Below are 57671 nucleotides of genomic sequence, written 5' to 3'. Positions count from 1 at the left end.
CTTTCATCTATGCCAAGATGTTTGTATCCCATATAAAAACTCCTTAAATTTACTTTTTCTAAAATAAACTTAGCATCATGAAATTTTTATATGAAATCTTTTGCAATTTTATTTACTTGCACTTACAAGTATAATTCAGCATTTTTATTACTACAACACCATTAATAAGTTGTAGCAGTTATTCTGTATCAGAAGAATACTTACAAATAGATAATAAAGATATTTTTGTTAAAGTTGGTGACTTTAGTAAGTTACAGGATATTGTTGATGAATATTTATATTTTCTTGTCCCAAGACCTGGATGTAATCCTGCGTATTCTCATAGATGAAATTGAAATATAGAAAATAGATTTGAATTAAAAGGCACAACAACTTGTGGAAATTTAGAAGTTGGTAGTTGAGATTGAACTATTTTTATTAGAAAGAATAAAGAACAAAAGCTATTTGTTTATAAATTTGATGAATATTTTATTGAAGATCATAAAGGTTTTTAATTTAAGAATCTTTTTATAATAATCTAGTCACTTTCATAAATATTATTAATATAAATATATTAATTATCGTATTGTATAGCATTGGGCTGAATTTTCACATTTCAAAAATACCAGTAAATAGTTCTTTAGTTACATAAAGAATTTTTCCAATACCACTAGCTAATTCAGTTGTTTGTTTAACGCCTGGAATATTATTGATAATCCATACAACGCCATTTTTTATATGACAAGCTACATTATATCAGCTACAACTTTCTGGTTTATATTCTCATCATTGTTTGTCTGGGTTTATTCCGTCTTTTGTTATTTCTTGTCAATTATAAATGCCAAAATTAAAATCATAATATTTATACTTGCTATCAATTTTTTGAGCTTGTAATTCAAAAATATTGTAACCAACTTTTTTATTTTCAATCCGATTTGACTGTTTCAAAGCATATATATCTTTTTTATTTGGTAATACATATTCTTCGTTACCATTAATTTTAAAGCTATTTTTTACTGAAAAATCATAGTTGAAATTCTTACCATATTTTGTTTTGTAGAATCGATTTTGGTAAGCAGAATATAAGTGAAAATCTAAGTATTGATATTGATCTGAAAAATAAAAATAGCGGGGATAAATTGGACTGATAAAGTTGTTATCGCCATATCTTTAAAATTATTATCTGATGATTTGTTTAATCAACTTACTTTTTACTTATATGTTTTGTCTTCTTATAAATTAAATTATTAATAACAATCAAAATAACATTTATCCCTACTAAAAATGATATTCCCAATCCTACTAACAAAATATTATTTCAAACTACTGGTAAAGGAAATATCGGATGATAAAAATCAACAAACTCATAAGGAAATAAAAAAATCCTAATACCATCATCATATAATAACTTAGCCCTTAAATTAATAAATATGAGATAACCAATCGGATATCCTAGCATTCAAAATATTTGGCGAGTAAAATATTTTTTATATAAAATCTGAGTTTTCCCTAACGATAATAATAAGTAAATTAATGTTAATAATGGTGTTATGGCATGCATTGTAATGCCAATAACCCGATCAGCATTGGAAGCAAATTCATACGATAACCCTGTTCCCACACCATAAAATACTAACAACCAAAATAAAACCATTGTTACTGTAATATATATTGTAATACTAGTTTGGGTTGTCAAATTAGTAAACTTATTAGTTGCCGTTTTATTATGATAAAGTAAAGCATAAAAGAAATATAAACAAGCTAATATATTAGTTTGCACCGACCAAAAACTAACTAAAACATTAAAATTATATAACCGTGGCATATCAAGTTGTGAAGTTTTAGGATTAATATATCAATATTCAACAAATACCCCATAAACGACACCAGCTAAAAAGAAACTAAATAAAATTAAAAATGTCATTAACTTATAAACAAATTTTCAATCTTTTAGCAAAACTAAGGCATTAGCAACACTAGTAAAAAAGAATATTTTACTTTTACTAAAAAATCGTTTAAAAAAATTCTTCATTATATCCCTACTCTACATTTTCTTGATGAGAATTAAGTTCTTTTTGCAAAAAATATTTATCATAATAAATTTTTAAAATTGTTTTAAAAATTATAAAATATATTGCAATTCGTAATGGCATTAATAATAATTCTTTAACTAATCGTGGTAATAAAGAAACTAAATAATCAATATCATAAAATACTAAAAAATGTAATGGCGATAAAATTCACGAATTAATTAATGTTAAAAATAATTGTAAAATAATAATAATGAAAATCAATGCATTATTAAATTTCTCAGTAACACTATTTTGTTTTTGATTATTTCAAGTTATTCACAAAATTAAAATTAAAACTAATTCCACAGCCATAAATAAAGTAGAAATAAAAATCCCAGAAATTACCATATAAAGTAAATCTCATTTAACACTAAAAACTTTATTATTTTTCAATGAAAAAGAGTAAACAAAATCAGAGAAAAATATTAAATAAAAACTTAAAATTAATAAAGCAACCAAAATAAATTGCATTACAGTAAAAAATAACAAATATTTCTTAAAATTAAATTGACAATTACGAAGTTTACTATAAACAATTCCCGCAATTCCTGCAAGAACCCCAACAATGGGTTCTTGAATTGCCATAATTGGACTATAAAATGTAGGTTTTAAGATAAACAATGTTGTATCGGAAATAAAACCAAAAATAAAACCAAAAAATGGTCCATGTAAAAAACTAAAAAGCACATTAGGGATAAAACCAAAACCAATTACCATTGTTCCTTTACCACCAACACCCAATTTTAAACTAAAACCTAAAAATTTAACAATAACTATTGTTAATGCTAACATTACAGCTGCTAAGGCAATACTACGAGTATTGAAATTTTTATTAAAATCCAATTTTAAATATTTTAAAATTGAATAAAAATTTTTACGAAAATAATACTTTGTAATTTGTAACCAAACATTTAGCCTTTTCATCTAAATAACACTCCTTATAAATGCTAACGATCTTCATTAATTAATGGTCTAATAGTTTTTCAAGTAACATAAATAATTACCGTATTAAAAAATATTTTAATCGGGGCCATCGCCAATCGTGGAATCATTGCTAAACCATAATCCTCAGTACGATTAGTTAACAGACTGACATCCCCCCAAGATGCAATTAACACCGTAACAATATATTCATTAATAACTGCTAACAAAATAATCGGAACTAAATCATTAAAACCTTTTGTATCCTTTTTTATAAAACGAAAATACATTCAAGTTGCCCAAACAACAACTAAAATTAAAACTGTCCCAATACTAATAATTAGCATCATAATTCATTTCTTAATCGGAACATTTTTTGTAAAAGGAACTTCATCAACAGCAAAATCAGCAAATTGCGGAGCATAATAAGTCATTACTAAAGCAGCGGTTCCAAAACCAATAATAAAAATATTAGTTATTAAAATTAAAATTCATGACTTTTGATGAAACATTCGCCGCAAATCACCAGCAATACCAGAAATAAAACCAAAACCAATAACCGTCACAATATACGCAGGATGAATATATGACGGAACAAACATCATTACTAAAATATCAGTAATCAAAGCACACAAAATACCAATTACGGGACCAAAAATATAACCCGTAATCTTAATCATCAAACCTTCAATAGCTATTCTAATCGGCGGTAAAACCGCTGCTGGCATATACAATGCAATAACAACAGTTGTTACTACCGATACCGTTGATAACATCGCAATATAAGCAATATTTTTCGTTGTTAAACGAAGTCCACGATATCGTTCTTTTTTTATAAACATTGAAAGCCCTGTCATTAAAATATAAGACAATGCTGCTAAAACTAATGCTCCCGCAACAATATACGCTGTTCTAATATCAAATAACGACAAACCATTTTTATTACTATTAAAGAAAATCATTAATCTAGTTTCCTTTCTAAAGAAAAACTATAACTGCCAATCAATCGGCTTCTTATTATGCTTTATCAAGTATTCATTAATCTTACTAAAATACTTTTGATTAAAAAACCCATAATGTGCTCCCAACGGTGAGGGATGTGCTCCCATAAGAATAAGATGCTTTTGGTCATTAATTAAATTAATCTTTGCTTGTGCTTTTTTACCTCATAAAACAAAAATAACATTATTATGATAATTGTCAATATATTTTATGAGATTATCAGTAAATTGTTGCCAATTAAAATTAGCATGTGAAAATGGTTGATCTTTTTGTACTGTTAAAACAGTATTTAAAAGAAAAACACCACTTCGGACTCATTTAGTTAAATCATCATTTTGTACAATAATTCCTAAATCATTTTCCAATTCTACAAAAATATTTTTTAAACTTGGTGGCAACTTAACACCTTGATTAACACCAAAAGCCAAACCATTAGCTTGGTTTGGTTGATGATACGGATCTTGTCCTAAAATAACTACTTTAATATCATTAAAACTAACAATTTTTAATAACCTTAAAATATCTTGTGGCTGTGGATAACATTGATTATTTTTATATGCTAATGATACTTTGCTAACTAATTCAATAAAATAAGGTTGAGTAGTTTGACTAATAAGAAAATCTTTCCAACTAGGATGAATATTTTGGAACATATTTTTAATTAATCACTAAATAATTCTTTAATTTTATCACTAATACCACCAACATTTATTCCGACTAAAACCCCTAAAATACCAAAACCAACAATGACCACTGCCAAAATAATAAGCACAACCCACACTCAAGTTTTAATCTTTTTATTATTATCTATAAAACCTTCTTCATTACCTTGTTGTAAAGCATCCATATTACTAATAGTAAAACCACTTTTCAATTTTTGTTCAACATCAGCTTTTTCTAAATCAATAGTTCCTGATGAATTAATCTTTGACTGCTTAGCGTTATTAAATACAAAACTACTTGGTTTACTATTTACCCCCAACTTATTTTCGGTTCCATTACTCTGTGATTGCTTTTTTTTAACGACATCATCCAAATGTTGACGAAACTTATCAAGTTTAAGTTTTCGCTCATCAACTTTTTGTTCTGATTGTTGTAAACTATGACCATTCAATTGTGATCGATATTCTTGTTCATTAAATAACTGCTCATTTAACATACTATTAGTCATATTAATTGTTGGTTCAAATTTTTCTCTAACAACTAGATTAGGATTAGGTCCTTGCTGTGGTTGTAGGTGGGGGTCATTAACAACAAAATTGCTATTATTTGGATACATATTACCATTTACCATTGATGTTCCATATGGATATGGATGTTGTCTACCGATTGGTGGTTGATGATACGGATTTTGTAATATTGGTGCATTTTGATTTGGACAATAATTATTTATTATTGGTAAAGCAGGATAATGTTGTTTATGTGATATTGTTATTTGTTGTGGCATATGATATTGTCTTTTAATAAATGCAATAGCTTCTGGCATTAGCATAAAAATTGCTACTTCTTGATCATATAGGTTATAAACTACATAACCTCGTTGTTCCACTAAAATATACATTACAACGCTGTCCTTTCCGTAAAAAATTAATATAAATATATTTTGAATTATATCACAAATTTAAAAAAAGCAAAAGCACACCATTCTTATATTTAAGAATGGTGTAAAATTTAATTATAACAAATATTTAAATATATAATTAAGAAAATTTAATATTAATTTTAAAAATAACTAATAAAAAAAATATTAACAAAACTTCATCAAGTTTTATTAATATAATTTTTTATTATTTTATTCAATATTTTTAAAATACACTTCAACTGTTCCCTTTTCAATACCAATATTAAATCTAATCCACGCAGCACTTTCACCATCTTCTAATGACCCATCATCAATTTCTGCCGATGAATCATCAATTGTGAAATTAATTCCACGAATTTCATTACCAAATTCGTTATCTAATGTTTCTTTTACTTTAACAAGCACTTTACTTCAAGAATCAGTTGATTTAATACCTTTTAAATCAAATCGATTTTTTTCATTAAATTTCTTTAAAAATTCTTTAACTTCGTTAATTAAATCCATATTAGTTTTCTTAATATCTTTAAAATAAATTCGGATATTTTGTAAACCTTTGCTTCCAATTTTAAAACTAACATTATTATTATTTTTACCATCTTTTAAACCATTACTTACAACATCATAAAGCTTATCAATTGTTAATTCAATTCTCTTAGCATCAACACCAAATTTTTCAGTTAAATTATTCTTTAATCTTTTCAACACATCAGTTCATTTACTAGTTGATTCCACACCTTGTAAAGCAAAAGGATTTTCCATATTAAATTGTTCTAAATATTTTTTAACCTCATTAAACAAATCATCATCAGATTTTTCAATATTTTTAAAATACACGCGTATTCAATCAGACTCTTTATTACCAATTTTAAAACTAATATTTAATCCGAACTGACCATCTTGAAATTTATCAAAACCTTTATCTTTTAAAAATTTATTTTCGTCTCAAACACGAAGATTTTCAATATGTTTAAAAATCTTGGGAAACTTCACTTTTAAAGCTTCTTCTACTTTATTAAGAGCATCAGTTCTTTTATGTAAAGTATTTAATCCCCTTAAATCAAAACGATTATTGTCATTAAATTGTTCTAAATATGTAGAAACAATTTTTACTTTTAAAGCATCATTTTTACCAATTAATCCCTCTTTATTTAATAATCTTGCCATTTCTGTTCTAATATGATGCAGTTTATCTTCCAAAGTTACATTATCTTTAAGCAACTTAGCAATATCTGCTAATTCACCACTACCAAAACTATTTACTAACTTAGTTAATTCGTTGACATATTCAATTAATTGCGCGATTTCGCTTTCTTGTTGGACAATTTTTTCTCGCAATTTTTGTTCTAATTGCTCAATTCTTTCTTTAGTCACATTATTTTTTTTAACTAACTCCTGAAAATCATTTACTAAAATCGCAATTTTTCTTTTTAAAGCACTGACTTCCTGATTTAATAACTGATTATTCGTAATTTCTTCCTTAATGAAATCTTTTGTCATTGTTTGTGAAGAACAAGCAACTAAATTAGTACCAATTCCTAACGAAAAAAAAGTCACAACTACCATATTCAATCATTGCTTAAACATTAGCATCACCTTTTATAGTCATTAAATCGTTAAGTTTCTCTTTTAATGATCAAGGACACCTTTTTGGACATCAATATCTTTTTTAAGATTAACAATTTCATTTTCCTCATCAGAAATTATCGCTTTATCTTTATGATTAATGTCATCAACAAGTTCTTGTAAAGTTTTTAAATCCTTTAAAACTTCTTTATATCCTAAATTAATTGCTTTTTCTTTTAAATCATTAATTGCTACTTCTAACTGTTCTGTTTTAATTTTAATTTCTGCTTCAAGATTAGCAATTAGTTGCTTAATTTTTTGATCTTGAACTTCAATTTTTATTTCTTGTTCCGTAATTCAAGAGCCCGAACAAGCAACTAATGTTCCAATACCAATTCCTGCTCCAGCACCTAAAATAAATGTTATTACTAATTTAATTATTTTATTCATCGCTTTAATACCTCATTTTTACTCAATATAAACTAAAATTACCTAAAAATAATAGTAACTCATTTATTGCTAGTTTATACCTTTTCCTAGTTAATTATAACATATTTATCACAAAGAAGCAAACCTAGCATCAACTAAGAAAATTTCCATAACTCTTCTCTTAAAAAGAATTATGGAAATAATAATTAAATATTAAATTAAGTTACTTTTACAAAATTATTAATCTTAATGTCTGCTAAATCACTCTGATAGTCTCAAAAAAATATCAACTTATCAGTTGTTTCTTCCTTCGGATTAAGTTTCATAATATTATATTTTCAATTAACAGTACCACTAAACTTATACTTCTGAGCAATACCTTGAAAGAAAACATCAAAAGCAATTTCTTTAGGTGCTGTCTTATCATCGGTTACTTCTGCCTTAATACCATCAATTACTTTAATCTCAGCCCCATTAAAATTTAATTTATCATTAACAAACGAATTATTAATATCAAACTGATATGAATAGGTATCTCCTGACCTTGTATAAAAATCAGCATAAAATTGTGTTGCTAATTCACTATTTAATTGTTTTACTTTCTCTTTATTAGTTTCTACTCACGCTGTTTTACCAGTTTTTTTATAAGTATAAAATAAACTATTTATTGTCTTCGTAACTGCCTCAGCACGAAAAATCTTATCAAATATTGTTGATTCACTGGCAGCATTAGTAATATTAATCGTAATCGGATGGGTCTTCATACTACAAGCAACAATAGTAAATACCGTTACAAAACTAGTCATTAAATGACTAATTACTGAAAACATTCTTTTCATATTGTGTTCCTTCTTTCTTTTCATTTTTATTCACAGTCTTATTATAATCAATAAAATTACCATACTTTTGTAAAAAAAGTAATTCTACTATGCCAGTGGGACCATTACGATGCTTAGAAATAATTAATTGTGCTTTATGTGATTCTTCATTCAAACTATCTTCTTTCTTTTCATAATAATCTTCACGATAAAGAAACATAATTAAGTCAGCATCCTGTTCAATTGCACCTGATTCACGCAAATCAGACATTAATGGTCGTTTATCTTCTCTTGATTCCACTTTTCGCGATAATTGTGACAAACAAACAATTGGAACTTCTAACTCTCTTGCTAATGCCTTTAAACTTCGAGAAATATTAGAAATTTCTTGTTGTCGATTCTCACCATCACCAGCTAATAATTGTAAATAATCAATAACAACCAATTTTAAGTCATAATTACGACTTAATTTTCTTAATTTAGAAATTAACTCAATCACTCGTAATCCCGGCGAATCATCAATAAAAATATTACTTTGCTTTAATTTACTACCAACACTAGTTAAATCTTGTCAATTACGACTTGTTAAATTTTTTCCCGTTTTAATTTGCATTGAACCAATTTTTGTTTCTGAACCTAAAATTCTTAAAATTAGTTGTTCAGTTGCCATTTCTAAAGAAAAAATGACCACAGCACTATCTTTATAAACTCGTGCACAATTAACAGCAAAATTTAATGCTAAAGCTGTTTTCCCCATTGATGGTCGCGCTGCCAAAATAATAAAATCACCATTTTGAAAGCCATTAGTAATCTTATTTAATTGCATAAAACCACTATCTGAACCTGTTAATTGATTATCACTATTTTGCAACTTTTCAATCTTAGATAATGTCGCATCAACAACATCCTTAGTACTTTTAAACTCATTTTTTTTACGATTATTAGCAATTTCCAAAATCTGTCGTTCAGCAATTCCTAAAAGTTCTCACACACTAATCTCAGTATTAATTTTCTTAGTAATATCTTGGGTTACTACTTGCAAATTTCTTAACATTGTCCGTTCAACAATAATTTTTAAATAATCATCTAAATTAGCATCACTAATATAACTTTGCGTAATCAAAGTCAAATATTCCACCCCGCCAGCCTGATTAAGACTTTGTTGTTTAACTAACATATCAGTTAAAATTGGTAAATCAATTGGTAATTGATGATTATATAACGAAATAATGGCTTTAAAAATTAATTTATGACGGGAATTAATAAAATCATTCTCATTAAGCAGAGCAACAACCTCATCACTAGCATTTTTAGAATTAATAACTGCCGCTAAAACACTAACCTCAGCATCTTCTAATAAAAAATTATTAGTAATAGTCATTACTTTTTACCCACAACTTGAATTTTCAAAATTGCAAAAATATCATTAAATAATTTAATATTAATATCATTAATACCAATAGTATTAATATTTTGATAATTAACTAACTGTTTTTTATCTACTTGAATATTATACTCTTGACTTAATTTTTCAATAATTTGTTTACTAGTAATTGTTCCAAATACCTTATTTTTATTAATTTTCAAATCAAAATTTAAAATTATCTTTTCAATTTCTAATTTTAATGCTTCATTTTCAAGCTTTTTTTCATTAACTTCATTATCAAATTTTTGTTGTTGTTTTCCTAACTGCACTAAAGCTTGACTTGAAGCCACAATTGCTATTTTTTGTGGTAATAAATAGTTTTTTGCATATCCATCAGCAACGGTAATAATATCGTTTTTCTTACCATAATTTTTTAAATCTTTCAATAAAATTACTTTCACTTGTTAACACTCCACATCACAAATTTTTTGCATTATATATAATACATTACTTACTAATTGTAATATAAAAAGCATACTTAATACAAATATTAAGTATGCTAATCAACCCTTAATTATTTTACAAGATATGGTAATAAAGCCACGGTTCTTGCTCTTTTAATTGCCATTGCCACCATTCTTTGATGGAAAGAGCAATTACCACTAACTCTTCTTGTTAAAATCTGTCCATTAGCAGAAATATATTTTTTTAATTCTTCAACATCTCTATAGTTAATGTAATTAACTTTATTTTTTGTAAAAAAACATGGTTTTTTTCGCTTTTTAAACCGATTTACATTTATACGCTTATTTTCCATAATTTACTCTCCTCACGCAATAGCATCATCATTATTATCAAATGTTAAATTTGCACCTTCGTTATTTTCCCCTTGTTTCTTATTATCAACAACATCATTATTAACAAAATCAAAATTCATATTATTAAGATTAAATGTCTGTTCATCAATTTGGTTCTCAACGGGAGAACTATAATCATTAACAAATGACGGCGTCGCAGCATTGCGAGAATTCCCAATCCCAGCACCACTACCTCTTGAATCTAAAAACTTAACACTAATCGCTCTAACATCAGTAATCGTTGTTAGCACACCATTTTGTTCTTGTTTTCTTGATTGAATGCGACCTTCAACCGCTACTAATGAACCTTTACGAAGATTATTATACATTGAGTCTGCTACCTTTTCTCAAGCAACACAATTAATAAAATCTGCTTGATTATTAAAATTATTAATGGCTATTGTAAAATATAAAAATGATTTATTATTTTTTGCTGACCGTAAATTTAAATCATTAGTAATTCTACCAATTAAAATTACTTTATTTAACATAATATATTCATTCCTTTATGGTATTTACTTATTTTCAGGTTTTTTATAAGTTTCACGCGGTACATAAGGTCTTTGTCTTCTTTCACCGCTATAACGACTTGGTCGCTCATCATTTTCATTAGTATTTAACTTTAAGTCAGCAATCATTTTATCACTATAATTTTGTTCAGTATCAAGATTAATAATTAAATGACGATAGATATCTTGCTCAATTTTAGCAACACGCATAAACTCACTAATTGCTTCTTTATTAACCGTAACTTTTAATATTGTATAATAAGCTTTATTTTTATGATTAATTGGATAAGCTAAATCTCTTAACCCTCAATCAGTAACACTTTCAACTTTTCCCGTTTGTTTTAAAATATTATGCATCTTTTCTTGCAATGCTTTAATATCTTTACATTCTGGATTAATAATATACATAATTTCGTACTTATTCATCACTTCAACCTCCTCTGGACAATAAATATTATTGGTTCTTTTAACAGAACAAGAAATTAATATGGGAATTTATTAATTCAACAGTAATTATATAACAATCCTCAACATAATAATACTATTATTTATTTTTATTTTTATTATGTTAATGCCTAATCATCACTTTAATTTCCCAATCTACATTTGTTTTAACAGAAGCAGTGGTTTTTGTTTGAGAAAAAATTTAAAATATATCTCGCACTATAAAAATAATTCGCTATACTAAATAATACAGTCATAAAATAAAGAAAGGAATTTAATTATTTATGTATAGTCAAAAACTAATTAATTCATTAAATGGTGATATTGAAAAATATTTCCCTCATATTAAAACTATTGACAATTCATTTAACATTGTTCATAGTGGGGTGTCACGAATGGTAATGCTTGACCGTTATTCCCAAAAAGACAAAACATTAGCAAGTCTCAAAGTTGGTGATTTAGTAGTTACAATTGTTCGTGATGATGCCACATTTCCCACGCGAGCAATTGGATATGTCCACAAACAATTAGCAAATAATTACTATGCAATATTAATTGAAAACGAATATATTAACGGTATTGACCCGAATATTTTACAAAACTCAGCAATAAACAATATTGTTATTAAACAAAAACATGAACTTGATAAACCATTAGAATTATTTTATGAACAAATTGCTTTTCGCGTTGCTACTAACTTAGCAACTGTTGAAACTAACAACAAAGAGCAATGACAAAATAAGTTTTATGAACAATTAAAAAATCTTAACTTTGTTCCCGCGGGAAGAATTCTTTACGGTGCAGGAAGCAACTCTGATGTGGGCGCATAAAGTTTTGTTAGGTGGGTAAAGATTTGAATAATTTTGAAAGAAAAGCAACTAAAAATTTATTACCTTTTTACTTGAAAAATAATTAATAAAACAAAATATTTAATATTAACAAACATATTCTTAATAAAAAGGTTATAAAAACTAAGTAAAATGCTTATAAAAACAACATTAAAATAATTTTTTACAACAAAAATCATACATAAGAAATATATACTTAATTTGCATATTGAAATAATTTATAGTAAATGACTATTTTTTCTTTTTTAAAAAATACCTAAGAAAACTAAACGCGACCATTTCATTGTTTCTATTTCTTCCTCAAGTAATATAATTATCATTATTAATTAAATTATTTCTAATTGCCAAATTGTAAAGTTAAGTGCAACTAAATTATTTTTCTAACCAAATATTCGATTGGCGAAAGATAATTTAGTATTTTTCTTGGTCTTTGGTTTAAAGACAATATAAATTTATGAACTGCATTTTTAGTAGTGTTTGAAAAATTAAATTTTTTAGGAAATTTTTCTCTAATTAAACCATTAGTATTTTCATTAGTACCTCTTTGTCAAGGTGAATATGCATCAGCAAAATAAATTTTCACATTTAAATTTTTTTCAAGTTGTTGTCAATTAGCAAATTCTTTACCCCTATCAAATGTTATAGTCTTAACAAGATTATTTGGAAGAATTGATAAATAATGACTAATATTTTTGTTAATAACTTTAGTAGTTCTATTTTCAACTAATATTGCTAAAGTAAATCTTGATGTTCTTTCAACTAAAGTTATTAAACATGATTTACTTTTACCTCGTGATGATACTACAGTATCACCTTCTCAATGGCCAAGAGTTATGCGATTATTAACATTTCGTTCTTTAATGGATTTACCATTAAATTTACCCCGATTTTCTTGAGATTTTCGTTTCTTACCTTTTCTTCTTAAATTTTTACTAGTAACCTTTTCAAGTAATCCAGAATAAATTCAATTGTAAATTGTTTTAAAACTAATAATTCATTCTTGATGAAAATTTTTAATTCTGCCATAAATTTGTTCAGGCGATCAACCTAATAATAATTTTTGTTGTACATATTTTACTAATTCTCTATTTTTAAATTTATGAAAATAAACATGTAATTGTTTTCTATTTTCTGCTTTATTTTGTGCAATTAATGAAAAATAATGATTATTATCTTTATTTCTATTAACTTCTCGATTAATAGTACTAATACTTCGATTAAGATTTTTAGCTATTTCACTAATTTTTACTTTAAATTTCAATTGATTCTCAATATAAATTCTTTCATCTATGCCAAGATGTTTGTATCCCATATAAAAACTCCTTAAATTTACTTTTTCTAAAATAAACTTAGCATCATGAAATTTTTATATGAAATCTTTTGCAATTTTATTTACTTGCACTTACAAGTATAATTCAGCAATTAAATTAAATATGTATCTAAATCTCATTGCTTCTGCTGTAACTAAAATAACATTTGCTAAAGATGCAGATAAAATATTATTTAATGCTTGATTATTTGTGCCAATTTCAGTTAATGTATTAAAAGAATTAAAGATTTGTTGTCAATGAATATTTTGATCTTCTTCTGGTAAAATACTTCTATAAGCAGAATTAAGTTGTAAATCATTAGAATTAATATTATTTATTTCTGTGATATGTGAATCTGAAAAATGATAATAATTATTTTGTAGAATAAATCCTTCAAGATAAAAATCACTAATTCTAAAAAATAATTCTAAATCTCTATTATTTCCATTACTTTGTACAACAATTACTGGAATTCTTAAATAATCATATTGTCTAGATTCTTCTGGAGTTATTACAAATAAAATATTATCTAATGATTCATAATTCATTGTATTAGCGGGACTAAAATTAATTGCAGGTCTTAATATACGATTATCTCTTAAACTTACAAGAATTCTAGCACAGCTATCTATATAAGATATAGGATTGTTTTCATCAATAATTAATTCTTCATCAATTCTTAAAATTCTTTTATTAGACTTGGTACATAACTATAACTAGCTTAATTCAAAATTATATATTCCTGAAATTAAGTTAAATCGTAATCCAAATCTTCTAATCTTATTGCGATAACGATAAACTAGTATTTTAAATCTTTTTAATCTAGCAAAAACATGTTCAATGGCAATTCTAACTTTACTTAAAAAGCTATTATATTCCTTTTTATCTGGATTTAAGGGATTATTTTTACTCTTTTTAATTGGCAATAATGTATTTTTATGAACATTTTGCAAACCTTGATAGCCTGAATCGGCAATTAATTCTAATTTTGGATTTATAAGTGTATTTGATTTTAAAAATAACTTATAATCATGAATACTGCCATAACAAAAATCTACTGAAATAATTTTATTGTTAAATAAATCAATAATTATTTGCGATTTTAATGAATGTTGCCTTTTCTTACCAGAAAATAATAATTTTAGTTTTTTTTAATTCTTTCAATTGGAATTTCTGTAGCATCAATTGCTAATAAATTATTATTAGTAACTTTATGTTCCAATAATATCTTTTTGCCAGGTATATGAAAGTGACTATTTTTTATTAGAGTATTTTCAACTCAAAAGATATTACGAATACAACTAACATGACTAATATTATATTTTTTTGCAATAATACGATATGTACTATATTCTTTTCAGTATTCTAAAGTCATAAGTAATCTTTGCTCTATTGATAATTTATTTGGTCTACCACCAATTTGTTTTTGTTTAGCTTTAGCTTCTTTTAAAATTTCTACCATTTTCATGAAAGTTTTATATTTTATGCCTATTAGACTATAAAATTCATTTTCGTCTTTGTATTTATCTAACATTTGTACTTCACCTAGTAAATAATATTATCAAAATAGTAGATAAAATTAAAGGTTATGTACCAAGTCTATTGTGTAAAAATTCAATAATATGATAAAATAGTAATAGACTTGGTACATAACTATAACATTTTATGCCGACTAAACTATAAAATTCATTTTTATCTTTGTATTTATCTAACATTTGTATTTCATCTAAAAAATAATTATCAAAATAGTAGATAAAATTAAAGGTTATGTACCAAGTCTAATGAATAAAAATGACAATAACAAGAAAGGTATGGTTAGTTTAGTAATTAAATAATATAATTAGCTGATTGTTTTACTTCTTCAAAGCAATACCTAAGAAAACTAAACGCGACCTGGATTATTTTTTTATTTGATGTTTTTAATACAATAAGTTATATTAGGAAGGTAATAAAGTAATATATGAGTCATAACATAAAAGCAACTGAACGCAATGATGAATTAAAACTAATTGAAAAAGAACAAATAAAGGTAAAACATTATATAAAACATTTAGAAGATTATAAAGTGAAAATTAATAATAAGTTAATTGATTATCAACAGTTATTAGAGATGACCCAAAAGCATAACGCGCACGATATGGGGCATTATGAATTGAAAATTGATGTAATTGATGAACTAGTTAAATTATCAGAAAAAAAAATTAAAAGAGAAAATCAAAGAAAATTAATTGAAAATAAAATAAAAAAATTACAAAAGTATCAATTAGAACTACTTGCTCACAAACAAAAAATTGAAGAGAATTGCCATAAACAACAAAGACAAAAACTTGAAAGTGAAACATTTAGGATATTATTAATTATTCAAAATGAAGAAAATAAATTATATCAGTCATTTCCAAAATTAGAAAACTTCATATTAGAAAAGGTCGCGTTTAGTTTTCTTAGGTATTGCTTTGAAGAAGTAAAACAATCAGCTAATTATATTATTTAATTATTAAACTAACCCTGCCTTTCTTGTTATTGTCATTTTTATTCATTTTCATTTTATCATATTATTGAATTTTTACACAATAAAAAATTATTAATTTTATTAAATTTTAACTAATATTTTTACTTACTTAAATGTAATATATTTATTTGTATATACAATGTTACCTTTACTAATTCAACTATCATCATTTTTATTATTATATTTATTTCATAATGAATTTTTATATATTTCTTTTCTGATTTCTATTTCTGAATTAATATTTTCATTAATATAATGCAATACATTTAATTTGTTTAAATTTGCCATTCTTAAATGTAATAAGTTATTTAAATTCTTATGATTATATATTTTTGCTCCATAGCCTAATTGTTGTTTCACCAAATGTGATACATCACTTTCAATGCTACAACCGATATTTCATTCTAAATTTTGATTATGAATACCTTGCTTATTATTACTGAAATAATTACTCGCCTTTCTTAAATTTGTTTTAATATCTTTATTTAATTCATTTTTAGCGACATTACGAATGTTTTTTATCAATTCTTGATGATTTCCATTTTTATATAATTCAATTCAACTATTTAGTGTTACTTTGCGATTTTCAAAAATAATATTAAATGCCGTTTGTTTGAATTTTTTAATAGGGTGATACCCATCTAAAATATATCTAACATTACCAAAACTATTCGCAATTTCTCTAATTCAAGTAGCACCATCACCACAAACAATTATTCTGTCGTAATTAATATTTACATAATGTTTTTGTAATTCTCTAATTAATAAATCACGATAATCCATTGTATTTATTCGTTTACCAACTTTTAACATTAGAAAATGACCTCGTTTGTTTTCTAATTCTCTACGAGCATTTTTGTATTTTTTTTCTTTATGTCCGGTATGAAAAGTAACTAAACGAATTCTTTGGTCTTGTTTAACTTTATGATCTAATGTCGCTAAAAATGTCTCATCTATTTGAATATATAAATCCTTATTTTTGACATCAATGCTAGTTTTAGTTTCTTTTTCTGCTAGTTGAAAATATTCGGCAATATCGTATTTATTTAAAATATTTGAAATACTACCTTTTGAAATATAACAATGATTTAGAGCATCTAAAACATCACGATAGCGTTTGCCATCACCTAGAAGACTTAAAACTTTAAATTTGACATCAAAATAAATGCGTTGTTTGGGTAATATACCAATTTCTTTATCTAACAAACATACATATTCAAATTTACCTGATTTTTGATTTCAATATTTATATCGGCGTCGTTTAAAAGTAACATCACCAAAAATTGTAATAATTGTTCTTGATGCAAAATGAACTACTTTATAACCTTGTTTTAAGCGATAATGATATTTATATAAGTATTCATCTAATTTTTCGTATTCATTAGCTAATTGTTCACATTTGTTGGTGTACATGTTTTTATGGGTTGTAAATAAACTAAATCAATGTTTATTTTCTAAGGTTTTTACATTATTATTAATTTTTAACATAATAAATTACCTTTCTTGATAGTAATTTTAATAAAGTTTAGTTAGTTTATTTTTCTGCTTTAATGATAATTTTTTCTAGAAGTAGTATTAAATAATATGAATATGAAAAAATGATAGAAATTATTATTTGATGATATATAATTAAATTCCAAAGCAAAGAGACTGTAGATTAATTTTTGGAGAAAAGGAAAGGTGTTATTAATTTTATTAGCTGAATTATACTTGTAAGTGCAAGTAAATAAAATTGCAAAAGATTTCATATAAAAATTTCATGATGCTAAGTTTATTTTAGAAAAAGTAAATTTAAGGAGTTTTTATATGGGATACAAACATCTTGGCATAGATGAAAGAATTTATATTGAGAATCAATTGAAATTTAAAGTAAAAATTAGTGAAATAGCTAAAAATCTTAATCGAAGTATTAGTACTATTAATCGAGAAGTTAATAGAAATAAAGATAATAATCATTATTTTTCATTAATTGCACAAAATAAAGCAGAAAATAGAAAACAATTACATGTTTATTTTCATAAATTTAAAAATAGAGAATTAGTAAAATATGTACAACAAAAATTATTATTAGGTTGATCGCCTGAACAAATTTATGGCAGAATTAAAAATTTTCATCAAGAATGAATTATTAGTTTTAAAACAATTTACAATTGAATTTATTCTGGATTACTTGAAAAGGTTACTAGTAAAAATTTAAGAAGAAAAGGTAAGAAACGAAAATCTCAAGAAAATCGGGGTAAATTTAATGGTAAATCCATTAAAGAACGAAATGTTAATAATCGCATAACTCTTGGCCATTGAGAAGGTGATACTGTAGTATCATCACGAGGTAAAAGTAAATCATGTTTAATAACTTTAGTTGAAAGAACATCAAGATTTACTTTAGCAATATTAGTTGAAAATAGAACTACTAAAGTTATTAACAAAAATATTAGTCATTATTTATCAATTCTTCCAAATAATCTTGTTAAGACTATAACATTTGATAGGGGTAAAGAATTTGCTAATTGACAACAACTTGAAAAAAATTTAAATGTGAAAATTTATTTTGCTGATGCATATTCACCTTGACAAAGAGGTACTAATGAAAATACTAATGGTTTAATTAGAGAAAAATTTCCTAAAAAATTTAATTTTTCAAACACTACTAAAAATGCAGTTCATAAATTTATATTGTCTTTAAACCAAAGACCAAGAAAAATACTAAATTATCTTTCGCCAATCGAATATTTGGTTAGAAAAATAATTTAGTTGCACTTAACTTTACAATTTAGCATTAATTATTAAAAATTTACGAAAAGGATTTAATTAATATGAAAAAATTACTAGCTATGCTAACAACAATTACGAGTTTATCGAGCATAACGCCAATAATCTTAGCTAATGCCTCAGCAGAAATACCAGAAAATAAAATAATAAATAAAGAAATTAATTATCAACAAACAAATAATTCAGAAAATTTAAATAGAGTTAAAAAAGAAAATAATTCTAATATTAATGTTAATACTGAAATATATTGAATTAATTCTGAAACAAGTTTAAAAAAAGAAACAGATGTTCCTTATCCGATAACAACGATGTATACTTTTACAACTGATGGTGGCAATCGTGAAATTGGTGATATTTACTTCGGAACCACAAATGGGATTTATTTACGTAAAGCTGGAGAAACAACCGTAACTAAAATTGAAGAGATCAATGATCCTGTTGTTTTAATACAACCTTATAATCATAATAATAATGGTTCTGTACATGTTATAACTTTTAAAGGTGATGTTTATTATATTGACGGAAATAGTGTTGCAAATAAACAAACTATTGCTTCTAATCCAGTAATAACGATGTATACTTTTACAACTGATGGTGGCAATCGTAAAATTGGTGATATTTACTTCGGAACCACAAATGGGATTTATTTACGTAAAGCTGGAGAAACAACCGTAACTAAAATTGAAGAGATCAATGATCCTGTTGTTTTAATACAACCTTATAATCATAATAATAATGGTTCTGTACATGTTATAACTTTTAAAGGTGATGTTTATTATATTGACGGAAATAGTGTTGCAAATAAACAAACTATTGCTTCTAATCCAGTAATAACGATGTATACTTTTACAACTGATGGTGGCAATCGTAAAATTGGTGATGTTTACTTCGGAACCACAAATGGGATTTATTTACGTAAAGTTGGAGAAACAACCGTAACTAAAATTGAAGAGATCAATGATCCTGTTGTTTTAATACAACATTATAATCATAATAATAATGGTTCTGTACATGTTATAACTTTTAAAGGTGATGTTTATTATATTGACGGAAATAGTGTTGCAAATAAACAAACTATTGCTTCTAATCCAGTAATAACGATGTATACTTTTACAACTGATGGTGGCAATCGTAAAATTGGTGATATTTACTTCGGAACCACAAATGGGATTTATTTACGTAAAGCTGGAGAAACAACCGCAACAAAAATTAATGGTATTGATGGACCAATAATGTTTATTAAAACATATCCTGACAAAATTAATAGTGTACATATTATTAAATTAAATTTATTAAATAAAAATACCCCGACAAATTCACCCACATTGAATAGAAGGGCTAACAATAATAGAATAATTAATTTAATTTTAAATTCAGTTACACAACAAGAAGATTTTTGGTGTGGCCCCGCTATTGCTGAGGCGATATTAAGATATTTTGGATTACAATCAGCAGACAACAATTTTAATAATCAAACCAACCAACAATTTCAAAATACTTTAGCTCAGCGAATGAATACACAAGAGGGCGGAACAACAATGGAAGATTGAACTGCCAGAATTAATAATATTATTTCAGTTAATAGATTAAATCATAGTAGAACATATTCAATAAATAATTTTGATTTAGCATATAATGATAATACTATTACTAATAGATTTTATAATCTTGTTTCCTATAGCTTGCAAAATGATGCTCCGGCTGCATTTATGTATCATGGTTCTAGACAATTAAATGAAGATGATCATAGTCATTTTATTTTAATTACTGGTGTTACAAATGAATATAATAATGCTATTTATACATATATGGATCCATGAACAGGAACATTTGATACATTTAATTCTTCTGGTTTAAATTCATTTTTAACTCCTACAAGAATGCATGATGATGAAGAATCACCGCTCCCGTATGGAGGGCAATTAGCATCTTTTACTGGAATTATGGGAAGTATGACAGATTGAAATTATCGAAGAGAACATACATTATGATTTAATGATCACGCTTCTGCGGGAAGTAGTTGTCAAGTTCCGGAAATATCTAAAACTAATTTTACTGAAGCTGCTATTGGTTTAGGTGGTGGGCTGGCCGTGGGGACCGTGGTTCCTATCATAGGTAATATTGAAGGTGCTATTGTCGGGACAGGGGCATGATATTTAATATGAAGGGAAAATTGCATGAGCTCATAATTACAAGTTTTTCTAAATAAAAACCATAAAAATTTTAGATTCAGAATTATTACATATTTTTAATTTTAAAGAGGCATGTTTTAAAAAGAGAAAACGCATTAATAATTCTTCAGTTATAAAAACAGTTAAAATACCTAAATTTAACTATGATACAAAATCAAAATTAGTATTTCAAATTACAACAGGATTAACTAAAGTAAAACAAGAAAATAAATTAAATGGTTAAAATATAAATCCTGATGATGAAATGCAATTACATAACTTTGTTAATTTAAATAATAGACTTGGTACATAACTATAACATTTTATGCCGACTAAACTATAAAATTCATTTTTATCTTTGTATTTATCTAACATTTGTATTTCATCTAAAAAATAATTATCAAAATAGTAGATAAAATTAAAGGTTATGTACCAAGTCTAATAAATAATCTGAAATCATTAATGTATTATCAAATATTAATAAACAAGAACAAGAAATGATTTTATATTGTTTTAGCGATGTAGGAGATGAAATAGACTTGGCACCTCACGAACGCATAATATTTAAATATTCAGTCCGAGAAATTCATTTTGAAAATGCACTAAATTTAAAACAAAAAATTACTGGAACAATTACTGCTAAAATAATTGATGATAATAACAAGGAATAAACAATTACATTATCAATTAAAGAGGCGACGCAAATATTAAAAAAACATAGCTTATTGCCAGATGAAATTACTATCAATGAAGATAACAGTATAACTTTTAATGGAAAAGCAAAAATTTCTTTGGCACAAGAAGCGGAGCCGAAATTAATTATTAATACTTCAATAGTTTAATTGTTTTTGAAAAATAAGCAAACTATTCAAACCAGTAATTTTAATTAATTACTGTTTTTTTGTTTTGTCAAAATATAAAAGAGAAAAAATAAAAAGTTGCTTACTTAGTTGTTTAAGAGCAGTATCGTCATATAAAGCTACATTTTGGGGGTAGTGATTTTAACAGTTTAATTATTTTTAAATTCTAATATTTTTCATTTGGCATATCTTTCATTTTTATCTCATTCTTGTACTTTCATTTTTATGTTTTTTAATTTTTTATTTTGATATGATAAAAAATCTTTATTTTCTCAATATCTTGGTTCACTGTTTTTTTCTCAATTTAAATCATATTCTAATGATTTTAATATTGGTAGTGTAATCTTGTCATTTTTGTCAACATAAAATTCTCAACCATTAAGTTTCATTCGTGGAGGCAAGTTTTTGGGCATAAATTCATTTTCTACATTAACTTTTATTTCTCATTTTTGATTTCACTTGCTGTTGTCATCTTTTGATGATTTAAGTGTTAATTTTGATTTTTTTAAGTTTAATTCGTATGATTCATTCTTAATTTCTAATATTGGTTTATTTTCTTTTTTAGAGCACCCAACTATTGGCAATGTTGTCAGCCCCAAAAGAACTATTATATTTAAAATTTTCATAAATTTAACTCCTTTATTTTGTTTTTTTAATATATATATATATATATAATAATTATACAAAAATTCTTAATATCATTAGAAAAATGGCAAAACCGATTAAAAATTGAAAGGTATAGTAAAAAGCTGGCACCGTTTTAAAAACTGGAAAAATGGCGGTTGAAAAGTTAACTGTTGCTTTTGCAATAATTGCTAATGGTCGCAAAATTGTAATGATTTGTGACGCTGTCAGCATTCAGTTTAGCATTTTAATACTAGCATTTTGAATGGCACAACCAATATCATTAAATGTGGGTATTCATCGCCCTGAATATTTGCAATTTGCTGGCGGGATTAAGTCATCTCATTCTGAGTTGGTGGAACCATCAGGAATAAAGGCTGTGGAATTTAAGACATTAAAGTCATAAATTTTAAAATTGTAATTAGAGATATTACCTTTGTGATAAAGAGGAAAGGTTAGGGTAAAAATATTAATACCATAACGAATATCAATATCGGTATTGAGATAATTAATACTATTAGCAGTCTTGCTGGTTGGCAAGGTAATCAGTTTATTGTCGTAAGATTTAAGGACATTAAAATCAATTTGATAAATGCCATTAGTGTTGTTAATAACATTGTAATTCTCTTGGTGCATTTTTTTGTCAAAAGTAAAGAAATAACTTCTTAGTAATAATTCTGAGTTTCCTATAATATTTACTAAGTATTTTTTGGGATAAAAGGTAATTAATGAACGATAAAAGAAACCGATTTGAATAAAGTAATCCTTCTTATAGTTTTCTACACCCTTAAAATCAATTTCGGTATGAGTTTTTTCGTCCATATCAAAAGTCGCATAAAATAAACTAGCAAAGAAATTGCCAAGAATTTCATAGATTTCATCAAAAACATTTTTGTAATCGCTGTTGTTAATACTAGGAATGTTGTTTTTAAAATATAGGTAAATATCATTTTTTAAATTGGGGTCATAGCGCAGAAAACTAAATCTAACATTGAGGTAATTTAAGGTACCAAAGAGATACTTAATTAAATAATAATCGTTAGTATTTACAGTGTTATATTTTCAGATTTCGGTTTCACCGTGTAGCAATTGTAAATACTTATTTCCGGCAATTAGAGTTTTGTTAAATGCCTTAATTTTCAAAACATTCTCATTTACTACATTTTTATCACTAGAAGTTTTATGATAAAAATAGCTCTCGTCTTTAAAGCCGTGATTTTTAATCGTAAATTCTTTGTAATAACCTTTTTCTAGAGTGTCAATGAAATTAAATACGGGCGTTCAATAGAGATACGAGTAATTAAATTTATCAAAATCACCACGGTGAATCATTAAGTAATCAAGATTATCAAGAACATCGTTATAGTTATGGTTGCCATCAAATTTGGTGGTTTTTTCTGGCAAATCAATATCAGTCGAGGGTTTAATTTCTGATTGTGCGTCAAATTCTAATATTTTTCATTTGACATATCTTTCATTTTTATCTCATTCTTGTACTTTCATTTTTATGTTTTTTAATTTTTTATTTTGATATGATAAAAAATCTTTATTTTCTCAATATCTTGGTTCACTGTTTTTTTCTCAATTTAAATCATATTCTAATGATTTTAATATTGGTAGTGTAATCTTGTCATTTTTGTCAACATAAAATTCTCAACCATTAAGTTTCATTCGTGGAGGCAAGTTTTTGGGCATAAATTCATTTTCTACATTAACTTTTATTTCTCATTTTTGATTTCACTTGCTGTTGTCATCTTTTGATGATTTAAGTGTTAATTTTGATTTTTTTAAGTTTAATTCGTATGATTCATTATTTTGCCTTTTACTTCTAATTAGTGATTGTGCTGTTGCTTTGTCATTATTAATGTTTTGTGGAATGGTAAAAATGTTATTGAAACCAATAGTTAGCACGGTAAATATTTTCATAAACATTTTTATCACTCCTTTTTAAAATATTTTATTTTTCATTATTCTTTTAGTTTTAATATTTTTTAACATAAAACGAATTAAGCAGTTTACTATTTCTGTTATGGTTACTCATACTAAGGAATAACCTATAATCATTAACTTACCAATTGCTCCAAAATTTTTAATAAATTGTTGCAAATTTTCAATATCTGTATGTAACAATAAAACTATACTTAAAGATATGAATATAATGTAATTAAGTATTATTCATCAATATCTTTTTAAAAAATTAATGAGTTTGTTTAGTTTCATTTTTCAAAGCTCTTTTTTCCTTAATTTTCTTAACAATAAGTCAAACTAATTTTTCAACTTGAAAAGCAATAAATATTGCACTACCAAATCAATAAACAAATAATCCAAGCAACATAATTGCGGTATTTAAACCAAAAAACTTATACATATCTTTTTCAATAAAATCAATAAATTCGTCATTTGTTCCCATTACTCACTTAGTATCCAATAAAGTTAAAGCTCAAAGTATTAAGTTTATAAAGATAAAAATAATGCTAAGCAATATTTTTAACCAATGATTTTTAAATCAATTTTTAATTCTTAATTTTAATGACATTTTTTCTTTTAAATTATCTTTTTTAAATAATTTTGCTAAAAATTTTTTCATTTTAATTCTCCTTTCATATTTTTATCGTCCTTTAATCACAATAAATAAAGCAATAAGTACACAAGTAACGCCAAGAATGGTAAAGATTGGATGTTGTGAAAATGTTCGTGCCATTGGTTTAAATAGTTCTAAAATTGTTAAATTACTAGTAATAAACTTTTGGAAATTGGCAAGACCTTCGCTAATGTAGTTTGTTAAAGTTTCAAAATGACTACCAGCTAATAATCCAAGAACAGTTATTAAGATAAAAATAATAATTAGTTTAAACATTGTTAGTTACCTTGTTTTGTTTTTATTGGTTTTATTTGTTTTTTGACTTTTCCTCATGCACTTAAACGGCCACTATTTTTAACCGCATATTGGCGTTGTTTTTCTAAATTAACTTGTTGACTACCAAATCCAAGAATAATTGCCATAAGAAATTCTACAGCCAGCGTTAAGAATAAAGGAAATATTAGTTGAATATTTGTTCCTGGTACTTCTAAACTTCAAATTAAGTCAAAAACTTTATAAAGCATTTGAGCGAGAAAGTCGGCCATTTTTGCGAGATTTTCCATTTTTCATTATTCCTTTTCTTTCATTTTTCTTAAAAATTTGCTAAATTTATCCATTTTTAAGTATTCTAAGTCTTCTAAATCAATTGATGTGTCATTATAGTATTTATCTTCATAGTCAGGATTCACTTTTGAATTTAAGTAATCTCTTAAAAACGCTAGGTAAAAAGAATTGTAAGTGTTAAGTATTGGTAAAGGAATTTTTAGTTTAAAAAAATAAATATCAAGTTCAGGAATATCGCGATATTTAATGCGACGACCCTTTTTATTATTTTTAGCATCAATTAAGGTGTTTCGTCAGCGTTCATATTCTTCAATGCTCGTAAAGGTGCCATAAATGACTTTTAAGTAGGGGCGAAAAATATTAACTGGTTTTTTGCGAATTCCCACAATCACATTGTTGGCAATATCACGAACTTTAACTCAAATATGTTTATCTCTTTGACCACTAGCGAGAACAATATGACCGAAATGGCGTGCAAGAGCGAAATACTCTTGAATACCAGTTTCTTCGTTTTTGGTATTATTTTTTTCTCAATCGGTTCCTTCTAAAAATAAATTGGTTTCATCTCACAACAGTAAGGTTTTGTCTGGCAATACCGGATAATCAAAGTCTAATAATCCCATATGCCCTAAGCTTAATTTTTGGGTTTCTAGTAATGGGAAAGTTGATGCGATGTGATATTTCTTCTTTTTTAGTAATTTTGCTGCATATACTAGAAAGGCGGTTTTTCCAGTTCCTAACGAACCAATCACAATATTTAATGGTGAGTTTTTTAAGAAGTTAATCACTTTGTTAATTTGTGTGAAATTACCGATTTTAAAAAGGAAAACTAAAATACAACCGGCTAAAAATAAATAGCTCACAATGTTTTTGAAATAACCGTTGTAAATGTATCAAATTGCTCCTCAATGTCATAAAATTAAAAATGAGGTGCGATTCAATTCAATAAAATGGTTATTTTTTTCTATTATTCATTTGCAAAATTTCATCTTGCACCTCACTTTATTTTTTGTTAGCGGACTGCGCCAAGTAATTTTTCAAACATTTTAAAACAAATAAAGAATATTGCCAAAATAAATGGAAAAATGAAGATTCAGTAGTCAGCAAAGAAGTTACCGACTTGTGGCATATTAACGGCAATAATTTCTCACATTTTAGTAAATGCTGTTATAATTGCATTTCACAATTTAGTCATCGCATCGCTAGCTGTTATTTTTGCTGGTGCCTCAGCTAAGAAAGTTGTAAACATATAATCACCCCCTTTCTTTAATGTAACTTCTTGAAATTAATTTCGCTTTTATCTAAATACTGATATGGTTTTCCAAAGTAGCATTAGAATAAATCACACCATAATTGCTGTTAAGAATCAAAAAGCAATGTTTGCTATTAAAATTCAAAGTGTTTCTTTGGTTAAATCAATTTCTTTACCACCACTAATATGAGCCGGGATAGTTGTGATTTGAATGAATAAATCTCAGAAAGTTTGTTTAATTTGTTCTCAATTAAATTCTTTTAAGTTTATTGTCATTTTTTATTTCCCAAAAATCATTTTTATTGGTAAATACATAATTGAAATTAAGGCGAAAATAAAAGTAATGATAATAATTAATCCGGCAATAAATGCAACTTGTGCAGGCATTTTTTCTATCGGAACAAACAGTTTTAAGAACTCCATAATAATTTCTCAAAACATTATTTTTTGTGCTCGTTATTTTCTTTTGAATTAGGAGCTTTAACTCATTCTTCAAAGCGAGCAATAAATACTTTCTCGTCTTTTGTGAAATTACCAGTATTATTTTTAATGGCATTTTTATATTTAATTCGCATTTTTATTTTGGCATAAATTTTATAAGCAAAATATGCCGATAGCATTATGCTGATAATAATAAATATTAGTCCAATTGCAATATTCATTTTTAAACTCCTTTAAAATAGTTATAATTCATATCTTTTTTGTTATTTTCTTTTTCGGCAATGAAGAAGCCTAATAAATCTTGGCCTTTAATTAACTTCGTTTCTTGCTCTTGTTGATTAATTGAAATTACTTGATATTTACTATCTTTTATTATTCCAATGCAAATTGAATTTTCGTATTTTCCTTTATAAACAAATCGCTTTGGAAACCAAATGCCGATTTGTTTATTAAATCATGGAATTTTTGGCGCTTTAATAAGCATTGCGTTTTGCGTTTCTTTTAAAAGATACTTCTTAGTATTTAAGAAAATGTTTTCAATGTTTTTCATAGTAAATTACCTTTCTTATGAATAAACTAAGTTAATTAACTTAGTTAATATAACTTAGTTTTTTAAACACTTATATATCGCAGATTTAAGTGTTTAACAAGCTTTGTTATTAAATTTTATTTTTTAATTAGATAAAGATTTTAATAATTTTAAACTTAGTATATCCCCTATATAGAAATTTCTACACTTTAACATCCGCATCCTACCCTTGGAACTAATTTAATAGCGTGTATATTTTTAGGAAATCCACCCATTCATTTTTTTATTGCAAAACGAAACAAATTGCTATAGCTAATAGGATGTTATCTATTAACTGGTAAACTTCTTTCGGTTATGGCGACCACCCACAATTTATCGTGCTTTTTTAATACATACCAACATTATTAACTCACTTGTATTTAATTTTCAAAGAACAAATTTTTAACATCTTATAAAATAAAAAGACAATCATTGCTGACTGTCTTAATACTTATTCAAATCTTTTCCCACCTAACAAAACTTTATGCGCCCATTAGAAAAAGAAAGAAAACTTCATTATTATGAACAATTAAGAATAATTCGTGAAGCAAGACTACTCCAAGAAATTCAAAATGGATGGATTGACAAGAGTATGAATACAATTAATAAGTTAACAGAATTAAAAATAAGAAAAAATCAGAAAATGGCACAAAAAAATGAAATTATTACTGAAATTAAAAATCGCCAAGAACATTTAATGAAATTAGAAAATTATAAAAATGAACTATATAATAACTTAACTTCTGCTGAGCAAACAAGAATAAAGGAAGAAATGTTAAAATCAATGCCATCAGCACCAATATTGCCAGATAATATGATTAATAAATTAAATGATATAACAATACAATAAATTTTCACATTAAAATAATATTATTTAAAATTCTAAAAATATGATAATATTAGTATATAAAGATATAGGAAAGGTAATAAAAAAATGAATAAAAACTTATTAAAATTAAACAATATTGTTTTTAATCTTGATGTTAATAGTCAAGATGATGTTTTTAATGAAATTGCTCGTTTAGCTGCTAAAAATAATATTATTAACAGTCAAGATAATACTATTTTAATTACAGCACTAAAAGCAAGAGAAGCTTTAACATCAACAGGAATGGGTGCCGGTTTAGCAATTCCGCATGCCCAAGATGATGTCATTAAAAAACCAGCAGTAATGTTTTTGCGTTTTAAACAAAAAATGGATTGAAAAGCAATTGATGATCAACCTGTACAAATGGCAATTGTTTTACTTGTTCCTAAAATTCAAGCTAGTGATTTACACTTAAATATTTTAAGTTCCATTGCTCAAAGATTATTAGATGAAAAAGTTAAAGAAATTTTAACAAATAGTCTTAGTAAAGAAGAAATTATTAATGCTTTGTTTTGCGAAGAAGCTAACGAACCAAAGATAGTATCAAAACCAACAAATATTTTAGCCATTACTGCTTGTCCAGTTGGTGTTGCTCATACTTATATTGCTGCTGACAAGTTAAAACAAGCAGCAAAGAAGTTAGATTATGGCATTAATGTGGAAACTCATGGAGCAGCGGGAGTTAAAAATTCATTTACTAATGAAGATATTGCTAATGCTGATGCAGTTTTAATTGCATCTGATATTGGCGTTGATTTAAGTCGTTTTGCTAATAAAAAAATTTTACAAGTTAAAGTAAGTCAAGCAATTAAAAATCCTGAACAATTATTAATTGATGCTTTAAATAGTAATAAAGTATTGTCTGCAATTAATTTTAGTACTAAAAATAAACAAAATAATAGTTCTATTTTAAAACACTTTATGACCGGTGTTAGTTATATGGTACCTTTTGTTATTTTGGGAGGGATTTTAGTTGCACTATCTATTAGCTTAGCAAAAATTATTACAGGAAACAATAATGCTACCCCTAATGATATTGAATTTTTAAAATATTTAAATATTATTGGAGCTAGTGCCATGTATTTAATGATTCCTATTTTAGGTGGTTTTATTGCTTATTCAATTGCGGGTAGGGCTGCTTTAGTGCCAGCAATGGTAGCATCATTAATAGGAAACGAGGGAAATAATTTTTTTAAGTTTTTTAAAGTAAATATTATTGACTCAGTTACAAATAAACCAATTGATATGGTACCAATGGGTTTTGTTGGTGCATTAATCGCTGGATTAGTAGCAGGATATTTAGTAAAATGAATTAATTCGTGAAAAGTACCACAATCACTATCAGCAGCCATTCCAATTTTTGTTATTCCCATTTTGGTTGGAGGATTGTTATCTTTAACATTTATTTTTGTTATTGGTGCCCCAATTTCTTATGTTATGACTTGAGTGCAATATGGTTTATCCTGAGTTTATGGTAATCAAAATATTGGCTTAGGAATTGCCTTTGCAATGGGGTTATTAATTGGAGCAATGGCAGGATTTGACATTGGTGGTCCAATTAATAAAGTTGCTTTCTTTACTGCTAGTACATTAGTTACAATGAAAATTTATCAACCAATGGGAACAATAGCAGCCGCTATTCCCGTAGCACCGCTTGGAATGGGTTTAAGTACAATAATTTTTCGTAAATATTTTGATGCTGAAAGTCGACAAGCAGGAATTGCCTCATTAATTATGGGAACAATTGGTATATCTGAAGGTGCAATTCCTTTTGCAATTAGGGACCCTAAAAGAGCTATTATTGCTAATGTTATTGGCTCATCAATTGCTGGTGGATTAGCGGGAATTTTTTCAATTCAAAATTATGCCCAACATGGAGGACCAATTATGGCATTCCTTGGCGCCGTTCCATATGGGTCACAAACAGCAATTTTCTTAATTATCATTGCTGTTGGAACCTTAATAACTTGCTTTTCATATGGACTATTACTAATGATAAAAAATAATGAATTAAATTTAAAAAAATATAATTTTATGAAATATACTACTTGATTTAAAAGAGGGAAATAATTAATGTCACAAATTTTAAAATTAAAACCGCAATTTCTTAAAAAAATATGAGGCTCTCATCGCCTTCAAAATTGAGGATATGATATTAATAATGAAACAAATATGGGAGAAGCTTGAGTAATTAGTGCTTTAGATTCAAATCCTACTGCTATTATAAACGGTTCATTTCAAGGACTAACATTAAAAGAGTTTTATGAAAGAAATAAAAATTTATTTAATTTAACTTATAATGAATTTCCATTATTAAGTAAGATTATTACTAGTGATGATTATTTAAGTGTTCAAGTTCATCCCAATGATGAATATGCTAAAACTCATCATCAAAGTCTAGGAAAAGCAGAGTGTTGATATATTCTTGATTGTCCCAAAGATGCTAAAATTATTTATGGTCATAACGCTAATGATAATCAACAATTAACAACAATGATTAATGAAAAGCAATGAAAGCATTTTTTAAAAGAAGTTGCCATCGTTCCCGGAGATTTTTTATATGTTCCGCCTGGTAAAGTTCATGCGATAACCCCCGAAGTTACAATTTTTGAATTACAACAATCTTCTGACATTACTTATCGTCTTTATGATTTTGATCGTAAAGATGATGAAGGAAATTTACGAGCATTACATTTAAAAGATAGTTTAGCAACAATTACTGTTCCTGATACTAACTTAGATGTTATTCATCGTGAAAATGGATTATTAGTTAATAATGAATATTTTTCATTACATTTAATTAATAATTCATTGCCAACAACTTACGATTTTAATGAAACTAAGTGATTACAATTAACAGTTGTTAGTGGAGCAGGAACAATTAATGATGAACCTTTTAAAATGGGTGAATCAGCAATCATTTTAGATGATAAAATAATGCAATTAACAATTACGGGAACAATAAAATTACTAGTTAGTTATTGTAAATAAAATTTTAAAAAATAATCAAGTGATTGATTATTTTTTTATTATTCTTTGATATCATAATAATTAAGGAGAGTGCTTAATTGTGAAATTTTCAATATTATTTAGTATTATAGGAACTTTATTAGGAAGTAATAGTGTTGTAGCTACAATAATAAATAGTAAAAATGATTATTTATTATTTTCTAATAACGATACTAATATTAATTCTTGATATAAAAATGTTAAAACATTAATAAACGAACAATTAGAAGTTGTTCAAGACCCTAATTTAACAAATGAATACCGGTTAAATGAATTTATTCGTTTGCAAAATGAAATTGATGTTTTAGTTACAAAAATTAAAAACTTACAAATTCAAATTTTTCAAGATTTATCAATTAATAAGGTAAATAAACTAAAATACTTAAATGATTGAAAAACTAAATTAAAAACAATAATGACATAGGTGAAACATAATCGGTTAATAATATCTAATTTATTAATTTTAGGAAACTATGAACGCGAGCAAATGTTAATCATCATTAGTAATATGATAATGAATCTTGATAAATATATTATGACTTTAAATGATGAAGAAGAAATAAATGAAGAAGAAGATTTTAATGACCTTATTATTAAAGTAAAAAAATTTTTTGAAATTGAATATGATTGAAATTTTACGGCTAATCATATCCAAGCAAATGTTATTAATAAAATAAATCAAGAACTTAAAAATTATTTAGGTAATGATAGTAAAGTTGTGCAAGTTAAATTATGAAATTATTTTGATGAAAATAAAAATTTAAACTCAGGAACTCAAAAGATTTATTTAATGGTTTATATTAATAATATATGCCAAATTGTAAAGTTAAGTGCAACTAAATTATTTTTCTAACCAAATATTCGATTGGCGAAAGATAATTTAGTATTTTTCTTGGTCTTTGGTTTAAAGACAATATAAATTTATGAACTGCATTTTTAGTAGTGTTTGAAAAATTAAATTTTTTAGGAAATTTTTCTCTAATTAAACCATTAGTATTTTCATTAGTACCTCTTTGTCAAGGTGAATATGCATCAGCAAAATAAATTTTCACATTTAAATTTTTTTCAAGTTGTTGTCAATTAGCAAATTCTTTACCCCTATCAAATGTTATAGTCTTAACAAGATTATTTGGAAGAATTGATAAATAATGACTAATATTTTTGTTAATAACTTTAGTAGTTCTATTTTCAACTAATATTGCTAAAGTAAATCTTGATGTTCTTTCAACTAAAGTTATTAAACATGATTTACTTTTACCTCGTGATGATACTACAGTATCACCTTCTCAATGGCCAAGAGTTATGCGATTATTAACATTTCGTTCTTTAATGGATTTACCATTAAATTTACCCCGATTTTCTTGAGATTTTCGTTTCTTACCTTTTCTTCTTAAATTTTTACTAGTAACCTTTTCAAGTAATCCAGAATAAATTCAATTGTAAATTGTTTTAAAACTAATAATTCATTCTTGATGAAAATTTTTAATTCTGCCATAAATTTGTTCAGGCGATCAACCTAATAATAATTTTTGTTGTACATATTTTACTAATTCTCTATTTTTAAATTTATGAAAATAAACATGCAATTGTTTTCTATTTTCTGCTTTATTTTGTGCAATTAATGAAAAATAATGATTATTATCTTTATTTCTATTAACTTCTCGATTAATAGTACTAATACTTCGATTAAGATTTTTAGCTATTTCACTAATTTTTACTTTAAATTTCAATTGATTCTCAATATAAATTCTTTCATCTATGCCAAGATGTTTGTATCCCATATAAAAACTCCTTAAATTTACTTTTTCTAAAATAAACTTAGCATCATGAAATTTTTATATGAAATCTTTTGCAATTTTATTTACTTGCACTTACAAGTATAATTCAGCATATTAATTAATGATCAAATAAATAATTCCATTACAATAAAATTAAAAAATATTGGTTTATCAGATTTTGAAATAATGACAAAAGTAAAATCGTTATTTAGTCAATCATTTTCTTTTGAACATCATTTTTTAACAACTAGTCATATCAGAAGCAATGCTTATCAACTAGCATTAAAATTAGCTAAGAATATTCATTCGAAAATTCAATTATTTCATAGTTCGCAAAATATTAATGAAAAACTTAAAAAGAATGATAATCATTTTAATATAACAATTAAAGTTGGTATTTTACAAACACAACTCCAATTTAAAATTACTGAAGTTAAAATCATGCATATTTGATTAGATAAATTATTAAATACGCATTATAATTGGTCGCGTTTAGTTTTCTTAGGTATTGCTTTGAAGAAGTAAAACAATCAGCTAATTATATTATTTAATTACTAAACTAACCATACCTTTCTTGTTATTGTCATTTTTATTCATTACTATTTTATTACTATTTTATCATATTATTGAATTTTTACACAATAGACTTGGTACATAACTATAACTAGCTTAATTCAAAATTATATATTCCTGAAATTAAGTTAAATCGTAATCCAAATCTTCTAATCTTATTGCGATAACGATAAACTAGTATTTTAAATCTTTTTAATCTAGCAAAAACATGTTCAATGGCAATTCTAACTTTACTTAAAAAGCTATTATATTCCTTTTTATCTGGATTTAAGGGATTATTTTTACTCTTTTTAATTGGCAATAATGTATTTTTATGAACATTTTGCAAACCTTGATAGCCTGAATCGGCAATTAATTCTAATTTTGGATTTATAAGTGTATTTGATTTTAAAAATAACTTATAATCATGAATACTGCCATAACAAAAATCTACTGAAATAATTTTATTGTTAAATAAATCAATAATTATTTGCGATTTTAATGAATGTTGCCTTTTCTTACCAGAAAATAATAATTTTAGTTTTTTTTAATTCTTTCAATTGGAATTTCTGTAGCATCAATTGCTAATAAATTATTATTAGTAACTTTATGTTCCAATAATATCTTTTTGCCAGGTATATGAAAGTGACTATTTTTTATTAGAGTATTTTCAACTCAAAAGATATTACGAATACAACTAACATGACTAATATTATATTTTTTTGCAATAATACGATATGTACTATATTCTTTTCAGTATTCTAAAGTCATAAGTAATCTTTGCTCTATTGATAATTTATTTGGTCTACCACCAATTTGTTTTTGTTTAGCTTTAGCTTCTTTTAAAATTTCTACCATTTTCATGAAAGTTTTATATTTTATGCCTATTAGACTATAAAATTCATTTTCGTCTTTGTATTTATCTAACATTTGTACTTCACCTAGTAAATAATATTAGACTTGGTACATAACTATAACATTTTATGCCGACTAAACTATAAAATTCATTTTTATCTTTGTATTTATCTAACATTTGTATTTCATCTAAAAAATAATTATCAAAATAGTAGATAAAATTAAAGGTTATGTACCAAGTCTAATGAAAAATTATTAATTTTATTAAATTTGCTGAATTATACTTGTAAGTGCAAGTAAATAAAATTGCAAAAGATTTCATATAAAAATTTCATGATGCTAAGTTTATTTTAGAAAAAGTAAATTTAAGGAGTTTTTATATGGGATACAAACATCTTGGCATAGATGAAAGAATTTATATTGAGAATCAATTGAAATTTAAAGTAAAAATTAGTGAAATAGCTAAAAATCTTAATCGAAGTATTAGTACTATTAATCGAGAAGTTAATAGAAATAAAGATAATAATCATTATTTTTCATTAATTGCACAAAATAAAGCAGAAAATAGAAAACAATTACATGTTTATTTTCATAAATTTAAAAATAGAGAATTAGTAAAATATGTACAACAAAAATTATTATTAGGTTGATCGCCTGAACAAATTTATGGCAGAATTAAAAATTTTCATCAAGAATGAATTATTAGTTTTAAAACAATTTACAATTGAATTTATTCTGGATTACTTGAAAAGGTTACTAGTAAAAATTTAAGAAGAAAAGGTAAGAAACGAAAATCTCAAGAAAATCGGGGTAAATTTAATGGTAAATCCATTAAAGAACGAAATGTTAATAATCGCATAACTCTTGGCCATTGAGAAGGTGATACTGTAGTATCATCACGAGGTAAAAGTAAATCATGTTTAATAACTTTAGTTGAAAGAACATCAAGATTTACTTTAGCAATATTAGTTGAAAATAGAACTACTAAAGTTATTAACAAAAATATTAGTCATTATTTATCAATTCTTCCAAATAATCTTGTTAAGACTATAACATTTGATAGGGGTAAAGAATTTGCTAATTGACAACAACTTGAAAAAAATTTAAATGTGAAAATTTATTTTGCTGATGCATATTCACCTTGACAAAGAGGTACTAATGAAAATACTAATGGTTTAATTAGAGAAAAATTTCCTAAAAAATTTAATTTTTCAAACACTACTAAAAATGCAGTTCATAAATTTATATTGTCTTTAAACCAAAGACCAAGAAAAATACTAAATTATCTTTCGCCAATCGAATATTTGGTTAGAAAAATAATTTAGTTGCACTTAACTTTACAATTTGGCATTTTTAATTAATATTTTTACTTACTTAAATCTATTATATTTATTTGTTACAGCATTACCTTTATAGTTAATTCAACTATCATCATTTTTATTATTATATTTATTTCATAATGAATTTTTATATATTTCTTTTCTGATTTCTATTTCTGAATTAATATTTTCATTAATGTAATGTAATACATTTAATTTGTTTAAATTTGCCATTCTTAAATGTAATAGATTATTTAAATTTTTATGATTATATATTTTCGCCCCATATCCTAATTGTTGTTTTACCAAATGTGATACATCACTTTCAATGCTACAACCGATATTTCATTCTAAATTTTGATGATGAATACCATGCTTGTTGTTTTCGAAATAATTACTCGCCCTCCTTAAATTTTTTTTAATGTCTTTATTTAATTCATTTTTAGCACCATTGCGAATGTTTTTGATTAATTCTTGATGATTACCATTTTTATATAATTCAATTCAACTATTTAGTGTTACTTTGCGATTTTCAAAAATAATATTAAATGCCGTTTGTTTTAATTTTTTAATAGCGTGATACCCATCTAAAATATATCTAACATTACCAAAACTATTGGCAATTTCTCTAATTCAAGTAGCGCCATCGCCACAAACAATTATTTTGTCATAATTAATATTCACATAATGTTTTTGTAATTCTCTAATTAATAAGTCACGATAATCCATCGTATTTATTCGTTTACCAACTTTTAACATTAGAAAATGACCTCGTTTGTTTTCTAATTCTCTACGAGCATTGTTGTCGTTTTTTTCTTTATGTCCGGTGTGAAAAGTAACTAAACGAATTCTTTGGTCTTGTTTAACTTTATGGTCTAATGTCGCTAAAAATGTCTCATCTAGTTGAATATATAAATCCTTACTTTTGACATCAATTCTATTTTTAGTTTCTTTTTCTGCTAGTTGAAAATATTCGGCAATATCGTATTTATTTAAAATATTTGAAATACTAGCTTTTGAAATATAACAATGATTTAGAGCGTCTAAAACATCGCGATACCGCTTACCATCACCCAGAAGACTTAAAACTTTAAATTGGACATCAAAATAAATGCGTTGTTTGGGTAATAGACCAATTTCTTTGTCTAACAAACATACATATTCAAATTTACCTGATTTTTTATTTCAATATTTATATCGGCGTCGTTTAAAATTAACATCACCAAAAATTGTAATAATTGTTCTTGATGCAAAATGAACTACTTTATAACCTTGTTTTAAGCGATAATGATATTTATATAAGTATTCATCTAATTTTTCGTATTCATTAGCTAGTTGTTCGCATTTATTGGTGTACATATTTTTATGGGTTGTAAATAAGTTTAATCAATGCTTATTTTCCGGGGTTTTTACATTATTATTAATTTCTAACATAATAAATTACCTTTCTTGATAGTAATTTTAATAAAGTTTAGTTAGCTTATTTTTCTTCTTTAATGATAAATGTTTTTAGAACTAGTATTTAATATGCTGAAAAAATAATATAAATTCTTATTTAATGATATTAAGCCAAATTGTAAAGTTAAGTGCAACTAAATTATTTTTCTAACCAAATATTCGATTGGCGAAAGATAATTTAGTATTTTTCTTGGTCTTTGGTTTAAAGACAATATAAATTTATGAACTGCATTTTTAGTAGTGTTTGAAAAATTAAATTTTTTAGGAAATTTTTCTCTAATTAAACCATTAGTATTTTCATTAGTACCTCTTTGTCAAGGTGAATATGCATCAGCAAAATAAATTTTCACATTTAAATTTTTTTCAAGTTGTTGTCAATTAGCAAATTCTTTACCCCTATCAAATGTTATAGTCTTAACAAGATTATTTGGAAGAATTGATAAATAATGACTAATATTTTTGTTAATAACTTTAGTAGTTCTATTTTCAACTAATATTGCTAAAGTAAATCTTGATGTTCTTTCAACTAAAGTTATTAAACATGATTTACTTTTACCTCGTGATGATACTACAGTATCACCTTCTCAATGGCCAAGAGTTATGCGATTATTAACATTTCGTTCTTTAATGGATTTACCATTAAATTTACCCCGATTTTCTTGAGATTTTCGTTTCTTACCTTTTCTTCTTAAATTTTTACTAGTAACCTTTTCAAGTAATCCAGAATAAATTCAATTGTAAATTGTTTTAAAACTAATAATTCATTCTTGATGAAAATTTTTAATTCTGCCATAAATTTGTTCAGGCGATCAACCTAATAATAATTTTTGTTGTACATATTTTACTAATTCTCTATTTTTAAATTTATGAAAATAAACATGTAATTGTTTTCTATTTTCTGCTTTATTTTGTGCAATTAATGAAAAATAATGATTATTATCTTTATTTCTATTAACTTCTCGATTAATAGTACTAATACTTCGATTAAGATTTTTAGCTATTTCACTAATTTTTACTTTAAATTTCAATTGATTCTCAATATAAATTCTTTCATCTATGCCAAGATGTTTGTATCCCATATAAAAACTCCTTAAATTTACTTTTTCTAAAATAAACTTAGCATCATGAAATTTTTATATGAAATCTTTTGCAATTTTATTTACTTGCACTTACAAGTATAATTCAGCATTAGTGAAAATTTAATAATATTAATAATTTTTATTGTGTAAAAATTCAATAATATGATAAAATGGTAATGAATAAAAATGACAATAACAAGAAAGGTAGGGTTAGTTTAGTAATTAAATAATATAATTAGCTGATTGTTTTACTTCTTCAAAGCAATACCTAAGAAAACTAAACGCGACCGTCCCGCATTTAATTCTTGACATAGATAGGAAAATCTAGTAATATTATCGTTAATATAAAAAGAATGACATCATTGGTTATTCATTTTATAAAGTGTGCTTTCTAAACAAATAATTGGCACACTTTTTTATAAAAAGTTTGAGGTTATAAGAAAAAATATGAAAAGAAACCTACTTAAAATAATTTTATCTAAAATAACAATAATAAATTCAGTATTATTTTTAGTGGCTTGTAATTCAATGTCGCTTAATTTTGTTATTGCTCAAGCGGATGCCATTAAATCATTGAATTATTTAAAATATGATAAACATAGTTATAATTCGCAATATTTATTTGCTTTTATTGAAGGATTATTTCATAATGCTCCGGCTGATCAAAAATCAAGTAATGAAGTGTTAGAAATGACAAAAGTAAATGGCAATCAGGGTGTTGTTATTAAGGAAATGGATATTAATAATGAAAATTTAGATTTAGATAAGGTTTTAACAAATCCTAGTCAATTAAATCAGCAATTAAATGCTATTGCTAATGAAAGTACAAGAGTAATTTCTAGTACAACTGAATTTTGGTATGGCGTTGCGAAAGATATTTTTGTTGTTAATTATGGTGATAAAGTAAATAATAATGAATCACGAAAATTTAAAGAATTTATTATCAAACTAAGATATGCACCATTTGCTAATAAAGATTTACCTTATCGCGAAAATGGTCAAGAGTTTTTTCAGGAGCGACCAGCATTGTGACATGATGGCAAAAATGTTTTGGCATCTGATTTTGTTAATAGTGTTCGTTATGTTTTGGATGCTAGTAATGGTTCTGCTAATGTTGATGATTTAACGGATACTAGTAAAGTGGGAATTAATAATGCTAAAGCATATTTAGACAAAAAAGTTAGTGAAGATAATTTGGGGATTAAAGCAATTGGTAATGACTTATTATATATTAATTTTGCAACTGGTTTTAATCCGACAGCAGTTGCAAAGTTAACGGCAGATTTTATTAAAAAGTTGTTTTCTCCGGCGTTACTTCCTTCAAGAAAAGATGTTATTGCAAAATATGGTAATCTTTGAGGTACTTCTAAAGATACGGTTTTAGGTAATGGTGCTTTTAAAATTTATCGTACTGATTTTGATAATGATACGGTTTTTCTGAAAAATGAAGATTATTGAGATCGTGAAAGAATTTCGGCTAATGCTTGAAAGTATAAAGTAGTTCAAGATACCGTAACATCATCAATTTTATTTGAATCGGGTGTTGTTGGAAAATCAGATATTCCCAAAGAATTATTACCACGATTTTTAAATAATCCCGTCTTACGCCGGTTTTTATTTCAAGGAATGTCCACAAGAGATTCAGAATATTTAGCTTTTAATAATACAAGTAATAAATTTGATAATGAAAAAGGACGGTATTTACGAAATGCGATTCAATATGGAATTGATCGCCATGAGTTTTTGCTTAGTCAAAATGATAATGGGGGTATTCCGGCTGATACTTTAACAACTTTATTAAGTCGTAATGATGGTAATGATATGGCTTTTAGAGAAACTTTAGTAACTGATAATGGACAACCAAAGTATGAAGTGGATGTTGTCGGTGATAATGCAAAACAAGATCGAGTACCGTTAGCGTATTATCGTTTTGATCAACGAGTGTTTTATGATAAAGTGCAAGCAAATATTGATCGTACTGATCGTTTACATAATAAAGCAATTGCCCAAAAATTTTATAATAAATATCGGTTAATGAGTAGTGGTAAAGAGACATTAACATTATTATATGATTTATCAGCATCAACAACTGCTAGTGATGCGATGTTGCTTTTAAAACAAAAAATTGAACGCAATTTTCCAGAAATTAACATTAAATTGGAAGGGCAGGCGCGGTCAATCTTTTTAAGCAAATTAGGCGTTGGTGAATATGATTTATTATACAGTAGTGTGAAAGGAAAAAAAATTAATGCTTTTGATTATTTAGAAATTCTTGCTAAGGTTTATTGAGATCAGGGTGATTTACGATATGTACAAAATCCAACCGGAACATGAAATTTTTATGAAAATTTTATTAAAAAATTTAATTCTGTAACAGAACTTAGAAATTCTAATTCATTTTTTAAAGACTTTGAAGTTACCCCATCTGAATTTTTGTGGTTAAATGCTTTATTTACACCGTATGATACTAATGGTAATAACTTTGCTGTTAATGGTTTAGTGAAAAATAGGGAAAATAATATTGATAATTTTCAGCAATTAAATGCTATTTTACAAAATAAGTTTGGTGATGGCTTAGCGAGTTTATTTGATAAAGAAACTGGTTTTAAAATGCCCCAAGATAAAGATTATGCTATTAGTGGTTTAGCAACTTTTGCCCCTCATATTGCTTTTCGCATTTATGCGATTTTAGAAGCGATAATTAAATTAGAATCACCAGTTATTATGCTAAGTAATTCTAGTGCTGGATGGGCGGGAGAAAGAATTTTGGGTTATTCACAAGCAGCAGGGATAAATATGCCTGAGGTGCAATGAGGATATAATTGTCAAAATAAACCAAATAATTCAATCTTTCCTTTAAAAGGATGTGAGGCATTTAATAAAGATGATTTAAGTATCTAGAAATTAGTAAGGAGAAAATAAAATGTTATTAAGTTATAATTTGCAACAGTCTATAAAGAAATATGTGTTTTTGATTGTTGAATTTATTGTTATTGCTTGAATCGTGTTAACAATTGTTTTCTTTTTAATGAATGCGATTCGTGGTAATGAAGCAGCTGTTGATCCTAGTTTATCTAAAGATGCTCAAAAAATAATTCGTGACCAGTTAGGTTTAGATCTTAGTATTTGAGTAAGATATGGGAAATATTTTGCTAATTTAGTTACTAAAGGGCAATTAGGAATTTCAACATTTTTGTATCCCCAGCAATTAGTAGAACAATTTTTATTTCAAAAGTTATTGGTTTCCTTTCGCGTTGGTTTTCTTGGTTTAGTTATTGCTTTATGTATTGGTATTCCTTTAGGGATTTTTGTTGGTAGAAGACCAGGGACATTAATTGATAGTTTAGCAACAGTGTTTATTGCTGCCGGTTTTGCAATCCCTTCGTTTGTTTTTGCGATTTTGCTATTATTATTTGCTTTTAAAGTTCATATTCCATATATTTATGACCCCTTAAATCCGATAACTTTAATATTACCTTCATTAGCAATTGCGCTTCCTAGTGTTGCTGGGTATGTGCGTTATTTACGAACATCAATTCAACAAGAGTTTAGTTCGCAGTATGTTCAATTTGCAAAAATTAAAGGTTGTAAAAATCGGCGAATAACTTGAAGACATGTTTTAAAACCAGCATTTTTTCCCATTGCCACTTTTTTACCGTTAGCAGTTTTAGCATCAATGATTGGTTCAATTATTATTGAAACAGTGTTTGCGATTCCGGGAAGTGGACAAATTCTAATTAGAGCGATTCAAGCTAAGGATTATGATGTTGTTATGGGTGTGGTTTTAGTTTTAAGTTTTATTACGGTTATTGGTTTCTTTATTCGTGATATCTTATATACGATATTAGATCCACGGACAAGAATTGGATAGGGGTTATTATTAATGAAAAAAACAAATTCTGAAGATTTTAAAAACTTTAAATTAGTTCGTCAAAATTTTCTGACAACAGAAAAATTGGCAACAAAACCGATTAATCGTTCGCGAGAGTTTTATTTAGCAATTATTGCTAATCGTTTTGCTTTAGCAGGAATAATTATTTTTGGTTTGTTAATTTTACTTTCTTTAATTTTTCCACTAATATGAACTGATGCTAATCTTTTAAAACCTGAACAACAACATTATGGGTTTTTTAAAAACGGATATATTTTTGGTACTGATGGACAAGGAAGAGATGTTTGAGCGATGTTATGGCATGCTACCAGATATTCTTTAGGTTTGGCATTTGTTGTTGTTATTGTTGATTTAATTGTTGGGGTTACTTTAGGTCTATTAATGGGTTATTATCGTAAAGTTGATAAAATTTTGCAGTTTATTATTAAAATTTTAACAAATATTCCCAGCATTTTAATTTTAATAATTGTGGCAACAGCGTTGCAACCAACTTTTTGAACGATGGCATTAGGGTTAACATTAACGGGATGAATTAATATGAGTTTGCAAGTAAGAGCACAAGTATTAAAAAATAAGCAGTTAGATTATTTTGTTGCTTCAAAAATTTTAGGAACGCCGTGATATCAACAATTAATTAATTTTATTCCGGTGGCCTTGCCAATTATTATTACTGGTTTAGTCGCAACAATTCCGATTGCAATTATTAGTGAAGCTTCATTAGGTTTTATTGGTTTATCAGTGCCGGATGCGATTACTTTAGGTAATATGATTAATAAAGCACGATTAACGGCATTAGTATATCCGCGACAAATTATTGTTCCTGTAATAACTTTAATGGTTATTACGATTGCAATTCAATTAATTGGTAATGGCATTCAAGATATTATAAGGAAGTCACAATAATGAGTAAAAAAGAGAAAATTATGGTTAAAATTGAAGATTTAAAGGTAACTTTTTACAATAAAGCTAAAAAAACTCATAATACAGTTATTCGTAATACGGGATTTGAACTTTATGAAAAAGAAGTTTTAGCAATTATTGGTGAATCTGGTAGTGGTAAGTCAGTTATTACTTCAACATTAATTGGATTATTATCAAATGCTGCTGTTATTGAAGAGGGCAGGGTAATTGTTGATGGGATTGATGTTACTAAATTTGATGAGTCAGATTGAGAAGAATCAGAATTACGAGGCAGAGTTATTTCACAAGTATTTCAAAATCCAATGACTGCTTTAAATCCGACAATGAAAATTGGTTTACAGTTAATTGAGGGGGCATTAATAAATTTTCGTTCCGCAAGTAAAAAAGATGCTAAACAAGATGCAATTAATTTAATGTTAAGAGTGGGTATTACTAATGCTAATCAAGTAATGAAGTTATATCCTCATCAATTATCGGGGGGAATGCGACAACGAGTGTGTATTGCCGCAGCTCTGTTATGTCAACCAAAGATTATTATTTTTGATGAACCAACAACAGCGTTAGATCCAACAATTCAAGCAGAAATTTTGGAATTAATTCGTGAAATTAAAGATGTTTTTAATGTTTCAATTATTTTTATTTCCCATGATTTAGGGGTTGTTGGTTCAATTGCTGACCGGATTGCTATAATGTATGCTGGAAAGATTATTGAGTATGGAAAAAGTAAAGAAGTATTATATAACAGTAAACATCCATATACTTGAGGGTTAATTCAGTCAATGCCAGATGTTAATTTAGGGCAAAAGTTATATTCAATTCCGGGAAGTGTTCCTTCTAATTTTAATAATATTATCGGTGATGCTTTTGTTACTAGAAATGAGTATGCTTTGGATATTGATTTTGTTGCTCATCCACCATTTTTTAAAATTAGTAATACGCATTTTGTCGCATCTTGATTGTATGATTCGCGGGCAATAAAAATTAATGTTCCCGATATAATTAAAAAACGCCATCACCAGTTTAAAAAACAACATTAGATAATAAACTAAAGGAGTAAAATAATGTCAAATTCTACGGATACAATTTTAAAAGTTGATAAGTTAGCTGTGATTTATAGTCAACAAGGTAAACCTTTTATTGCTGTTAATAAGGTAAGTTTTGACATTAATAAAGGTGAAATTTTTGGTTTAGTTGGTGAATCTGGTAGTGGGAAGACAACAATTGGACGAACTATATTAGGTTTAAATAAGCATGCTTTAGGACATATTAAAATAAAAGATAAACGATTACCACATAATCCTGCCGATATTAAAAAAACAACTAATGAGTGGTTATCGAAAAATGTGCAAATGATTTTTCAAGATCCAGCAACGAGTTTAAATCCTTCTAAGCGGGTGTTGGATATTGTTTTGGAAGGATTTAATAACTATAATTCATATTCTGCGGAAGCAAAATGGTTTAAAAAAGAACGCAAAATTGCTTTGATGTGATATCGGAAATTAACTTCTTGTGATGAGGAAATTATTAAGCAATATGATTTATTAGTTGCCCAATTAATAAATATTTATCAGCAGTGGTATCGTACTAAAGAGAATATGATTAAAAGTATTAGTTATGAATCACAAGATATTGTTTCATCTTATCGTTATTCTTTAAAAGGTGCTAAAACTAAGCACCGCTTATTAATTGCTACCAGAAATGATGTGTTAAAGAAAGAACAGTTATCTTATAAAAATGATTTACAAAATTTATCAGGAATAAAAAAATGAAATCGGAAATGAGATAAGATTTTTAATAAGAAAATTACTCCTTTAAAAGATAAAAAGGAACTTATTGAAAAAGAAATTTATCAAGTTGAAACAATTTATAAAGAAAAATTAAATGAAGCTTTAATTCATTTGAATGATATTCAAGAGCGCTTAACTTATGAAAATGATAATAATTTAATGCGAATTACTAATTTAATTAATTTTCATCAAGAAACTATTAATAGTAATTTACAACAATTACAAGTAAGAAAACAAGAGATTGATAGTTTTTATACTAAAGATATTCGGATTGCGGAAAAGAAAAATAATCTTAAAGAAGTTAAGAAATTAAGAAATATTTGAAAAAGTGATTGAAAAGTTACTAAATTAGAAATTGATTTACAAAATCGCGAAGAAAAAAATAAAATTAATCTTTTACAAAAAGAAGGAACACGATATAAGTATCAGTTATTGTATGATACAAGAAATGATGTTTATGAGGCAAAACAAGAATTAAAACAAATTAGAAAACAAGAGCGCATTAAATTAATAAAAATTTCGCAAGATTTACAATCATTAATGAGTAAATTAAATAAGCAAAAACAAACTGATCGCAAAAATTTTATTAGCGAAGCAGAACAGGAAATTATTTTTAAAAACTATTATAATCGGGTTAAAGATATTAATGTTAATTTTAATGCTAAAATTGAATTTGATAAAAAGCAAATTGATGTTTTAAAAACCCAAGCTTGACAGCGAAAACTAGCTCGGAAAAGGGCTTTAAAAAATATGCGTAATGATTTCAAACTTTTAAAAATAAAATTTGGTGCTGATATTAATACCGTGACAACTAAATTACAGCATCTTTTGAAATTACCAACTAAAACAATTAATAAAGAAAAAACTCAGCAAATTATTAAGAAATATAAAAGTAAGTTAAGAGTTTTAAAAAAAGGATATGTTTTTAAAAATCAAGATATTAAAAAAATATTATTACAGGAGCGAAATAAAATTAATTCTCGTGATAATAATTATGAAAAAATTAATGAAAAATATCATAATGAAAAATATCAAGGGATAGTTGCTAATAAAAAAACATTTGTTAGTCAATTAAAGGAATTAGTTACAACTTATGAAGCCAAGTTATATGGTGTTAACTTGTATAAAAGTAAAAAACTTTTTTTAGATTTTCAGTTAGCGAATGAATATAGTCGTGGTGCTGTTAAAGCTAAAACTCATCAATTAGCTTATGACACCTTACAATCAGTTGGTTTACTGCCAGAACATGGTAGTAGATTTTCCGGTGAGTTTTCTGGAGGTCAAAAACAAAGAATTGGTATTGCGCGAACATTAGTAATGAAACCAGCATTATTAGTTGCTGATGAACCGATATCAGCTTTGGATGTTTCCATTCAATCACAAGTAATTAATATTTTAAAAGATTTACGAGAAAAATATCAACTTTCAATTTTATTAATTGCCCATGATTTAAGAATGGTGCATTATATTTGTGATCGGATTGCTGTTATTAAAAATGGTAAAATTTTAGAAATTGGTCTTGCTGATGAAATATTTTATCATCCCGTACATCCATATACTAAGTCATTAATTTCAGCAATTCCTTCAATCAATAGGGTAGGTGAAGTCATTAGTACAACTAGTTATAATCCGTTAATGCATAACTATAATGAGAAAATAATACCAATGTGACATAATATTACTAATACTCATCAAGTATTAGCAACAGTTAAAGAATTTAAGAAATGAAGTAAGTAAGAGAAAAGGATAAATACTATGAAGTGAAATGTTACAATTTGAAAATATAGGTTTCTTGAATGATGAAATGGCGCTTATCGCAATCGTGTTATTTTAGCATTATTGTCGCTAATATTTTTCTTTTCGCTAATTATTCCCTTTATTATTACTTTAAGTCGCAGTACAACTATTAACTATGAGGGTCAAACAACACTTAACTTACAAACACGATTTAATGCTGAAACTATTAAATGTGAAGAAAATATTACCGAAAAAGGGACGGTTAGTTGTCGTCGTGGTCCTGTTGTTATTGCGGCGACTGATAATTTTGTTCGTAAATTATTAGAATATGATGCTAATAAGTTTACTAATGATGCTAGGTCCTCATTAAATGTTCCCATTAAAGTTAGTGATTTAAAACAAAATACGCATTTAGCTAATGTTTATCGAAGTGGCTGAGGACTATTACCAGATTTGGTAAATTGATTCTATAATAATGTTCCTTGAGGAATAGAAATTTTAACTTTTGAAAAAATTTCAATTGTTGGTGATAGTCCGCCCCCTTGGGTACCAGATTATAGTTTACGAGGTATGCCAATGGGTCGTTTATGAGGTAAAAACTTAATGAGTGTTAAAGTTTTATTACAAACTATTTTAAGTGGTGTAGAAAATGAAATTGCTGACTTTTTTGCGAGAAAAGGCAATAATCCTTTAAGAAATAAACTTGATTCATTAAAAAATTATTTGTTTACTACTTATACTACTTACAAAATGGCTTGATATGCTAATGATGAATCTACTAGTTATCATTATGGTGGTTGAGTTGAAAGTCGGAGATTTCGCGAAAGAATTAATAAAACTGTTACTTGAAATTATTTAACTAATCGTTTTGGTAACATTAATAAAAAAGAAATTACGATTCCTAAGGTTTACAATCGTGAAGTTGCTTATAGTTATTTGGATGAAATATACGAAAAACAATTAGCATTGGTAGGAAAAACAACGCTTGATAAAAATGAAGATAAAACAAAATTATCGTATTTAGATTTATTTGTGTTAGCAAATGATATTAAAAAATTAAGTACTACCAGTTCATTTGCGATTAAAAATGAAAATAATAATTGAATTTTTGATGGGATTGATACTTATAGTAATGTTGAGAAGGAGTTAACGCTATTTCAATTAAAAAATTCTGATTTGTTTACGCAATTTAAAACGATTGAAATTTTTTTACCACAAAGTAATCAGAAAAAAGCAATTGGACAATTAACAAGGAATGATGTTAATGAGGCAATGCGTGTTGCTAATGGGAGAATTAATCGTTTAATTGATTCAACAATTAGTTTTAATGGTTATTTAACAAGTTGAATTCAACAATACTTTTTAAAGTTTATTATTCCAATTTTGTGAACGAATGATGAAAATTTTAAAGTTGCGGATTTTGATTTTTCAAAAATTAATTATGATGAGTTAATTGCAACTTATAATGAAGAAAAAGTCAAAAAACCACTGTGGGCGTCGTTAGCAATTAAATATTCTGAATTTGAGGATGATAATTTTGAAACATCAAAAAAAGTTACTATTGGTTTACAAGGCAAACTTTCTCATTTGGATTATTTTAATCAAATGCGAATGTTTCTAACTCGTGATTGATTACCGTTAACACTTAATAACAGTTTATTTACGCAATCTTTTCATGGAAAACAACAAACTAGTTTTAATAACCATAATCTAATTTTTAAAGAATTGGCGCTTTTAAATGCGATGGGTGCTAATCCTTATGTCTTAGATGAAGATAAACAAATAAGTAATCATATTAAAGTTGATACTGGTTTAGTAAATGCTTTGCAAAAAGTTTTAAGAATGGATGAAGATGTTGTCATGGGACATTTGTCATCATATAGTGAACGAAGTATTATTTGAGGATATATGGATGCTAATGCTGATTATGATTATTTAAAACTAACTAATCGTGATGGTACTTCACGATTAGTTAAGATTACAACTCAAGATGATTTGGATAAAAATTATAATTGCATTGTCACTGATGAGTCGTGTAATGAACAAGATCGGCATTCACTAATGAGTAATGAATATATTAATAATGAACAAATTAATGAGCAGAATATTCATGGTGTGCCACCACGAACATTGTTAAGTAAAATTACGAGTAGTGATAATAAAAATATTGCTTTAAAAAAGTCCCGTAAATTATGAATGACTGATTATGCATTAATCGCTGATTATGCTAATGCTGTTGTTGGGGTTGGTGATTATGCGGTAGCGTTTTTTAATAGTCATTCGCAAAAAGAAAAACCTCTTGTTGTTAGTGAACAAAGAAAACACGATGCTGAAATTAAAAATAATGAATGACATATTTTAAATAGTAATGGTGATATTATTGCTTATGCGGGATGATGATTTTATTCTCGTAATAATGATAATAAACTATACTTTAAGGTTTTAGAACAGTCGTGAATTAATAAATAAGTTAGCACCAAAAAGTGAGGTTATTCAACCTCACTTTTTAAAAGGTACTAAATATAATACTAATACTAATTGCAAATGCTAAATTTAGTATCGCAATAAAGAAAGTTAGATTTAATAGTTTTTTTACTTGTTGTAAATATTTTTCGTATTTGTCTTCATTATGGTGATAACCAAGATAATCTTTAGCAATTTCTTGGTCAGTTAATACTAAATTAACCGTTTGTGTTTTGTGATGTAAACGAGATTTGTTTACTTTAGCCAAATTGTAAAGTTAAGTGCAACTAAATTATTTTTCTAACCAAATATTCGATTGGCGAAAGATAATTTAGTATTTTTCTTGGTCTTTGGTTTAAAGACAATATAAATTTATGAACTGCATTTTTAGTAGTATTTGAAAAATTAAATTTTTTAGGAAATTTTTCTCTAATTAAACCATTAGTATTTTCATTAGTGCCTCTTTGTCAGGGTGAATATGCATTAGCAAAATAAATTTTCACATTTAAATTTTTTTCAAGTTGTTGTCAATTAGCAAATTCTTTGCCCCTATCAAATGTTATAGTCTTAACAAGATTATTTGGAAGAATTGATAAATAATGGCTAATATTTTCGTTAATAACTTTAGTAGTTCTATTTTCAACTAATATTGCTAAAGTAAATCTTGACGTTCTTTCAACTAAAGTTATTAAACATGCTGAATTATACTTGTAAGTGCAAGTAAATAAAATTGCAAAAGATTTCATATAAAAATTTCATGATGCTAAGTTTATTTTAGAAAAAGTAAATTTAAGGAGTTTTTATATGGGATACAAACATCTTGGCATAGATGAAAGAATTTATATTGAGAATCAATTGAAATTTAAAGTAAAAATTAGTGAAATAGCTAAAAATCTTAATCGAAGTATTAGTACTATTAATCGAGAAGTTAATAGAAATAAAGATAATAATCATTATTTTTCATTAATTGCACAAAATAAAGCAGAAAATAGAAAACAATTACATGTTTATTTTCATAAATTTAAAAATAGAGAATTAGTAAAATATGTACAACAAAAATTATTATTAGGTTGATCGCCTGAACAAATTTATGGCAGAATTAAAAATTTTCATCAAGAATGAATTATTAGTTTTAAAACAATTTACAATTGAATTTATTCTGGATTACTTGAAAAAGTTACTAATAAAAATTTAAGAAGAAAAGGTAAGAAACGAAAATCTCAAGAAAATCGGGGTAAATTTAATGGTAAATCCATTAAAGAACGAAATGCTAATGTTAATAATCGCGTAACTCTTGGCCATTGAGAAGGTGATACTGTAGTATCATCACGGGGTAAAAGTAAATCATGTTTAATAACTTTAGTTGAAAGAACGTCAAGATTTACTTTAGCAATATTAGTTGAAAATAGAACTACTAAAGTTATTAACGAAAATATTAGCCATTATTTATCAATTCTTCCAAATAATCTTGTTAAGACTATAACATTTGATAGGGGCAAAGAATTTGCTAATTGACAACAACTTGAAAAAAATTTAAATGTGAAAATTTATTTTGCTAATGCATATTCACCCTGACAAAGAGGCACTAATGAAAATACTAATGGTTTAATTAGAGAAAAATTTCCTAAAAAATTTAATTTTTCAAATACTACTAAAAATGCAGTTCATAAATTTATATTGTCTTTAAACCAAAGACCAAGAAAAATACTAAATTATCTTTCGCCAATCGAATATTTGGTTAGAAAAATAATTTAGTTGCACTTAACTTTACAATTTGGCAAGAAGAAAAGGTAAGAAACGAAAATCTCAAGAAAATCGGGGTAAATTTAATGGTAAATCCATTAAAGAACGAAATGTTAATAATCGCATAACTCTTGGCCATTGAGAAGGTGATACTGTAGTATCATCACGAGGTAAAAGTAAATCATGTTTAATAACTTTAGTTGAAAGAACATCAAGATTTACTTTAGCAATATTAGTTGAAAATAGAACTACTAAAGTTATTAACAAAAATATTAGTCATTATTTATCAATTCTTCCAAATAATCTTGTTAAGACTATAACATTTGATAGGGGTAAAGAATTTGCTAATTGACAACAACTTGAAAAAAATTTAAATGTGAAAATTTATTTTGCTGATGCATATTCACCTTGACAAAGAGGTACTAATGAAAATACTAATGGTTTAATTAGAGAAAAATTTCCTAAAAAATTTAATTTTTCAAACACTACTAAAAATGCAGTTCATAAATTTATATTGTCTTTAAACCAAAGACCAAGAAAAATACTAAATTATCTTTCGCCAATCGAATATTTGGTTAGAAAAATAATTTAGTTGCACTTAACTTTACAATTTGGCATATATATATATTATACAAAAATTCTTAATATCATTAGAAAAATGGCAAAACCAATTAAAAATTGAAAGGTATAGTAAAAAGCTGGTACGGTTTTAAACACTGGAAAAATCGCGGTTGAAAAGTTAACTGTCGCTTTTGCAATAATTGCTAATGGTCGTAAAATGGTAATGATTTGTGACGCTGTCAGCATTCAGTTTATCATTTTGATACCAGCATTTTGAATGGCACAACCAATATCATTAAAGGTTGGTATTCATCGTCCAGAATATTTGCAATTTGCTGGTGGAATTAAATCGTCTCATTCACCGTTATTTGAACCGTCAGGAATAAAGGCTGTGGAATTTAAGACATTAAAGTCATAAATTTTAAAATTGTAGTTAGAGGTATTACCTTTGTGATAAAGTGGAAAAGTTAAGGTAAAAATATTAATACCGTAACGAATATCAATATGGGTATTGAGATAATTAATACTGTTAGTGTCCTTGCTGGTTGGCAAGGTAATCAGTTTATTGTCATAGGATTTAAGGACATTAAAATCAATTTGATAAATGCTATTGTTGTTTTTAATGGCATTATAATTTTCTTGGTGTGTTTTTTTATCAAAAGTAAAAAAATAACTTCTTAGTAATAATTCTGAATTTCCTATAACATTTATTAAGTATTTTTTGGGATAAAAAGTAATTAACGAGCGATAAAAAAATCCAATTTGAATAAAGTAGTTCTTGTTATAATTATCTACGCCTTTAAAATCAATTTCAGTGTAAGTTTTCTCATCCATATCAAAAGTAGCATAAAATAAACTGGCAAAGAAGTTACCAAGGATTTCGTAGATTTCGTCAAAAACATTTTTGTAATCGTTATTGTTAATACCAAGAATGTTGTTTTTAAAATAAAGGTAAATATCATTTTTTAAATCCGGGTCATAGCGTAGAAAACTAAATCTAACATTGAGGTAATTTAAGGTGCCAAAAAGATACTTAATTAGGTAATAATCGTTAGAGTTCGCAGTGTCATATTTTCAGATTTCCTTTTCACCGTGTAGCAATTGTAAATACTTATTTCCGGCAATTAGAGTTTTGTTAAATGCCTTAATTTTCAAAACATTCTCATTTACTACATTTTTATCACTAGAAGTTTTATGATAAAAATAGCTCTCGTCTTTAAAGCCGTGATTTTTAATCGTAAATTCTTTGTAATAACCTTTTTCTAAGGTGTCAATGAAATTAAAAACTGGCGTTCAATAGAGATACGAGTAATTAAATTTATCAAAATCACCACGGTGAATCATTAAGTAATCAAGATTATCAATAATATCGTTATAGTTATGGTTGCCATCAAATTTGGTGGTTGTTTCTGGTAAATCAATGTCAGTACTTGGTTTAGTTTCTGTTTTTGCTTCAATAGCTACTAACTTCATTATACTTTTTCATCTTGTAAGTTTTAAATTTATTTTATTTCCCTTAAATTTTATTTTATCTGTTATGTTTATGCCTAATTTTTGAATTGATTTTCAGCCGTTGTCATTTTTATAAAAGTAAGCGTTGTTTAAAGACCCATATTGATTTTTTATTCATTTAGGTGCATTTAAGAGTTCATTTTTATCTTCTTCCGAAAAATCTAAGTAGTAAAGATTTTCTATATTTTCAATTGGCACACCTGCATATTTGTTTATTAGACTTGGTACATAACTATAACATTTTATGCCGACTAAACTATAAAATTCATTTTTATCTTTGTATTTATCTAACATTTGTATTTCATCTAAAAAATAATTATCAAAATAGTAGATAAAATTAAAGGTTATGTACCAAGTCTATTGTTATTTTTGCACTAGATAATTTTAATTCGTATGATTCATTATTTTGTCTTTTGTTTCTAATTAGTGATTGTGTTGTTGTTTTATCATTATTAATGTTTGAGGGAATAGTAAAAATGTTATTGAAACTAATAGTTAGCACGGTAAATATTTTCATAAACATTTTTATCACTCCTTTTTAAAATATTTTATTTTTCGTTGTTCTTTTAGTTTTGATTTTTTTAATAAGTCATTCAATGCTACGGTTCATAATTACCGCTATTGTAATGCATATATCTAAATATCCTAATATCACAAGTGAAATTAATGCTTCAAATTTTTCATATAATAATTTCAAATCATTAATTTCCAATTTTAAAAATGGAATGAAAAAGATAGTAATCATAAAAATGTAAGGTAAAATTCTCCATCAATATTTTTTTAAAGAACTAATTAATTTGTTTCATTTCATTTTTCAACGCTCTTTTTGCTTTAAATTTTTGAATAATAAAGCGGATTAATTTTTCAAATTTAATTGCAAAATATATTGCTCCGCCTCATCAAAAAACAAATATTCCCGCCAGCATAATACCACTATTGAACTCGCCGAAGAAATTAACCATTTCTTTATTCATAAAATCATTAAATTCGTCACTTGTTCCAGTTATTCATTTAGTATCGATTGCTGTTAATGTATAAATTAATAAGCTTATAAAGATGAAAATGATACTTAATACTATTTTTAACCACTGCTTTTTAAAAGAATTTTTAATTCTTAATTTTAATGGCTTTTTTTCTTTTGAATTATCTTTTTTAAATAATTTTACTAAAAGTTTTTTCATTTTAACTCTCCTTTCATATTTTTTATCGTCCTTTAATCACAATAAATAAAGCAATAAGTACACAAGTGATACCAAGAATGGTAAAGATTGGATGTTGAGAAAATGTCCGGGCCATTGGTTTAAATAGTTCTAAAATTGTTAAATTGCTAGTAATAAACTTTTGGAAATTGGCAAGTCCTTCGCTAATATAGTTTGTTAAAGTTTCAAAATGACTACCAGCTAAAAGTCCAAGAACAGTTATTAAGATAAAAATAATAATTAGTTTAAACATTTTTAGTTACCTTGTTTTATTTTTATTGGTTTTATTTGTTTTTTAGCTTTTCCTCACGCACTTAATCGACCTTTATTTTTAACCGCATATTGGCGTTGTTTTTCTAAATTAACTTGTTGACTACCAAATCCAAGAATAAATGCCATAAGAAATTCTACAGCAAGCGTTAAGAATAAAGGAAATATTAATTGAATATTCGTTCCTGGTACTTCAAGACTTCAAATTAAATCAAAAACCTTATAAAGCATTTGACCCAGAAAGTCGGCCATTTTTGCGAGATTTTCCATTTTTTATTGTTCCTTTTCTTTCATTTTTCTTAAAAATTTGCTAAATTTATCCATTTTTAAGTATTCTAAGTCTTCTAAATCAATTGCTGTGTCAGTATAGTATTTGTCTTCATAGTCAGGATTTACTTTTGAATTTAAGTAATCTCTTAAAAATGCTAGGTAAAAAGAATTGTAAGTGTTAAGTATGGGTAGAGGAATTTTTAGTTTAAAAAAATAAATATCAAGTTCAGGGATATCACGGTATTTAATACGGCGACCTTTTTTGCTATTTTTCGCATCAATTAAGGTGTTTCGTCAGCGTTCATATTCTTCAATGCTAGTAAAGGTACCATAGATGACTTTTAAGTAAGGGCGAAAAATATTAACGGGTTTTTTGCGAATTCCCACAATCACATTATTGGCAATATCACGAACTTTAACTCAAATATGTTTATCTCTTTGACCACTAGCGAGAACAATATGACCGAAATGGCGTGCCAGAGCGAAATATTCTTGGATACCGGTTTCTTCGTTTTTGGTATTATTTTTTTCTCAATCAGTTCCTTCTAAAAATAAGTTGGTTTCATCTCATAACAGTAAGGTTTTGTCTGGCAATACCGGATAATCAAAGTCTAACAATCCCATATGGCCTAAACTTAATTTTTGGGTTTCTATTAATGGAAAGGTTGCGGCGATGTGATATTTCTTCTTTTTTAGTAATTTTGCTGCGTATACTAGAAAAGCAGTTTTTCCAGTCCCTAATGAACCAATCACAATATTTAATGGTGAATTTTTTAAGAAATTAATAACTTTGTTAATTTGTGTTAAATTACCGATTTTAAAAAGGAAAATTAAAATACAACCGGCTAAAAATAAATAGCTCACAATGTTTTTGAAATAACCGTTGTAAATGTATCAAATTGCTCCTCAATGTCATAAAATTAAAAATGAGGTGCGATTCAATTCAATAAAATGGTTATTTTTTTCTATTATTCATTTGCAAAATTTCATCTTGCACCTCACTTTATTTTTTTGTTAGCGGACTGCGCCAAGTAATTTTTCAAACATTTTAAAGCAAATAAAGAATATTGCCAAAATAAATGGAAAAATGAAGATTCAGTAGTCGGCAAAGAAGTTACCAACTTGCGGCATATTAACGGCAATAATTTCTCACATTTTAGTAAACGCTGTTATAATTGCATTTCACAATTTAGTCATCGCATCGCTAGCTGTTATTTTTGCTGGTGCATCGGCCAAGAAAGTTCCAATCATATAATCACCCCCTTTCTTTAATGTAACTTCTTGACATTAATTTTGTTTCTATCTAAATACTGATATGGTTTTCCAAAGTAGCATTAGAATAAATCACGCCATAATTGCTGTTAAGAATCAAAAAGCAATGTTTGCTATTAAAAGTCAAAGTGTTTCTTTGGTTAAATCAATTTCTTCACCACCACTAATATGAGCCGGAATAGTTGTGATTTGAATAAATAAATCTCAGAAAGTTTGTTTAATTTGTTCTCAATTAAATTCTTTTAAATTTACTGTCATTTTTTATTTCCCAAAAATCATTTTTATTGGTAAATACATAATTGAAATTAAGGCGAAAATAAAAGTAATGATAATAATTAATCCGGCAATAAATGCAACTTGTGCAGGCATTTTTTCTATCGGAACAAACAGTTTTAAAAATTCCATAATAATTTCTCAAAACATTATTTTTTATCCTCATTATTTTCTTTTGAATTAGGCGCTTTAACTCATTCTTCAAAGCGAGCAATAAATACTTTCTCGTCTTTTGTGAAATTACCAGTATTATTTTTAATGGCATTTTTATATGCCAAATTGTAAAGTTAAGTGCAACTAAATTATTTTTCTAACCAAATATTCGATTGGCGAAAGATAATTTAGTATTTTTCTTGGTCTTTGGTTTAAAGACAATATAAATTTATGAACTGCATTTTTAGTAGTGTTTGAAAAATTAAATTTTTTAGGAAATTTTTCTCTAATTAAACCATTAGTATTTTCATTAGTACCTCTTTGTCAAGGTGAATATGCATCAGCAAAATAAATTTTCACATTTAAATTTTTTTCAAGTTGTTGTCAATTAGCAAATTCTTTACCCCTATCAAATGTTATAGTCTTAACAAGATTATTTGGAAGAATTGATAAATAATGACTAATATTTTTGTTAATAACTTTAGTAGTTCTATTTTCAACTAATATTGCTAAAGTAAATCTTGATGTTCTTTCAACTAAAGTTATTAAACATGATTTACTTTTACCTCGTGATGATACTACAGTATCACCTTCTCAATGGCCAAGAGTTATGCGATTATTAACATTTCGTTCTTTAATGGATTTACCATTAAATTTACCC

General features: G+C 26.2%; 71 protein-coding genes (2 of these 71 only partly in view). 20 read left to right on the top strand and 51 right to left on the bottom strand.

All coding sequences use genetic code 4. The annotated features are described in order from the left end of the window. From ACFEL5_RS06575 to rpsF, 15 genes are all read right to left on the bottom strand, one after another. Positions 1-32, bottom strand: the start of a protein-coding gene (locus ACFEL5_RS06575) for an IS30 family transposase (protein ID WP_375315190.1). The gene continues 913 nt to the left of window position 1, outside the view; 32 of the gene's 945 nt are visible here — the first part of the coding sequence; it begins with the start codon at positions 30-32; the stop codon falls past the left edge of the window. A 475-nt stretch (positions 33-507) separates the two neighbouring features. After that, positions 508-1065, bottom strand: coding sequence for a spiroplasma phage ORF1-like family protein (locus ACFEL5_RS06570; protein ID WP_375315771.1), 558 nt, complete (start codon positions 1063-1065; stop codon positions 508-510). A gap of 118 nt (positions 1066-1183) precedes the next feature. Then, a complete protein-coding gene (locus ACFEL5_RS06565; RefSeq protein WP_375315285.1) occupies positions 1184-2011 on the bottom strand; it encodes a Pr6Pr family membrane protein in 828 nt (275 codons plus the stop codon). Between the two features lie 7 nt (positions 2012-2018). Further along, positions 2019-2975 carry a hypothetical protein gene (locus tag ACFEL5_RS06560; protein WP_342277812.1) on the bottom strand — a complete coding sequence of 319 codons (957 nt, stop codon included), beginning with the start codon at positions 2973-2975 and terminating at the stop codon, positions 2019-2021. Positions 2976-2998: 23 nt separating this feature from the next. Then, the gene (locus ACFEL5_RS06555) at positions 2999-3934 is read right to left on the bottom strand and encodes a hypothetical protein (RefSeq protein ID WP_342262840.1); all 936 of its coding nucleotides are present in this window, start codon (positions 3932-3934) and stop codon (positions 2999-3001) included. A gap of 27 nt (positions 3935-3961) precedes the next feature. Further along, a complete protein-coding gene (locus ACFEL5_RS06550) occupies positions 3962-4627 on the bottom strand; it encodes a uracil-DNA glycosylase (protein ID WP_375315284.1) in 666 nt (221 codons plus the stop codon). Between the two features lie 8 nt (positions 4628-4635). Further along, the gene (locus ACFEL5_RS06545) at positions 4636-5535 is read right to left on the bottom strand and encodes a hypothetical protein (RefSeq protein WP_375315283.1); all 900 of its coding nucleotides are present in this window, start codon (positions 5533-5535) and stop codon (positions 4636-4638) included. Positions 5536-5766: 231 nt separating this feature from the next. Continuing rightward, positions 5767-7140 carry a hypothetical protein gene (locus tag ACFEL5_RS06540; protein ID WP_375315282.1) on the bottom strand — a complete coding sequence of 458 codons (1374 nt, stop codon included), beginning with the start codon at positions 7138-7140 and terminating at the stop codon, positions 5767-5769. 42 nt (positions 7141-7182) lie between these two features. Beyond that, complete coding sequence (locus ACFEL5_RS06535; RefSeq protein ID WP_375315281.1) at positions 7183-7569, bottom strand: hypothetical protein; 387 nt, start codon at positions 7567-7569, stop codon at positions 7183-7185. Positions 7570-7766: 197 nt separating this feature from the next. Then, complete coding sequence (locus ACFEL5_RS06530) at positions 7767-8387, bottom strand: hypothetical protein (RefSeq protein WP_375315280.1); 621 nt, start codon at positions 8385-8387, stop codon at positions 7767-7769. Beyond that, entirely contained in the window at positions 8362-9747 is a 1386-nt protein-coding gene (dnaB, locus tag ACFEL5_RS06525; protein ID WP_375315279.1) for a replicative DNA helicase, read from the bottom strand. The genes ACFEL5_RS06530 and dnaB overlap by 26 nt, the downstream gene beginning before the upstream one ends. Beyond that, complete coding sequence (gene rplI, locus ACFEL5_RS06520) at positions 9747-10193, bottom strand: 50S ribosomal protein L9 (protein ID WP_342277819.1); 447 nt, start codon at positions 10191-10193, stop codon at positions 9747-9749. Before rplI ends, dnaB begins: the two co-directional genes overlap by 1 nt. A 113-nt stretch (positions 10194-10306) precedes the next feature. Next, on the bottom strand, positions 10307-10549 hold the full coding sequence (rpsR, locus tag ACFEL5_RS06515; RefSeq protein WP_338967840.1) for a 30S ribosomal protein S18: 243 nt from the start codon (positions 10547-10549) through the stop codon (positions 10307-10309). A gap of 3 nt (positions 10550-10552) precedes the next feature. Then, on the bottom strand, positions 10553-11080 hold the full coding sequence (locus ACFEL5_RS06510; protein WP_375315278.1) for a single-stranded DNA-binding protein: 528 nt from the start codon (positions 11078-11080) through the stop codon (positions 10553-10555). 24 nt (positions 11081-11104) lie between these two features. Next, the gene (rpsF, locus tag ACFEL5_RS06505; RefSeq protein WP_338967838.1) at positions 11105-11524 is read right to left on the bottom strand and encodes a 30S ribosomal protein S6; all 420 of its coding nucleotides are present in this window, start codon (positions 11522-11524) and stop codon (positions 11105-11107) included. Positions 11525-11826: 302 nt separating this feature from the next. Here rpsF and ACFEL5_RS06500 point away from each other — a divergent pair, with 302 nt between their 5' ends. Continuing rightward, on the top strand, positions 11827-12372 hold the full coding sequence (locus ACFEL5_RS06500) for a ribonucleotide reductase N-terminal alpha domain-containing protein (RefSeq protein WP_375315277.1): 546 nt from the start codon (positions 11827-11829) through the stop codon (positions 12370-12372). Between the two features lie 385 nt (positions 12373-12757). Here the strand turns inward: ACFEL5_RS06500 and ACFEL5_RS06495 are convergent, their stop codons facing one another. From ACFEL5_RS06495 to ACFEL5_RS06475, 5 genes are all read right to left on the bottom strand, one after another. Then, on the bottom strand, positions 12758-13702 hold the full coding sequence (locus ACFEL5_RS06495; RefSeq protein ID WP_338966716.1) for an IS30 family transposase: 945 nt from the start codon (positions 13700-13702) through the stop codon (positions 12758-12760). Positions 13703-13792: 90 nt separating this feature from the next. Next, a complete protein-coding gene (locus tag ACFEL5_RS06490) occupies positions 13793-14248 on the bottom strand; it encodes a ribosome-inactivating family protein (protein ID WP_375315276.1) in 456 nt (151 codons plus the stop codon). A gap of 168 nt (positions 14249-14416) precedes the next feature. Further along, positions 14417-14782: a transposase family protein gene (locus ACFEL5_RS06485; protein ID WP_342224590.1), complete on the bottom strand. Its 366-nt coding sequence runs from the start codon at positions 14780-14782 to the stop codon at positions 14417-14419. A 59-nt stretch (positions 14783-14841) separates the two neighbouring features. Next, positions 14842-15234, bottom strand: a complete 393-nt coding sequence (locus ACFEL5_RS06480; protein ID WP_375315019.1) for a transposase family protein — start codon at positions 15232-15234, stop codon at positions 14842-14844. A 52-nt stretch (positions 15235-15286) separates the two neighbouring features. After that, positions 15287-15415, bottom strand: coding sequence for a hypothetical protein (locus tag ACFEL5_RS06475; protein WP_375315275.1), 129 nt, complete (start codon positions 15413-15415; stop codon positions 15287-15289). A gap of 245 nt (positions 15416-15660) precedes the next feature. On the opposite strand from ACFEL5_RS06475, the gene ACFEL5_RS06470 reads away from it, so the two are divergent. Then, entirely contained in the window at positions 15661-16191 is a 531-nt protein-coding gene (locus tag ACFEL5_RS06470; protein ID WP_375315274.1) for a hypothetical protein, read from the top strand. A gap of 123 nt (positions 16192-16314) precedes the next feature. Here ACFEL5_RS06470 and ACFEL5_RS06465 read toward each other — a convergent pair whose 3' ends face one another. Next, entirely contained in the window at positions 16315-17697 is a 1383-nt protein-coding gene (locus ACFEL5_RS06465; protein ID WP_375315137.1) for an Mbov_0401 family ICE element transposase-like protein, read from the bottom strand. 59 nt (positions 17698-17756) lie between these two features. Beyond that, positions 17757-17957, bottom strand: a complete 201-nt coding sequence (locus tag ACFEL5_RS06460) for a hypothetical protein (RefSeq protein ID WP_375315138.1) — start codon at positions 17955-17957, stop codon at positions 17757-17759. Between the two features lie 58 nt (positions 17958-18015). Between ACFEL5_RS06460 and ACFEL5_RS06455 the strand changes: the two genes are divergently transcribed. Beyond that, positions 18016-18960, top strand: a complete 945-nt coding sequence (locus ACFEL5_RS06455; RefSeq protein ID WP_338966716.1) for an IS30 family transposase — start codon at positions 18016-18018, stop codon at positions 18958-18960. A gap of 62 nt (positions 18961-19022) precedes the next feature. Next, positions 19023-21167: a hypothetical protein gene (locus ACFEL5_RS06450; protein WP_375315273.1), complete on the top strand. Its 2145-nt coding sequence runs from the start codon at positions 19023-19025 to the stop codon at positions 21165-21167. A gap of 222 nt (positions 21168-21389) precedes the next feature. Here the strand turns inward: ACFEL5_RS06450 and ACFEL5_RS06445 are convergent, their stop codons facing one another. Beyond that, a complete protein-coding gene (locus ACFEL5_RS06445) occupies positions 21390-21524 on the bottom strand; it encodes a hypothetical protein (protein WP_375315272.1) in 135 nt (44 codons plus the stop codon). 122 nt (positions 21525-21646) lie between these two features. Between ACFEL5_RS06445 and ACFEL5_RS06440 the strand changes: the two genes are divergently transcribed. Beyond that, positions 21647-21820: a hypothetical protein gene (locus ACFEL5_RS06440; protein WP_375315271.1), complete on the top strand. Its 174-nt coding sequence runs from the start codon at positions 21647-21649 to the stop codon at positions 21818-21820. A 338-nt stretch (positions 21821-22158) separates the two neighbouring features. Here the strand turns inward: ACFEL5_RS06440 and ACFEL5_RS06435 are convergent, their stop codons facing one another. From ACFEL5_RS06435 to ACFEL5_RS06390, 10 genes are all read right to left on the bottom strand, one after another. Next, positions 22159-22635 (bottom strand): hypothetical protein, encoded by a 477-nt coding sequence (locus ACFEL5_RS06435; protein ID WP_375315270.1) that lies wholly within the window; start codon positions 22633-22635, stop codon positions 22159-22161. Between the two features lie 52 nt (positions 22636-22687). Then, positions 22688-24565 (bottom strand): hypothetical protein, encoded by a 1878-nt coding sequence (locus ACFEL5_RS06430; RefSeq protein ID WP_375315269.1) that lies wholly within the window; start codon positions 24563-24565, stop codon positions 22688-22690. A 265-nt stretch (positions 24566-24830) separates the two neighbouring features. Continuing rightward, the gene (locus ACFEL5_RS06425; protein ID WP_375315268.1) at positions 24831-25220 is read right to left on the bottom strand and encodes a hypothetical protein; all 390 of its coding nucleotides are present in this window, start codon (positions 25218-25220) and stop codon (positions 24831-24833) included. A 21-nt stretch (positions 25221-25241) separates the two neighbouring features. Next, positions 25242-25490 carry a hypothetical protein gene (locus tag ACFEL5_RS06420; RefSeq protein WP_215826579.1) on the bottom strand — a complete coding sequence of 83 codons (249 nt, stop codon included), beginning with the start codon at positions 25488-25490 and terminating at the stop codon, positions 25242-25244. A 2-nt stretch (positions 25491-25492) separates the two neighbouring features. Further along, positions 25493-25777 carry a hypothetical protein gene (locus ACFEL5_RS06415; protein WP_342189513.1) on the bottom strand — a complete coding sequence of 95 codons (285 nt, stop codon included), beginning with the start codon at positions 25775-25777 and terminating at the stop codon, positions 25493-25495. Positions 25778-25783: 6 nt separating this feature from the next. Continuing rightward, positions 25784-26767, bottom strand: coding sequence for a hypothetical protein (locus ACFEL5_RS06410; RefSeq protein WP_375315267.1), 984 nt, complete (start codon positions 26765-26767; stop codon positions 25784-25786). A gap of 23 nt (positions 26768-26790) precedes the next feature. Further along, positions 26791-27027: a hypothetical protein gene (locus ACFEL5_RS06405; RefSeq protein WP_342189962.1), complete on the bottom strand. Its 237-nt coding sequence runs from the start codon at positions 27025-27027 to the stop codon at positions 26791-26793. Positions 27028-27309: 282 nt separating this feature from the next. Then, on the bottom strand, positions 27310-27453 hold the full coding sequence (locus tag ACFEL5_RS06400; protein ID WP_375315266.1) for a hypothetical protein: 144 nt from the start codon (positions 27451-27453) through the stop codon (positions 27310-27312). A gap of 17 nt (positions 27454-27470) precedes the next feature. Continuing rightward, positions 27471-27692, bottom strand: a complete 222-nt coding sequence (locus ACFEL5_RS06395; protein WP_342278158.1) for a hypothetical protein — start codon at positions 27690-27692, stop codon at positions 27471-27473. Between the two features lie 2 nt (positions 27693-27694). After that, entirely contained in the window at positions 27695-28021 is a 327-nt protein-coding gene (locus tag ACFEL5_RS06390) for a hypothetical protein (protein WP_375315265.1), read from the bottom strand. A 610-nt stretch (positions 28022-28631) separates the two neighbouring features. Between ACFEL5_RS06390 and ACFEL5_RS06385 the strand changes: the two genes are divergently transcribed. The 5 genes from ACFEL5_RS06385 (at position 28632) to ACFEL5_RS06365 (ending at position 32769) form a co-directional block, all read left to right on the top strand. Continuing rightward, the gene (locus tag ACFEL5_RS06385; protein ID WP_342190120.1) at positions 28632-28889 is read left to right on the top strand and encodes a hypothetical protein; all 258 of its coding nucleotides are present in this window, start codon (positions 28632-28634) and stop codon (positions 28887-28889) included. A gap of 84 nt (positions 28890-28973) precedes the next feature. Continuing rightward, entirely contained in the window at positions 28974-30977 is a 2004-nt protein-coding gene (locus tag ACFEL5_RS06380; RefSeq protein WP_342190119.1) for a PTS fructose transporter subunit IIABC, read from the top strand. A 3-nt stretch (positions 30978-30980) separates the two neighbouring features. Continuing rightward, complete coding sequence (locus tag ACFEL5_RS06375) at positions 30981-31898, top strand: type I phosphomannose isomerase catalytic subunit (protein WP_342190118.1); 918 nt, start codon at positions 30981-30983, stop codon at positions 31896-31898. A gap of 79 nt (positions 31899-31977) precedes the next feature. Next, the gene (locus tag ACFEL5_RS06370) at positions 31978-32340 is read left to right on the top strand and encodes a hypothetical protein (protein WP_375315264.1); all 363 of its coding nucleotides are present in this window, start codon (positions 31978-31980) and stop codon (positions 32338-32340) included. Between the two features lie 90 nt (positions 32341-32430). Beyond that, positions 32431-32769: a hypothetical protein gene (locus ACFEL5_RS06365; protein ID WP_375315263.1), complete on the top strand. Its 339-nt coding sequence runs from the start codon at positions 32431-32433 to the stop codon at positions 32767-32769. Here the strand turns inward: ACFEL5_RS06365 and ACFEL5_RS06360 are convergent. Continuing rightward, positions 32753-33697, bottom strand: coding sequence for an IS30 family transposase (locus ACFEL5_RS06360; protein ID WP_338966716.1), 945 nt, complete (start codon positions 33695-33697; stop codon positions 32753-32755). The genes ACFEL5_RS06365 and ACFEL5_RS06360 overlap by 17 nt on opposite strands. A gap of 183 nt (positions 33698-33880) precedes the next feature. Between ACFEL5_RS06360 and ACFEL5_RS06355 the strand changes: the two genes are divergently transcribed. Continuing rightward, on the top strand, positions 33881-34219 hold the full coding sequence (locus ACFEL5_RS06355) for a hypothetical protein (protein WP_375315262.1): 339 nt from the start codon (positions 33881-33883) through the stop codon (positions 34217-34219). A 139-nt stretch (positions 34220-34358) separates the two neighbouring features. On the opposite strand, the gene ACFEL5_RS06350 is transcribed toward ACFEL5_RS06355, so the two are convergent. Then, the gene (locus ACFEL5_RS06350; RefSeq protein ID WP_375315760.1) at positions 34359-34778 is read right to left on the bottom strand and encodes a transposase family protein; all 420 of its coding nucleotides are present in this window, start codon (positions 34776-34778) and stop codon (positions 34359-34361) included. Positions 34779-34783: 5 nt separating this feature from the next. Continuing rightward, positions 34784-35176: a transposase family protein gene (locus ACFEL5_RS06345; protein WP_375315019.1), complete on the bottom strand. Its 393-nt coding sequence runs from the start codon at positions 35174-35176 to the stop codon at positions 34784-34786. Positions 35177-35481: 305 nt separating this feature from the next. Here ACFEL5_RS06345 and ACFEL5_RS06340 point away from each other — a divergent pair, with 305 nt between their 5' ends. Beyond that, positions 35482-36426 (top strand): IS30 family transposase, encoded by a 945-nt coding sequence (locus ACFEL5_RS06340; RefSeq protein WP_338966716.1) that lies wholly within the window; start codon positions 35482-35484, stop codon positions 36424-36426. A gap of 45 nt (positions 36427-36471) precedes the next feature. Here ACFEL5_RS06340 and ACFEL5_RS06335 read toward each other — a convergent pair whose 3' ends face one another. Together ACFEL5_RS06335 and ACFEL5_RS06330 are read right to left on the bottom strand one after the other, a co-directional pair. Continuing rightward, positions 36472-37854, bottom strand: coding sequence for an Mbov_0401 family ICE element transposase-like protein (locus tag ACFEL5_RS06335; RefSeq protein WP_375315261.1), 1383 nt, complete (start codon positions 37852-37854; stop codon positions 36472-36474). Positions 37855-38012: 158 nt separating this feature from the next. Continuing rightward, entirely contained in the window at positions 38013-38957 is a 945-nt protein-coding gene (locus ACFEL5_RS06330; RefSeq protein WP_338966716.1) for an IS30 family transposase, read from the bottom strand. 447 nt (positions 38958-39404) lie between these two features. On the opposite strand from ACFEL5_RS06330, the gene ACFEL5_RS06325 reads away from it, so the two are divergent. Genes ACFEL5_RS06325 through ACFEL5_RS06300 form a run of 6 tightly spaced genes read left to right on the top strand, consistent with a single transcriptional unit; the run spans position 39405 to position 49763 of the window. Next, positions 39405-41858, top strand: coding sequence for an ABC transporter substrate-binding protein (locus ACFEL5_RS06325; protein WP_375315260.1), 2454 nt, complete (start codon positions 39405-39407; stop codon positions 41856-41858). A 40-nt stretch (positions 41859-41898) separates the two neighbouring features. After that, positions 41899-42828 carry an ABC transporter permease gene (locus ACFEL5_RS06320; protein WP_375315259.1) on the top strand — a complete coding sequence of 310 codons (930 nt, stop codon included), beginning with the start codon at positions 41899-41901 and terminating at the stop codon, positions 42826-42828. Positions 42829-42840: 12 nt separating this feature from the next. Continuing rightward, positions 42841-43752, top strand: coding sequence for an ABC transporter permease (locus ACFEL5_RS06315; protein WP_342262846.1), 912 nt, complete (start codon positions 42841-42843; stop codon positions 43750-43752). After that, positions 43752-44807, top strand: coding sequence for an ABC transporter ATP-binding protein (locus ACFEL5_RS06310; RefSeq protein ID WP_342189861.1), 1056 nt, complete (start codon positions 43752-43754; stop codon positions 44805-44807). Before ACFEL5_RS06315 ends, ACFEL5_RS06310 begins: the two co-directional genes overlap by 1 nt. Positions 44808-44831: 24 nt before the next feature. Further along, positions 44832-47294, top strand: coding sequence for an ATP-binding cassette domain-containing protein (locus ACFEL5_RS06305; protein WP_375315258.1), 2463 nt, complete (start codon positions 44832-44834; stop codon positions 47292-47294). An 18-nt stretch (positions 47295-47312) separates the two neighbouring features. Then, complete coding sequence (locus tag ACFEL5_RS06300; protein WP_375315257.1) at positions 47313-49763, top strand: hypothetical protein; 2451 nt, start codon at positions 47313-47315, stop codon at positions 49761-49763. A gap of 37 nt (positions 49764-49800) precedes the next feature. On the opposite strand, the gene ACFEL5_RS06295 is transcribed toward ACFEL5_RS06300, so the two are convergent. Both ACFEL5_RS06295 and ACFEL5_RS06290 read right to left on the bottom strand, forming a co-directional pair. Continuing rightward, complete coding sequence (locus ACFEL5_RS06295) at positions 49801-50025, bottom strand: hypothetical protein (protein ID WP_375315256.1); 225 nt, start codon at positions 50023-50025, stop codon at positions 49801-49803. A 19-nt stretch (positions 50026-50044) separates the two neighbouring features. Continuing rightward, positions 50045-50503 (bottom strand): IS30 family transposase, encoded by a 459-nt coding sequence (locus ACFEL5_RS06290; RefSeq protein ID WP_375315255.1) that lies wholly within the window; start codon positions 50501-50503, stop codon positions 50045-50047. A gap of 58 nt (positions 50504-50561) precedes the next feature. Here ACFEL5_RS06290 and ACFEL5_RS06285 point away from each other — a divergent pair, with 58 nt between their 5' ends. Beyond that, positions 50562-51512, top strand: a complete 951-nt coding sequence (locus ACFEL5_RS06285; RefSeq protein WP_375315254.1) for an IS30 family transposase — start codon at positions 50562-50564, stop codon at positions 51510-51512. A 19-nt stretch (positions 51513-51531) separates the two neighbouring features. Beyond that, positions 51532-52092 (top strand): IS30 family transposase, encoded by a 561-nt coding sequence (locus tag ACFEL5_RS06280; RefSeq protein ID WP_375315253.1) that lies wholly within the window; start codon positions 51532-51534, stop codon positions 52090-52092. Positions 52093-52127: 35 nt separating this feature from the next. Here ACFEL5_RS06280 and ACFEL5_RS06275 read toward each other — a convergent pair whose 3' ends face one another. The 11 genes from ACFEL5_RS06275 to ACFEL5_RS06225 form a co-directional block, all read right to left on the bottom strand. Then, positions 52128-53867, bottom strand: coding sequence for a hypothetical protein (locus tag ACFEL5_RS06275; protein WP_375315252.1), 1740 nt, complete (start codon positions 53865-53867; stop codon positions 52128-52130). Between the two features lie 43 nt (positions 53868-53910). After that, on the bottom strand, positions 53911-54096 hold the full coding sequence (locus tag ACFEL5_RS06270; protein ID WP_375315251.1) for a hypothetical protein: 186 nt from the start codon (positions 54094-54096) through the stop codon (positions 53911-53913). A 265-nt stretch (positions 54097-54361) separates the two neighbouring features. Then, positions 54362-54754 carry a hypothetical protein gene (locus ACFEL5_RS06265; RefSeq protein WP_375315250.1) on the bottom strand — a complete coding sequence of 131 codons (393 nt, stop codon included), beginning with the start codon at positions 54752-54754 and terminating at the stop codon, positions 54362-54364. 22 nt (positions 54755-54776) lie between these two features. Next, positions 54777-55025 (bottom strand): hypothetical protein, encoded by a 249-nt coding sequence (locus ACFEL5_RS06260; RefSeq protein ID WP_342277697.1) that lies wholly within the window; start codon positions 55023-55025, stop codon positions 54777-54779. Between the two features lie 2 nt (positions 55026-55027). Beyond that, positions 55028-55312, bottom strand: a complete 285-nt coding sequence (locus tag ACFEL5_RS06255) for a hypothetical protein (protein ID WP_375315249.1) — start codon at positions 55310-55312, stop codon at positions 55028-55030. A gap of 3 nt (positions 55313-55315) precedes the next feature. After that, positions 55316-56302 (bottom strand): hypothetical protein, encoded by a 987-nt coding sequence (locus tag ACFEL5_RS06250; protein WP_375315248.1) that lies wholly within the window; start codon positions 56300-56302, stop codon positions 55316-55318. Between the two features lie 24 nt (positions 56303-56326). After that, entirely contained in the window at positions 56327-56563 is a 237-nt protein-coding gene (locus tag ACFEL5_RS06245) for a hypothetical protein (protein WP_338967064.1), read from the bottom strand. A 48-nt stretch (positions 56564-56611) separates the two neighbouring features. Then, a complete protein-coding gene (locus ACFEL5_RS06240; RefSeq protein WP_375315247.1) occupies positions 56612-56842 on the bottom strand; it encodes a hypothetical protein in 231 nt (76 codons plus the stop codon). Between the two features lie 3 nt (positions 56843-56845). Then, on the bottom strand, positions 56846-57007 hold the full coding sequence (locus ACFEL5_RS06235) for a hypothetical protein (RefSeq protein ID WP_342277701.1): 162 nt from the start codon (positions 57005-57007) through the stop codon (positions 56846-56848). Beyond that, on the bottom strand, positions 57007-57135 hold the full coding sequence (locus tag ACFEL5_RS06230) for a hypothetical protein (RefSeq protein WP_375315246.1): 129 nt from the start codon (positions 57133-57135) through the stop codon (positions 57007-57009). The genes ACFEL5_RS06235 and ACFEL5_RS06230 overlap by 1 nt, the downstream gene beginning before the upstream one ends. Positions 57136-57154: 19 nt before the next feature. Then, a protein-coding gene (locus ACFEL5_RS06225) for an IS30 family transposase (RefSeq protein ID WP_338966716.1) crosses the window boundary here: on the bottom strand, positions 57155-57671 show its 3' portion. 428 nt of this gene lie beyond the right edge of the window; the window shows 517 of its 945 coding nt (coding positions 429-945); its start codon lies off the right edge, out of view; its stop codon occupies positions 57155-57157.

This window comes from Spiroplasma endosymbiont of Tipula paludosa (assembly GCF_964264785.1).
GTDB lineage: Bacteria > Bacillota_I > Bacilli_A > Mycoplasmatales > Nriv7 > Nriv7.
Note: the sequence above shows the minus strand (reverse complement) of the source record. Positions and strands in the feature narration are given on the sequence as shown.